General features: G+C 61.2%; 55 protein-coding genes (2 of these 55 running past the window's edge). 24 read left to right on the top strand and 31 right to left on the bottom strand.

The annotated features are described in order from the left end of the window. From AC07Y2_RS17420 to AC07Y2_RS17395, 6 genes are all read right to left on the bottom strand, one after another. Positions 1-780, bottom strand: partial view of a hybrid sensor histidine kinase/response regulator gene (locus AC07Y2_RS17420; protein WP_103386449.1) — the 5' portion only. The gene continues 1515 nt to the left of window position 1, outside the view; the window shows 780 of its 2295 coding nt (coding positions 1-780); it begins with the start codon at positions 778-780; its stop codon lies off the left edge, out of view. Next, a complete protein-coding gene (locus AC07Y2_RS17415) occupies positions 777-1460 on the bottom strand; it encodes a chemotaxis protein CheW (protein WP_007954679.1) in 684 nt (227 codons plus the stop codon). Before AC07Y2_RS17415 ends, AC07Y2_RS17420 begins: the two co-directional genes overlap by 4 nt. Beyond that, complete coding sequence (locus tag AC07Y2_RS17410; protein WP_103386448.1) at positions 1457-2734, bottom strand: CheR family methyltransferase; 1278 nt, start codon at positions 2732-2734, stop codon at positions 1457-1459. Before AC07Y2_RS17410 ends, AC07Y2_RS17415 begins: the two co-directional genes overlap by 4 nt. Continuing rightward, the gene (locus AC07Y2_RS17405) at positions 2731-3267 is read right to left on the bottom strand and encodes a chemotaxis protein CheW (protein WP_074691249.1); all 537 of its coding nucleotides are present in this window, start codon (positions 3265-3267) and stop codon (positions 2731-2733) included. The genes AC07Y2_RS17410 and AC07Y2_RS17405 overlap by 4 nt, the downstream gene beginning before the upstream one ends. Continuing rightward, positions 3267-4889 (bottom strand): methyl-accepting chemotaxis protein, encoded by a 1623-nt coding sequence (locus tag AC07Y2_RS17400; RefSeq protein ID WP_103386447.1) that lies wholly within the window; start codon positions 4887-4889, stop codon positions 3267-3269. Before AC07Y2_RS17400 ends, AC07Y2_RS17405 begins: the two co-directional genes overlap by 1 nt. 259 nt (positions 4890-5148) lie before the next feature. Further along, a complete protein-coding gene (locus tag AC07Y2_RS17395) occupies positions 5149-5871 on the bottom strand; it encodes a tellurite resistance TerB family protein (RefSeq protein ID WP_074691245.1) in 723 nt (240 codons plus the stop codon). A 176-nt stretch (positions 5872-6047) separates the two neighbouring features. Here AC07Y2_RS17395 and AC07Y2_RS17390 point away from each other — a divergent pair, with 176 nt between their 5' ends. From AC07Y2_RS17390 to AC07Y2_RS17355, 8 genes are all read left to right on the top strand, one after another. Then, positions 6048-6962: a LysR family transcriptional regulator gene (locus tag AC07Y2_RS17390; RefSeq protein WP_007954670.1), complete on the top strand. Its 915-nt coding sequence runs from the start codon at positions 6048-6050 to the stop codon at positions 6960-6962. 99 nt (positions 6963-7061) lie between these two features. Then, positions 7062-8549, top strand: coding sequence for a gamma-aminobutyraldehyde dehydrogenase (locus tag AC07Y2_RS17385; protein ID WP_103386446.1), 1488 nt, complete (start codon positions 7062-7064; stop codon positions 8547-8549). A gap of 111 nt (positions 8550-8660) precedes the next feature. Next, a complete protein-coding gene (ydcS, locus tag AC07Y2_RS17380; protein WP_103386445.1) occupies positions 8661-9812 on the top strand; it encodes a putative ABC transporter substrate-binding protein YdcS in 1152 nt (383 codons plus the stop codon). Positions 9813-10024: 212 nt separating this feature from the next. Beyond that, positions 10025-11062, top strand: coding sequence for an ABC transporter ATP-binding protein (locus AC07Y2_RS17375; protein ID WP_074691239.1), 1038 nt, complete (start codon positions 10025-10027; stop codon positions 11060-11062). A 1-nt stretch (position 11063) separates the two neighbouring features. After that, a complete protein-coding gene (locus tag AC07Y2_RS17370; protein WP_039769593.1) occupies positions 11064-11999 on the top strand; it encodes an ABC transporter permease in 936 nt (311 codons plus the stop codon). After that, entirely contained in the window at positions 11989-12798 is an 810-nt protein-coding gene (locus AC07Y2_RS17365) for an ABC transporter permease (RefSeq protein WP_007954663.1), read from the top strand. The genes AC07Y2_RS17370 and AC07Y2_RS17365 overlap by 11 nt, the downstream gene beginning before the upstream one ends. 50 nt (positions 12799-12848) lie before the next feature. Next, positions 12849-14273 carry a gamma-aminobutyraldehyde dehydrogenase gene (locus AC07Y2_RS17360; protein WP_103386444.1) on the top strand — a complete coding sequence of 475 codons (1425 nt, stop codon included), beginning with the start codon at positions 12849-12851 and terminating at the stop codon, positions 14271-14273. 212 nt (positions 14274-14485) lie between these two features. Further along, on the top strand, positions 14486-15970 hold the full coding sequence (locus tag AC07Y2_RS17355; RefSeq protein WP_103386443.1) for an APC family permease: 1485 nt from the start codon (positions 14486-14488) through the stop codon (positions 15968-15970). Positions 15971-16028: 58 nt separating this feature from the next. Here AC07Y2_RS17355 and AC07Y2_RS17350 read toward each other — a convergent pair whose 3' ends face one another. Further along, positions 16029-16586 carry a hypothetical protein gene (locus AC07Y2_RS17350; RefSeq protein WP_039769587.1) on the bottom strand — a complete coding sequence of 186 codons (558 nt, stop codon included), beginning with the start codon at positions 16584-16586 and terminating at the stop codon, positions 16029-16031. 5 nt (positions 16587-16591) lie between these two features. Then, the gene (locus AC07Y2_RS17345; RefSeq protein ID WP_103386442.1) at positions 16592-17173 is read right to left on the bottom strand and encodes a ComF family protein; all 582 of its coding nucleotides are present in this window, start codon (positions 17171-17173) and stop codon (positions 16592-16594) included. A 488-nt stretch (positions 17174-17661) separates the two neighbouring features. Between AC07Y2_RS17345 and AC07Y2_RS17340 the strand changes: the two genes are divergently transcribed. After that, complete coding sequence (locus AC07Y2_RS17340; RefSeq protein WP_103386441.1) at positions 17662-18168, top strand: BRO-N domain-containing protein; 507 nt, start codon at positions 17662-17664, stop codon at positions 18166-18168. Between the two features lie 100 nt (positions 18169-18268). Further along, positions 18269-18472, top strand: a complete 204-nt coding sequence (locus AC07Y2_RS17335; protein WP_085611443.1) for a hypothetical protein — start codon at positions 18269-18271, stop codon at positions 18470-18472. A gap of 10 nt (positions 18473-18482) precedes the next feature. Here the strand turns inward: AC07Y2_RS17335 and AC07Y2_RS17330 are convergent, their stop codons facing one another. After that, entirely contained in the window at positions 18483-18668 is a 186-nt protein-coding gene (locus AC07Y2_RS17330) for a hypothetical protein (RefSeq protein ID WP_039769577.1), read from the bottom strand. A gap of 403 nt (positions 18669-19071) precedes the next feature. Here AC07Y2_RS17330 and AC07Y2_RS17325 point away from each other — a divergent pair, with 403 nt between their 5' ends. Further along, complete coding sequence (locus AC07Y2_RS17325) at positions 19072-20700, top strand: glucan biosynthesis protein D (protein WP_064593655.1); 1629 nt, start codon at positions 19072-19074, stop codon at positions 20698-20700. A 12-nt stretch (positions 20701-20712) separates the two neighbouring features. Here AC07Y2_RS17325 and AC07Y2_RS17320 read toward each other — a convergent pair whose 3' ends face one another. The 4 genes from AC07Y2_RS17320 to AC07Y2_RS17305 form a co-directional block, all read right to left on the bottom strand. Next, entirely contained in the window at positions 20713-21246 is a 534-nt protein-coding gene (locus AC07Y2_RS17320) for a GNAT family N-acetyltransferase (RefSeq protein WP_103386440.1), read from the bottom strand. A 91-nt stretch (positions 21247-21337) separates the two neighbouring features. Further along, the gene (locus tag AC07Y2_RS17315; protein ID WP_039769573.1) at positions 21338-22444 is read right to left on the bottom strand and encodes an NADH:flavin oxidoreductase/NADH oxidase; all 1107 of its coding nucleotides are present in this window, start codon (positions 22442-22444) and stop codon (positions 21338-21340) included. Between the two features lie 225 nt (positions 22445-22669). Next, on the bottom strand, positions 22670-24379 hold the full coding sequence (recJ, locus tag AC07Y2_RS17310; protein WP_039769572.1) for a single-stranded-DNA-specific exonuclease RecJ: 1710 nt from the start codon (positions 24377-24379) through the stop codon (positions 22670-22672). A 54-nt stretch (positions 24380-24433) separates the two neighbouring features. Continuing rightward, positions 24434-24976: a YaeQ family protein gene (locus AC07Y2_RS17305; RefSeq protein ID WP_064593644.1), complete on the bottom strand. Its 543-nt coding sequence runs from the start codon at positions 24974-24976 to the stop codon at positions 24434-24436. 146 nt (positions 24977-25122) lie between these two features. Between AC07Y2_RS17305 and AC07Y2_RS17300 the strand changes: the two genes are divergently transcribed. Both AC07Y2_RS17300 and AC07Y2_RS17295 read left to right on the top strand, forming a co-directional pair. Further along, positions 25123-26322 (top strand): CaiB/BaiF CoA transferase family protein, encoded by a 1200-nt coding sequence (locus AC07Y2_RS17300; protein ID WP_039769570.1) that lies wholly within the window; start codon positions 25123-25125, stop codon positions 26320-26322. Positions 26323-26335: 13 nt separating this feature from the next. After that, positions 26336-27229, top strand: coding sequence for a TIGR02285 family protein (locus AC07Y2_RS17295; RefSeq protein ID WP_178082859.1), 894 nt, complete (start codon positions 26336-26338; stop codon positions 27227-27229). A gap of 174 nt (positions 27230-27403) precedes the next feature. On the opposite strand, the gene AC07Y2_RS17290 is transcribed toward AC07Y2_RS17295, so the two are convergent. The 7 genes from AC07Y2_RS17290 to xerD form a co-directional block, all read right to left on the bottom strand. After that, complete coding sequence (locus AC07Y2_RS17290) at positions 27404-27685, bottom strand: DUF3509 domain-containing protein (protein WP_064382409.1); 282 nt, start codon at positions 27683-27685, stop codon at positions 27404-27406. 163 nt (positions 27686-27848) lie between these two features. Next, positions 27849-28256 carry a response regulator gene (locus tag AC07Y2_RS17285; protein WP_039769567.1) on the bottom strand — a complete coding sequence of 136 codons (408 nt, stop codon included), beginning with the start codon at positions 28254-28256 and terminating at the stop codon, positions 27849-27851. 118 nt (positions 28257-28374) lie between these two features. After that, positions 28375-29745 carry a transporter substrate-binding domain-containing protein gene (locus AC07Y2_RS17280; protein WP_039769565.1) on the bottom strand — a complete coding sequence of 457 codons (1371 nt, stop codon included), beginning with the start codon at positions 29743-29745 and terminating at the stop codon, positions 28375-28377. A 119-nt stretch (positions 29746-29864) separates the two neighbouring features. Continuing rightward, positions 29865-31274: a threonine synthase gene (gene thrC, locus AC07Y2_RS17275; protein ID WP_007954636.1), complete on the bottom strand. Its 1410-nt coding sequence runs from the start codon at positions 31272-31274 to the stop codon at positions 29865-29867. Between the two features lie 109 nt (positions 31275-31383). Next, entirely contained in the window at positions 31384-32688 is a 1305-nt protein-coding gene (locus AC07Y2_RS17270; RefSeq protein WP_074691229.1) for a homoserine dehydrogenase, read from the bottom strand. A 132-nt stretch (positions 32689-32820) separates the two neighbouring features. After that, positions 32821-33552 (bottom strand): bifunctional protein-disulfide isomerase/oxidoreductase DsbC, encoded by a 732-nt coding sequence (dsbC, locus tag AC07Y2_RS17265; protein ID WP_039769559.1) that lies wholly within the window; start codon positions 33550-33552, stop codon positions 32821-32823. Positions 33553-33695: 143 nt separating this feature from the next. Then, positions 33696-34592, bottom strand: coding sequence for a site-specific tyrosine recombinase XerD (gene xerD, locus AC07Y2_RS17260; RefSeq protein WP_074691227.1), 897 nt, complete (start codon positions 34590-34592; stop codon positions 33696-33698). 107 nt (positions 34593-34699) lie between these two features. On the opposite strand from xerD, the gene AC07Y2_RS17255 reads away from it, so the two are divergent. Beyond that, entirely contained in the window at positions 34700-36511 is a 1812-nt protein-coding gene (locus tag AC07Y2_RS17255; RefSeq protein ID WP_039769556.1) for a cation:proton antiporter, read from the top strand. A 24-nt stretch (positions 36512-36535) separates the two neighbouring features. On the opposite strand, the gene AC07Y2_RS17250 is transcribed toward AC07Y2_RS17255, so the two are convergent. The 6 genes from AC07Y2_RS17250 to ffh all read right to left on the bottom strand — a co-directional run bounded on the left by AC07Y2_RS17250 (position 36536) and on the right by ffh (position 40612). Next, positions 36536-36949: an acyl-CoA thioesterase gene (locus AC07Y2_RS17250; RefSeq protein ID WP_011332614.1), complete on the bottom strand. Its 414-nt coding sequence runs from the start codon at positions 36947-36949 to the stop codon at positions 36536-36538. A 91-nt stretch (positions 36950-37040) separates the two neighbouring features. Continuing rightward, entirely contained in the window at positions 37041-37391 is a 351-nt protein-coding gene (gene rplS, locus AC07Y2_RS17245; protein ID WP_003175895.1) for a 50S ribosomal protein L19, read from the bottom strand. 45 nt (positions 37392-37436) lie between these two features. Further along, positions 37437-38189 carry a tRNA (guanosine(37)-N1)-methyltransferase TrmD gene (gene trmD / locus AC07Y2_RS17240; RefSeq protein WP_039769553.1) on the bottom strand — a complete coding sequence of 251 codons (753 nt, stop codon included), beginning with the start codon at positions 38187-38189 and terminating at the stop codon, positions 37437-37439. A 3-nt stretch (positions 38190-38192) separates the two neighbouring features. After that, on the bottom strand, positions 38193-38729 hold the full coding sequence (gene rimM, locus AC07Y2_RS17235) for a ribosome maturation factor RimM (protein ID WP_011332613.1): 537 nt from the start codon (positions 38727-38729) through the stop codon (positions 38193-38195). 5 nt (positions 38730-38734) lie between these two features. Beyond that, positions 38735-38986: a 30S ribosomal protein S16 gene (rpsP, locus tag AC07Y2_RS17230; protein ID WP_003185073.1), complete on the bottom strand. Its 252-nt coding sequence runs from the start codon at positions 38984-38986 to the stop codon at positions 38735-38737. Between the two features lie 249 nt (positions 38987-39235). Next, positions 39236-40612, bottom strand: coding sequence for a signal recognition particle protein (gene ffh / locus AC07Y2_RS17225; protein WP_039769551.1), 1377 nt, complete (start codon positions 40610-40612; stop codon positions 39236-39238). A gap of 209 nt (positions 40613-40821) precedes the next feature. Here ffh and AC07Y2_RS17220 point away from each other — a divergent pair, with 209 nt between their 5' ends. The 3 genes from AC07Y2_RS17220 (at position 40822) to AC07Y2_RS17210 (ending at position 44440) form a co-directional block, all read left to right on the top strand. Continuing rightward, on the top strand, positions 40822-41634 hold the full coding sequence (locus AC07Y2_RS17220; protein WP_103386439.1) for a cytochrome C assembly family protein: 813 nt from the start codon (positions 40822-40824) through the stop codon (positions 41632-41634). A 12-nt stretch (positions 41635-41646) separates the two neighbouring features. Then, positions 41647-42888, top strand: a complete 1242-nt coding sequence (locus AC07Y2_RS17215) for a transporter associated domain-containing protein (RefSeq protein ID WP_103386438.1) — start codon at positions 41647-41649, stop codon at positions 42886-42888. A gap of 235 nt (positions 42889-43123) precedes the next feature. Next, positions 43124-44440 (top strand): MFS transporter, encoded by a 1317-nt coding sequence (locus tag AC07Y2_RS17210; RefSeq protein ID WP_103386436.1) that lies wholly within the window; start codon positions 43124-43126, stop codon positions 44438-44440. Positions 44441-44482: 42 nt separating this feature from the next. On the opposite strand, the gene purT is transcribed toward AC07Y2_RS17210, so the two are convergent. The 5 genes from purT to AC07Y2_RS17185 form a co-directional block, all read right to left on the bottom strand. Beyond that, positions 44483-45664 (bottom strand): formate-dependent phosphoribosylglycinamide formyltransferase, encoded by a 1182-nt coding sequence (purT, locus tag AC07Y2_RS17205; RefSeq protein ID WP_039769540.1) that lies wholly within the window; start codon positions 45662-45664, stop codon positions 44483-44485. 100 nt (positions 45665-45764) lie between these two features. Continuing rightward, positions 45765-46232: a preQ0 transporter gene (locus AC07Y2_RS17200; RefSeq protein WP_074691220.1), complete on the bottom strand. Its 468-nt coding sequence runs from the start codon at positions 46230-46232 to the stop codon at positions 45765-45767. Between the two features lie 65 nt (positions 46233-46297). Next, a complete protein-coding gene (locus AC07Y2_RS17195; protein ID WP_007954618.1) occupies positions 46298-46513 on the bottom strand; it encodes a DUF1289 domain-containing protein in 216 nt (71 codons plus the stop codon). After that, entirely contained in the window at positions 46510-47034 is a 525-nt protein-coding gene (locus tag AC07Y2_RS17190) for a gamma carbonic anhydrase family protein (protein WP_025112181.1), read from the bottom strand. Before AC07Y2_RS17190 ends, AC07Y2_RS17195 begins: the two co-directional genes overlap by 4 nt. 47 nt (positions 47035-47081) lie before the next feature. Next, a complete protein-coding gene (locus tag AC07Y2_RS17185; protein ID WP_039769535.1) occupies positions 47082-47681 on the bottom strand; it encodes a CoA pyrophosphatase in 600 nt (199 codons plus the stop codon). 147 nt (positions 47682-47828) lie between these two features. On the opposite strand from AC07Y2_RS17185, the gene AC07Y2_RS17180 reads away from it, so the two are divergent. From AC07Y2_RS17180 to nagE, 7 genes are all read left to right on the top strand, one after another. Beyond that, the gene (locus AC07Y2_RS17180) at positions 47829-48380 is read left to right on the top strand and encodes an NUDIX hydrolase (protein WP_039769534.1); all 552 of its coding nucleotides are present in this window, start codon (positions 47829-47831) and stop codon (positions 48378-48380) included. Positions 48381-48482: 102 nt separating this feature from the next. Then, positions 48483-48998 (top strand): L,D-transpeptidase family protein, encoded by a 516-nt coding sequence (locus tag AC07Y2_RS17175; protein ID WP_039769532.1) that lies wholly within the window; start codon positions 48483-48485, stop codon positions 48996-48998. Positions 48999-49328: 330 nt separating this feature from the next. Continuing rightward, positions 49329-50060, top strand: coding sequence for a GntR family transcriptional regulator (locus tag AC07Y2_RS17170; protein WP_039769530.1), 732 nt, complete (start codon positions 49329-49331; stop codon positions 50058-50060). Between the two features lie 30 nt (positions 50061-50090). Beyond that, positions 50091-51197: an N-acetylglucosamine-6-phosphate deacetylase gene (gene nagA / locus AC07Y2_RS17165; protein ID WP_085666862.1), complete on the top strand. Its 1107-nt coding sequence runs from the start codon at positions 50091-50093 to the stop codon at positions 51195-51197. Further along, a complete protein-coding gene (locus AC07Y2_RS17160; protein ID WP_092163858.1) occupies positions 51178-52200 on the top strand; it encodes an SIS domain-containing protein in 1023 nt (340 codons plus the stop codon). Before nagA ends, AC07Y2_RS17160 begins: the two co-directional genes overlap by 20 nt. Positions 52201-52235: 35 nt before the next feature. After that, positions 52236-54749 carry a phosphoenolpyruvate--protein phosphotransferase gene (gene ptsP / locus AC07Y2_RS17155; protein ID WP_103386435.1) on the top strand — a complete coding sequence of 838 codons (2514 nt, stop codon included), beginning with the start codon at positions 52236-52238 and terminating at the stop codon, positions 54747-54749. A gap of 23 nt (positions 54750-54772) precedes the next feature. Continuing rightward, positions 54773-56322, top strand: partial view of an N-acetylglucosamine-specific PTS transporter subunit IIBC gene (gene nagE, locus AC07Y2_RS17150; protein WP_103386434.1) — the 5' portion only. It continues 166 nt past the right edge of the window; 1550 of the gene's 1716 nt are visible here — the first part of the coding sequence; it begins with the start codon at positions 54773-54775; its stop codon lies beyond the right edge, outside the window.

Genomic DNA, 56322 nt, shown 5'->3' with positions numbered 1-56322 from the left:
GGCGAGCAAACGGCGCGCGTCTTCCAGCGCCTCTTGAGCCTCAAGGCTCAGGGCGTGCTCCTTGAGATGAACGTTGAGACTTTCCAGCGCCCGCAGGCCGTTGTTCTGCATGCGTTTGAGGCGCTGCATCGTGGCCAGGTGCGGCTTGAGGCGCTGGGTTTCCACCAGGGATTTGCTCGACAGGTCGAGCAGGCTGTTCAGACGTTCGGCGGTGACCCGCAGCACCCGCTCGCCACCTTCGGTGGCGCGTTTGCTCTTGCGCGGCGCGGGTTCCGGTTCGGCAACCTCGACCGGGATTTCAACCGGCGCAGGCTCCGCCACCGACGGTGGCTGAAGCTGCAACTCGGCCATCAGCGGCGCACTCGCAGCGGCGGGCACTAGTGGCGGCGCCGTCGGATCGAGCAATCCGCCCATCAACGCCACGTAAGCCTCGATGTCCGCCGGTTGCGGGCCATTGGCCGGGGTGGCGATGCGCATCAGCAAGTCGGTGCCCTGCAACAACGCGTCGATATGTTCCGGGCGCAGGAACAACCGGCCTTCCTGCGCACTGACCAGACAATCTTCCATCACGTGGGCGACGCTGACGCCGCTGTCGATACCAACGATCCGCGCCGCGCCTTTCAAAGAGTGCGCCGCACGCATGCACGACTCGAGCTGATCGGCCTGGGTCGGGTTGCGCTCCAACGCCAGCAGCCCGGCGCTGAGCACCTGGGTCTGGGCTTCGGCTTCGAGGCTGAACAGCTCGAGCAAGGAGGCGTCGCGCATTTGCTCGGGGGTCATGTGAGGCTCCGGGACACGGCGGACAGCAACTGTTCTTCATCCAGCCAACGCAGGCTGCGACCTTTGAAAGGCAACACGCCTCGGGTGTATTTGGCGCTGGCCTGTGCGCCGGAGCGCGACGCGGCGTCGAGGATTCGCTCGTCGATGGCGTGAATCCCGTCGACCTCGTCCACCGGCACCACCACTGGCCCGCCCTGGGCCGAGATGATCAGCATGCGCGGCATGATCCGCGCGCCGGTCGCCGGGGCCGCGTTACTGTCGAGGTCGAGCAGTTCGACCAGCGACAGGCACGCCACCAACGCCCCACGCACGTTCGCCACGCCTAGCAAGGCCCGGGAGCGCTGGTGCGGCAGCGAGTGAATCGCCTGCAACGGCGCGACCTCCACCAGGCTGCGGGTGGCCAGGCCGAGCCATTCTTCGCCGAGGCGGAACATCAGCAACGACCGGGTTTTCAGCTCGGTTTCGACCTGGGTCGCCACCGGATCGCGCTCGTCCTGCTGCAACGCATAGCGGTCGAGCAGGCGTGTGGCAGCGGCGGAATACACCGAGCAATTGCGGCAATGGATGTGCTCGTCCAGCAGCGGGCAGGACTTGTCGCCATGGATGCCGATGCGGTTCCAGCAATCGTCGATGGCCCGGGCGTCTTCGTGGGTGACGTTCAAGGTGTCGGACGGGATCATCGTTTACGCTCACTGTCGGCGGTGCGGTCGCTGCGGGCGGCGCGCTCCTGCAATCGTCTGGCGCCGGCCGTGTCGCCCTGGGCCTGCAGCAGCGCAGCCAGGTGCATCAAGGCTTCGGGGTGTTGCGGTTCGAGGTACAGCGCCTTGCGGTAAAAGCCCTGGGCTTCGAGGGCGCTGCCGGCAACATCGCTGAGCAGGCCGAGCCAGTAAAACACCTGGGCCACCGGCTCATGGCTGCGCAAATACTGTTCGCACGCGGACCGGGCTTCGGCGCTTTTGCCTTCGTTGGCCAGGGCGGCGATGTTGGCCAGCAAGGTCGCCGCTTCGGGGTTGGTGCTCTTAGCCGTCGCCGGCAAAGGCGTCACGCCAGCAAACGGACGGTTGCGCACCGGCGGCGGTGGCGTGCTGCGCAGCGGTTGGCGCGCAGGCAACGGCAGCGCAATCGCGGTCGGCATCGGTAACGGTTCGGGTTGTGGATCGCTGTGACGGCTGAAGGCGAAAGACTGTGGAATCCCGATCGAACGCATGCCGAGCCGCCCAAGCAGACTGCCCTCGGCCGGGCCGATAAACAGCACGCCATCGACATGGGTCAGGCGCTTGAGCACGGCGAACACCTGCTGCTGGGTCGGCTGATCGAAATAGATCAGCAGGTTGCGGCAGAACACGAAATCGAACGGCGGCTCGTTGACCAGCAATGACGGATCGAGCACGTTGCCGACCTGCAGGCGCACCTGCTCGCGGACGATTTCATTCACCCGAAAGCCCTCGTTCTCGGCGAAAAAATGCCGCTCGCGAAAGTCCAGTTCCTGGCCGCGAAACGAGTTCTTGCCGTACAGCGCCCGCCGCGCCTTGTCCACTGACAAGGGGCTGACGTCCATGCCATCGACCTTGAACTGATGGGGCTTGAGGCCGGCATCGAGCAAGGCCATGGCAATCGAATAGGGTTCTTCGCCAGTGGAACACGGCAGGCTGAGGATGCGCAGCGCGCGCATGTTATTCAATTCGCCCAGGCGTTTGCGCGCCAGTTTGCCCAGCGTGGCGAAGGATTCCGGGTAACGGAAAAACCAGGTTTCGGGGACGATCACCGCTTCGATCAGCGCCTGCTGTTCATCCCGCGAGCCTTGCAGCATCTGCCAGTACTCATCGGCATTCACCGTTTGCGACAGGGTGATGCGCTGGCGCACGGCCCGTTCGATGATCGCCGGCCCGACCGAAGCGACGTCGAGGCCGATGCGTTCCTTGAGGAAGTCGAAGAAGCGCTGGTCGCTGCTCATGGCTGCTCCTCAAGCCGCGCCGGATCCAGCGGCGGTGTCGGGAACAACAGCGTGCGCACCGACTCGTCGAGCAAGTCGTTGACCCGCACCCACTGCACCAACCCCTGCGCATCCTCACGCACCGGGCCCAGGTACGGCGCCTGACGATTGTCGAGGCCGTACGGCTGGAAATCAGCCGGGTTGCAGCGCAGGGTATCGGTGGCCTGTTCGAGGATCAGGCCCAGCCATTGCGAGGGTTGCGAGTCATCCACGCGATAATGCACCAGCACCAGTCGCGTGCTGGTACGCGCTTGCGCAGGATGGCCGAAGGTCAGGGCACTGAGGTCGATCACCGGCACCACTGTGCCACGGTAGGCGAACACCCCCGCCACCCAGTGCGGCGCCCGGGCAATCGGTTTCAACGGCAGGCGCGGCAGCACTTCGGCCACTTCCGTGGCGCGCAAGGCGTAGCGTTCGCTGCCGATGCGAAACAGCAGGAACAACGCCTGCTTCGCCACCGGTGCAGCGCTGCGTTTGGCGGTGATTTCGCTCATCAGACTTTGAATCGCGAAACGCCGCTGCGCAGGCCCACGGCCACCTGGCTCAGTTCGTCGATGGCGAAACTGGCCTGACGCAACGACTCGACCGTCTGGCTGCTGGCATCACCCAGTTGCACCAGCGCGTGGTTGATCTGCTCGGCGCCGGTGGCCTGGGCCTGCATGCCTTCGTTGACCATCAACACCCGCGGCGCCAGCGCCTGCACCTGATGGATGATCTGCGACAGCTGCTCGCCGACTTGCTGCACCTCAGCCATGCCGCGCCGCACTTCCTCGGAGAACTTGTCCATGCCCATCACCCCGGCGGACACCGCCGACTGGATCTCGCGGACCATCTGTTCGATGTCGTAAGTCGCGACAGCGGTCTGATCCGCCAGACGCCGCACTTCGGTGGCGACCACGGCGAAACCGCGACCGTATTCGCCGGCCTTCTCCGCTTCGATCGCGGCGTTCAGGGACAGCAGGTTGGTCTGGTCGGCGACCTTGACGATGGTCACGACCACCTGATTGATGTTGCCGGCCTTCTCGTTGAGGATCGCCAGTTTGGCGTTCACCAGATCCGCCGCGCCCATCACCGAGTGCATGGTGTCTTCCATCCGCGCCAGGCCTTGCTGCCCGGAACCGGCCAGCACCGAGGCCTGATCGGCGGCGGTGGAGACTTCAGTCATGGTGCGTACAAGGTCGCGAGAGGTCGCGGCGATTTCTCGGGACGTCGCGCCAATTTCAGTGGTGGTCGCAGCGGTTTCGGTGGCGGTGGCTTGCTGTTGTTTGGAAGTGGCGGCGATCTCGGTCACCGAGGTGGTGACCTGCACCGACGAGCGCTGGGCCTGGGACACCAGCGAGGTGAGCTCGGTCATCATGTCGTTGAAGCCGGTTTCCACGGCACCGAACTCGTCCTTGCGGTCGAGGTTCAAGCGGCTGCTCAAATCGCCGGTGCGCATGATGTCGAGGATCTGCACGATGCGGTTCATCGGTGCCATGATCGCGCGCATCAGCAGCAGACCGCAGACACCGGCCGCCAGCACGGCCACCAGCAGCGAGACGAACATGCTGACCTTGGCCGCCGCCACGGCCTCATCAATGTTGGCCATGGCCTTGTCAGCGACTTTCTTGTTCTCGCCAATGATGTCGTTGAGCTTCATCCGGCCCGAGTACCAGGTCGGAGTCAATTGCTCGTGGAACAGCTTGACGGCGTCGGCCTCCAGATTGCGCTTGTGCAGATCGAGCACCGCATCCTGAATTTTCAGGTAGGCATCGTGATACTTCTCGAACGCCGCGAATTCGAGCTTGTCCTCGTCCGTGACTACCGTGCCACGGTAATTGGCCATCTGTTCCTGAAGCCGGGATTCGAAAGCCTTGTAATCGGCCGCATCTTCACTGCTGATGCCCTGCCCTTCCTTGAGACCCAGCAGTTCCTGTGTTTGCAGATAACTGTCGACCCACGCGCCACGAATCATCGAGCTGTAATAGACGCCGGGAATCGCGTCGTCACGGACGCTGTTTTCACTGGCTTCGATCTTCAGCAGCCGCGAATACGAGACGACCACCATCAGCAGCATGATGGCGATAATCACCGCAAAGCTCGCCAAAATGCGTTGGCGCAACGTCCAGTTCTTCACAGTCAGTCCTCGGGGCGGGTCGAAATGCGGGGGAGTATAGCTGAGGGCGGTGTTTCATTTATAAGACGGTTTGCCGCGCCCAGGCCTTCCGGTCATAAAACACGACGGGCTCTGGACTGGGACTTTCCGGCAATCGGCGGTCGGCGTGCCAGTGACGCAATGGCAAAAAGGGGCGATGGATTGGTCATTTCAGCTGCTGCAACGAAAGAACCCGCCGTCCTGTGCGGGATTGCGGGTTCTGATATCGCTGACAACAGTTTTACTGGGTAGCTACACGGACCTGCTTCTCCAACTCCACCTTCAACCCCGGCTCCAGCTTCAACTGCCGCGCCAGTTCATCCAGATAGCTCTTCTCCATGAAGTTCTCCTCATCCACCATCATCACGCTCGCCACGTACATCTCGGCGGCCATCTCCGGCGTGCTCGCCGCGCGGGCGACGTCGGTGGGGTCGAGGGGTTTGTTGAGTTCGGCGTGGAGCCAGTGCTTGAGTTCCTGATCGTTGTCGAGTTTGGTGAATTCACCTTCGATCAGTTGGCGTTCGCGGTCGTCGATGTGGCCGTCGGCCTTGGCGGCGGCGACCAGGGCTTTGAGGATGGCCTGGCTGTGTTGTTCGACTTGTGCCGGTGGCAGGCGATCGAGGGTTTGCGGTTCGCTTTGTGGGGCAGTGCCCTTCTGGGCGTTCCAGTTGCCGTAGGCTTTGTAGGCAATCACGCCCAGTGCGGCGAGGCCGCCGTAGAGGGCGACTTTACCGCCAACCTTACGGGCCTTTTTACTGCCCAGCAGCAGGCCCATGGCGCCGGCCGCCAGGGCACCGCCGCCTGCGCCTGACAGCAAGCCGCCGAGTGCGCCGTTACTGGAAGATCCGCCCAGCAAGCCGCCCAAACCACCGGCAGCCGGTTTGTTCTGCGCCCCGCCCGCCTTGTTCTGCAGCAGATCCTGGCCGGACTTGAGGAGTTGATCGAGCAATCCACGGGTGTTCATGTTCCGTCTCCAAACTGGGGTTATCCGGATCAATAAGGCCCTCAGCCTAGTTCGAAAGTGCCCGTGACTTGGGTGCGAGTGTGCTTCCAGATGTTGCCTGGCCCACCGCAGCCCTTCGCGAAAATAGATATACACTCGAGGCAATCTATAAAAACCGCCCACCGGGTAAACCTTCCATGATGACCTTGCGTCAGATCCGCCATTTCATCGCCGTGGCCGAGACCGGCTCGATCTCTGCCGCTGCGCAAACCGCGTTCATTTCCCAATCGACCCTGACCCTGGCCATCCAGCAACTGGAGGAAGAAATCGGCGTCAGCCTGTTCAATCGCCACGCCAAGGGCATGACCCTTACCCATCAGGGGCATCAATTCCTGCGCCAGGCACACCTGATTCTGGCCACCGTGGACAACGCCAAACGCAGCCTGCAACAAAGCACCGATCAGGTCGCCGGGCAGTTGATCGTCGGGGTGACCAGTCTGGTGGCCGGTTATTACCTGGCGGATTTGCTCACCCGTTTCCAGCGCGCCTACCCCAATGTCGAGATCCGGGTGATGGAGGACGAGCGACCGTACATCGAGCATTTGCTGGTCAGTGGCGAGATCGATGTCGGTGTGCTGATCCTCTCCAACCTCGAAGACCGCCACGCCTTGCAGACCGAAGTATTGACCCACTCGCCGCACCGTTTGTGGCTGCCGGCCCAGCATCCGCTGCTGGAACACGACAGCATCAACCTCGCCGACGTCGCCCGGGAGCCGTTGATTCAGCTGAACGTCGACGAGATGGATCGCAACGCCCAACGCCTGTGGCGCGGCGCTGGGCTGCAACCGAAGATAACCCTCAGAACTGCGTCCACCGAGGCCGTAAGAAGTCTGGTCGCGGCGGGTCTCGGCGTTTCGATCCAGCCCGACATGACCTACCGCCCTTGGTCGCTGGAAGGCGACATCATCGAAGCCCGGCCGATTGCCGATCTCAACCAGACCCTTGACGTCGGTCTGGCCTGGCGTCGTGGCACCGCCCGCCCCGCGCTGGTCGATCCTTTCCTGACCGTGGCCCGCGAGCAGCCCCACGGCGGACGCAAGCCATCTATTTAATCGAATGCCACCTTCAGTATTTAGAATTTGTCGACCCCGGAGCCGCGCACTAGTCTTGCTGCATCGATAAGACGGTCGGCTCCCGGAACAGGGAGCAACATGGCCATACAAGAAAAGAGATCACGGAAAATGGCTGGCGCGCAGACCCACATGCACACCGCGTTGCTGATCGACGGCGAACTGGTCGCCGGCCAGGGTTTTGTCGAACCGATCCTCAACCCGGCCACCGGCGAAGTCCTGACCCAGATCGCCGAGGCCTGCACCGAGCAAGTCGAAGCCGCCATCCTCGCCGCCCACCGCGCCTTTGCCGAATGGTCGCGCACCACCCCGCAACAACGCTCGAACTTCTTGCTGGAAATCGCCAACGCCGTCGAAAAACACGCTGACCACCTCGCCCGCCTCGAAGCCCTGAACTGCGGCAAGCCTTTGCATCTGGCGCGGCAAGACGACTTGACCGCCACCGTCGATGTATTCCGCTTCTTCGCCGGCGCCGTGCGCTGCCAGACCGGGCAGCTCAGCGGCGAATACGTGCCGGGCTACACCAGCATGGTGCGCCGCGATCCGATCGGTGTTGTCGCCTCGATTGCACCGTGGAACTACCCGATCATGATGGCCGCGTGGAAGATCGCCCCGGCTCTCGCCGCCGGCAATACGCTGGTGTTCAAGCCGTCCGAGCACACGCCGCTGTCGATTCTGGCGCTGGCGCCAGCGCTGGCCGAAATCCTGCCGCGTGGGGTGATCAACATCGTCTGCGGTGGCGGCGAAGGGGTCGGCAGTCATCTGGTCGGCCACCCGAAAGTACGGATGGTGTCGCTGACCGGCGATATCGTCACCGGCCAGAAAATCCTCCAGGCCGCTGCCAAAACCCTGAAACGCACGCACCTCGAACTCGGTGGCAAGGCGCCGGTGATTGTTTGTAACGATGCGGATCTGAAAGCGGTGGTCGAAGGCGTGCGCACTTATGGCTATTACAACGCCGGGCAGGATTGCACCGCCGCGTGCCGGATCTACGCCCAGGCCGGAATTCACGACAAGTTGGTGGCCGAACTCGGCGCGGCGGTCAGCAGCCTGCGCTTCGCTGGCAAACGCGATGCCGACAACGAAATCGGCCCGCTGATCAGCACTCGTCAGCGCGACCGCGTGGCCAGTTTCGTCGAGCGCGCCCTCGGTCAGCCACACATCGAGCGGGTAACCGGCGCGGCAGTGCATTCCGGCGCCGGGTTCTTCTATCAGCCAACCCTGCTGGCCGGTTGCAAACAGAGCGATGAAATCGTCCAGCGCGAAGTGTTCGGCCCGGTGGTGACCGTGACCCGCTTCGACGAACTGGCGCAAGCGGTGGACTGGGCCAACGACTCGGAATACGGCCTCGCCTCATCGGTCTGGACCCAGAACCTGGACAAGGCGATGCAGGTCGCCGCGCGGCTGCAATACGGCTGCACCTGGATCAACAGCCATTTCATGCTGGTCAGCGAAATGCCCCACGGCGGGTTGAAACGCTCCGGTTACGGCAAAGACTTATCCAGCGATTCGCTACAGGACTACAGCGTGGTGCGGCACGTAATGGCCCGGCACAGCCGGGAGCTTTAAGCGGCGAGCTACAAGCCGCAAGCCCAAAGCAGATCGCTGTTTCTTGCAGCTTGAAGCTCGTCGCTTGCGACTACTCTTAACAAAAACCTAAAAAACAAAGAGGTGTGTCTCATGTTCGTGCACAAGACCGCACTGCTCAGTGCAATCACCATGGCCCTGCTGGCCAGCGCCAGCCTGCAGGCCGCCGAGCCGCTGAAAGCCGTCGGCGCCGGCGAAGGCCAGCTGGATATCGTCGCCTGGCCCGGCTACATCGAACGCGGTGAAAGCGACAAGGCCTACGACTGGGTGACCGGTTTCGAGAAGGAAACCGGCTGCAAGGTCAATGTGAAAACCGCCGCCACCTCTGACGAAATGGTCAGCCTGATGGCCAAGGGCGGTTACGACCTGGTGACCGCGTCGGGCGATGCCTCGTTGCGGTTGATCGTCGGCAAGCGTGTGCAGCCGATCAACACCGCGTTGATCCCGAACTGGAAGTCCCTCGACCCACGCCTGAAAGACGCGCCGTGGTACGTGGTCAACAGCCAGACCTACGGCACCCCGTACCAGTGGGGCCCGAACGTGCTGATGTACAACACCAACGTCTTCAAGACCGCGCCGACCAGCTGGAACGTGGTGTTCGACGCGCAGAACCTGCCCGATGGCAAGCCGAACAAGGGCCGCGTGCAGGCTTACGACGGCCCGATCTACATCGCCGATGCGGCGCTTTACCTGAAATCCACCAAGCCTGAGCTGGGGATCAAGGATCCGTACCAGCTCACCGAAGATCAGTACAAGGCTGTGCTGGAACTGTTGCGCGCCCAGCAGAAGCTGATCCACCGCTACTGGCACGACACCACCGTGCAGATGAGCGACTTCAAGAACGAAGGCGTGGTCGCGTCCAGCGCCTGGCCGTACCAGGTCAACGGGCTGATCAACGAGAAACAGCCGATCGCTTCGACCGTGCCGAAAGAAGGCGCCACCGGCTGGGCCGACACCACCATGCTGCACGCCGAGGCCAAGCACCCGAACTGCGCCTACAAATGGATGGACTGGTCGCTGCAGCCGAAAGTCCAGGGTGATGTGGCGGCATGGTTCGGTTCGTTGCCGGCGGTTCCGGCGGCTTGCCAGGGTAGTGAACTGCTGGGTGCCGAGGGGTGCAAAACCAACGGGTTCGATCAGTTCGACAAGATCGCTTTCTGGAAAACACCGCAGGCTGAGGGTGGGAAGTTTGTGCCGTATAGCCGGTGGACGCAGGACTACATTTCGATTATGGGCGGTAGGTAATACCCACACACCGATCGTTCCCACGTCGAGGCGTCGAACCGTCCGCGTGGGAATGCATCACCGGACGCTCCGCGTCCATTCGCAAGAGCTGACGCAGAGCGTCACGGGCTGCATTCCCACGCAGAGCGTGGGAACGATCAACTCGAACACTGTTTTTCAGAAGTCCAGGCAGGGCCGCTGCGACGGCCCTCGCCTTTTCGGAGCACCGCACCATGACGCTTGCAGTCCAGTTCACCAACGTTTCCCGGCAGTTCGGCGAAGTGAAAGCCGTTGACCGGGTTTCCATCGATATCCAGGACGGCGAGTTCTTTTCCATGCTCGGCCCCTCCGGTTCGGGCAAGACCACGTGCCTGCGCCTGATCGCCGGGTTCGAGCAACCGAGCGCTGGCTCCATCCGCATTCACGGCGCCGAAGCCGCCGGTCTGCCGCCCTATCAACGCGACGTCAACACGGTGTTTCAGGATTACGCGCTGTTCCCGCACATGAACGTGTTGGACAACGTCGCCTACGGTTTGAAAGTCAAAGGCGTAAACAAAACCGAGCGCCACAAACGCGCCGAAGAAGCCTTGGACATGGTCGCCCTCGGCGGCTACGGTGCCCGTAAACCGGTGCAGTTGTCCGGTGGTCAGCGCCAGCGTGTTGCCCTCGCCCGCGCGCTGGTCAATCGCCCGCGAGTGCTGTTGCTCGACGAACCGTTGGGCGCTCTCGACCTGAAGCTGCGCGAACAGATGCAGAGCGAACTGAAGAAGCTGCAACGCCAACTCGGCATCACTTTCATCTTCGTCACTCACGATCAGACCGAAGCGCTGTCGATGTCCGACCGCGTGGCCGTGTTCAACAAGGGCCGCATCGAGCAGGTCGACACGCCGCGCAATCTGTACATGAAACCCACCACGACTTTCGTCGCCGAATTCGTCGGCACCTCGAACGTGATTCGTGGCGATCTGGCGCGCCAGCTCAGTGGTCATCCGCAGCCGTTTTCGATCCGTCCGGAACACGTGCGATTCGCCGAAGGCCCATTGGCCAGCCACGAGATTGAAGTCAGCGGTCTGCTCCACGACATCCAGTATCAGGGCAGCGCCACGCGCTATGAACTGACCCTGGAAAACGGTCAGACCCTGAGCATCAGCCAGGCCAACAATCAGTGGATCGACAGCAGCGCGCAGCACCAGACCGGTCAGCGCATCAGCGCACGCTGGGCGCGGGAAGCGATGATTCCGTTGCACGACACCGTTGCGAGCGGGGTGTGACATGACCGCCCTCGCCCTCCCTCAATCGGCGCCGTTGCGCAGGTTTTCCAACCTGCTCTATCGCAAGCCGAACCTGTACCTGTCGATGCTGCTGGTGCCGCCGCTTTTGTGGTTTGGCGCGATCTATCTGGGCTCGCTGCTGATGTTGTTGTGGCAAGGTTTCTACACCTTCGACGACTTCACCATGGCAGTCACTCCGGACCTGACCCTGGCCAACTTCGCCGCGCTGTTTCAGCCATCGAATTTCGACATCATCCTGCGCACCCTGAGCATGGCGGTCGTGGTGTCGATCGCCAGCGCCATCGTCGCGTTCCCGATTGCCTACTACATGGCGCGCTACACCACCGGCAAGACCAAGGCATTTTTCTACATCGCCGTAATGATGCCGATGTGGGCCAGTTACATCGTCAAGGCTTACGCCTGGACGCTGCTGCTGGCCAAGGGCGGCGTGGCGCAGTGGTTCGTTCAGCACTTGGGGCTGGAGCCGGTGCTGCAGTTCATTCTGGGGATTCCCGGTGTTGGTGGCAGCACCCTGTCGACCTCGCATCTGGGCCGGTTCATGGTGTTCGTCTACATCTGGCTGCCGTTCATGATCCTGCCGATCCAGGCCTCGCTGGAACGCCTGCCGCCGTCGTTGCTGCAAGCCTCCGCCGACCTCGGGGCCAAGCCGCGCCAGACCTTCATGCAGGTGATTCTGCCGCTGTCGGTGCCGGGCATCGCGGCCGGTTCGATCTTCACCTTTTCGCTGACCTTGGGCGACTTCATCGTGCCGCAACTGGTGGGCCCGCCGGGCTACTTCGTCGGCAGCATGGTCTACGCGCAACAGGGTGCAATCGGCAACATGCCGATGGCTGCGGCGTTCACGCTGGTGCCGATCGTGCTGATCGCCATCTACCTGTCCATCGTCAAACGACTGGGGGCCTTCGATGCACTCTGAAAAGGCTTCAATTGGCTTGCGCATTGCAGCCTGGGGCGGGTTGGTGTTCCTGCACTTCCCGATCCTGATCATCTTCCTCTACGCCTTCAACACCGAAGACGCGGCGTTCAGCTTTCCACCGAAAGGCTTCACGCTGCACTGGTTCAGTGTGGCGTTTTCCCGGCCGGACGTGCTGGAAGCGATCAAGCTGTCGTTGCAGATCGCGGCCATCGCCACGCTGATTGCGATGGTGCTCGGCACCCTCGCTTCCGCTGCGCTGTACCGCCGGGACTTCTTCGGCAAGCAGGGCATTTCGCTGATGCTGATCCTGCCGATTGCACTGCCGGGGATCATCACCGGGATCGCGCTGCTGGCGACCTTCAAGACGCTGGGGATCGAGCCGGGGATGTTCACCATCATCGTCGGCCACGCGACCTTCTGCGTGGTGATCGTCTACAACAACGTCATCGCCCGTTTGCGCCGTACCTCGCACAGCCTGATCGAGGCGTCGATGGACCTCGGCGCCGACGGCTGGCAGACCTTCCGCTACATCATCCTGCCGAATCTCGGCTCGGCGTTGCTCGCCGGCGGCATGCTCGCGTTCGCGCTGTCGTTCGACGAAATCATCGTCACCACCTTCACCGCCGGCCATGAACGCACCTTGCCACTGTGGTTGCTCAACCAGTTGAGCCGCCCACGGGACGTGCCGGTGACCAACGTCGTGGCGATGCTGGTGATGCTGGTGACCATGCTGCCGATCCTCGGCGCCTACTACCTGACCCGGGGTGGCGAGAGCGTGGCCGGCAGCGGCGGCAAATGATTTCCCTGACTTTTCCCACCCTGAATTTGCAGTAGAAAGAGGACAACAACATGCAAACCAAACTCTTGATCAACGGCCAACTGGTCAACGGCGAAGGCCCGGCGCAACCGGTGCTCAACCCGGCACACGGTGAAGTGCTGGTGGAAATCAACGAGGCCACCGAAGCCCAGGTCGATGCCGCCGTGCGCGCCGCCGACAGTGCCTTCGCCGAATGGTCGCAGACCACGCCGAAAGACCGTTCGCTGCTGCTGCTCAAACTCGCCGACGCCATCGAAGCCCACGGTGAAGAACTGGCCAAACTGGAATCGGACAACTGCGGCAAACCCTACAGCGCCGCGCTGAATGACGAGATCCCGGCGATTGCCGACGTGTTCCGTTTCTTCGCCGGCGCCAGCCGTTGCATGAGCGGTTCGGCCGGCGGCGAATACCTGCCCGGCCACACCTCGATGATCCGCCGCGACCCGGTGGGCGTAATCGCCTCCATCGCGCCGTGGAACTACCCGCTGATGATGGTTGCCTGGAAAATCGCCCCGGCCCTCGCCGCCGGTAATACCGTGGTGCTCAAGCCGTCGGAACAAACCCCGCTGACTGCGTTGCGTCTGGCCGAACTGGCGTCGGATATTTTCCCGGCCGGTGTACTCAATCTGGTGTTCGGGCGTGGGCCGAGCGTAGGCAGCCCGCTGGTGACCCATCCGAAAGTGCGCATGGTGTCGCTGACCGGCTCCATCGCCACTGGTTCGAACATCATTTCCAGCACCGCCGACAGCGTCAAACGCATGCACATGGAATTGGGCGGCAAGGCCCCGGTGATCATCTTCGACGACGCCGACATCGACGCGGCGGTCGAAGGCATTCGTACCTTCGGTTTCTACAACGCCGGCCAGGACTGCACCGCCGCCTGCCGGATTTACGCGCAGCAAGGCATCTACGACAAGTTTGTCGAGAAGCTCGGCGCGGCGGTCAGCAGCATCAAGTACGGCTTACAGGATGATCCGTCGACCGAACTCGGGCCGCTGATCACCGCCCAGCATCGCGACCGTGTGGCCGGGTTTGTCGAACGCGCCGTGGCGCAACCGCACATTCGCTTGATCACTGGCGGCAAGGCTGTCGAAGGCAATGGTTTCTTCTTCGAGCCGACCGTGCTGGCCGACGCCCAGCAGGACGACGAAATCGTCCGTCGCGAAGTGTTCGGGCCGGTGGTCTCGGTGACCAAATTCACCGATGAGGCCCAGGCGCTGGAGTGGGCCAACGATTCGGACTACGGCCTGGCGTCCTCGGTATGGACGGCCGATGTAGGACGCGCCCATCGCCTGTCCGCGCGTTTGCACTACGGCTGCACCTGGGTGAACACGCACTTCATGCTTGTCAGCGAAATGCCCCACGGCGGTCAGAAACTGTCCGGCTACGGCAAGGATATGTCCATGTACGGGCTGGAGGACTACACCACGGTTCGGCATGTGATGTTCAAGCACTAAAGGCATCGCCAGCAGGCTGGCTTCCACAGGTTCAATACAGTCCTTGTGAGAGCCAGCCTGCTGGCGATGGCGTCACCTCGGTTCCAGGAAGGAAACCGGCATTACGCACCACCAGGCATTCAAAACAATAACTACCGATCCGGGCGGCGCTCACCAAGCCCCGCCACGGCTTCGGCCATCCGAAATCTGCCGATTTCACGGAGCAAACACACATGAGTGCATCACCCGATCTCTCAGCCGCCGTTGCCGACAGCGATGCCGAACAACTGCGTCAACTGGGCTACACCTCCAACTTCAACCGCAGCATGAGCCTGTGGGAAAACTTCGCACTGGGCTTCACTTATCTGTCACCGGTCGTAGGGGTTTATACCCTGTTCGGCCTGTGCCTGGCCGCTGGCGGGCCGCCGATGTTCTGGGCCTATTTGCTGGTCGGTTGCGGGCAATTGCTGGTGTGCCTGATCTTCGGCGAAGTGGTGTCGCAGTTCCCGATTTCCGGCGGTGTCTATCCTTGGGCGCGTCGCTTGGTGGGTAAGAAATGGGCATGGATGGTCGGCTGGATCTACTCCATCGCCCTGTGCGTGACCATCGCCGCCGTGGCGGTCGGTGCCGGCCCGTACCTCGCGGCCATGCTGGGTTTTGAGCCGAGTAACAACACCAACATCGTCATCGCCCTGGTGCTGACGCTGTTCGCCACCCTGGTCAACCTCAGCGGCACCAAAGTGCTGGCGCGGATCGCCATGTTCGGCTTCCTCTGCGAACTGGTCGGCGCGGTGATCGTCGGCGTGTACCTGCTGATTTTCGAGCGTCACCAGCCGATCAGCGTGCTGTTCAACACTTTCGATATCAGCGTCGAGGGCTCCTATCTGCCGGCCTTCCTCACCGCGTCGCTGGCGGGGATGTTCCTCTACTACGGCTTCGAGGCCTGCGGTGATGTAGCCGAAGAAACCCCGAACCCGAGCAAGAAAATCCCGGTGGCCATGCGCATGACCATCTATATCGGCGGCATCGCGGCAATGTTCGCTTGCCTGGCGCTGATCCTCGCCGTGCCGGACATGCAAGCGGTGATCAACGGCACCGACAAGGACCCGGTCACCACCATCCTCAACAACGCCTTCGGCCCGGTCGGTTCGAAAGTGGTGATGGGCGTGGTGATGATTTCCTTCATCTCCTGCGTCATCAGCTTGCAAGCTGCGGCGAGTCGTCTGCTGTATTCCTACGCTCGCGATGAAATGGTCATCGGCAGCCGACTGCTGAAAAAGATTTCTCCTACGACCCAGGTTCCGGTTGCCGCACTGTTCGTGTCCGGCGTCCTGCCCGGCCTGATCATCGCCCTCGGCTTCTTCCTGCAAGACGCCGTGGCCACCATCGTCAGCTTCGCCGCCATCGGCATCTACCTCGCGTTCCAGATGATCGTCCTCGCCGCCCTGTACGCCCGCAGCAAAGGCTGGAAACCCAGCGGCAAATTCACCCTCGGCGCCTGGGGCTGGCCGGTGAACATCGGCGCGCTGGTGTATGGCGTGGGCGCAATCATCAACATGGCCTGGCCCCGCACACCGGATGCAGCGTGGTACATCAACTACGCGATGGTGCTGAGTACGGCGATCGTGATTGGGCTGGGGCTGGTTTACATGTGGATTGGCAAGCCGTATGACCATGGGAAGGCGCCGGCTGGGGATGCCTGGAAGGTGAGTCGCTAAAAGATTTTGGCCCCGGCGCCGATAGAGTGCCGGGGTTCAAGAAAGCCGACGCAAAACATCAAAAGAAAAGCTCGGACTGATCGTATTTCAGCGAGGAAATACGATCGAACAGTTTGATTTTTTCGTTGGCTTTTTGCTTGGCGTGGTCAGACATGAATGCAATCAACTCTTCGAGCTGATTGACGTCTCCCACCACTTTGAATTCCTTCTCCTTGTTGACGAAGACAAGGGACTTCTTCTTTCTCGACAACAGTTCTATGACGTTGCTGAGCGTACCGGTGCTCTTCGCATCCCATATCATCAAGCCGTAGTCAGCGGCTTCGGCCATCACCACGTCTTTCTCAGTGAAGAAGGCCCTCGATCCTTTGGAGTGTTTGGAGTCCACTGTTCTGGCGGGCCACTGTCCGAGGTTGTTCCGCGGTGCGGGACCACTACAGAACACTGTAGTTTTGGATCGCTCAAGACTCAGCAGATATTCCTGAATGGAGGTATCGGCACCACCTGCATCACCAACGACCACATCGAATTCAGACGCAACGATATTACTGATACGCTCCTTAACCTTCGGATCAAGGTTCTTGATATTGATAGAGCCAGCAATAAATACAGTCGTCATTGAATTCACTTCCAGGTTAGCGCCGCTACGTAGATCTTCCCCACCTTCGGATATTCACGCAAGACAGCACAAGCCGCGTCCATCGACGCTCCGCTGTCAAACAAATCATCTACGACCAAAACATTCCAGCATCCCTCTGTCGTAATTTCGTCATTGACGCTGAAACTGTTTCCAATCGCAGCAACCTTTTCTGCTTTGGAGTGCAGATCCTTCAGCGACTTTCCCGTAGTCGCCTTTCGAAGCAAATCCGAAAAAACCGGCCGCCCGACAATTCGTCCCAACTCCAGAGCGACCTCAGTTACCGGTTGTCGCTGACGGATATTTGAAGCAGGCATGGGCAGCACAAATCCTACTTGATCCAACATAGGGAACACATTTGTCGCTACCGCTTGGGCCAGTGGGCCGACCTGAGTCCAATCCTTCTGGTATTTGAGCTGGTAGGTCGCCTGACCAATCTCTGTGCGCTGATTATCGAAACAAGGGTTTCCGCGATCATCGTTGCCGAGAAAGGTACTACTTACCATGTGCTTGTCCAACACCCATCCCTGATCCCACGGGCCGTTGATCTGTTTGACGGACACCTTCATTGAATTCTCCATTATTCACAAAAATCCTTTAAGCCCTGAGACCAAGGGCCGAGCACCTGGGGGATGCCTTAGATTCAAATAAATAAAGGAAAAATCACGCTTCAGGTGCAGTCTGGCTGACCGCCTTACAAAAACAGGAAATTCCTACAGATGCAGGCTTCAAGAAGAAGCCACATCTCCTACGCTACGCGTCCACAGCGTAGACTTGGCGCCGCTAGCGCCTGACCGATAGGCTTTACCCCGTCGCTGCCCAATCAGCGGCCCGGGGTCGAAGCCGGTACATCATCAACATGGCGCAACTGCGTCCTCCATAGAAACCGAGGCTTTTTTGCCTTTCGGATTCGCGTTATGGCGGACCGTGTGGCGCGGGCCTCTCGGCTTCCATGTTGATCGAGAATGTTCCGACTTCGAACGCCGCACGGTTCGCCACCCAAATCTGTCGAAGGATTAGTGGCGGCTCTCATTTCAACATGGAGTAGAAATTGACTATGCACGCGCCAAATTCACCAGAGACCCAGACGCACTTTATCCCTACGGTTTTCACCCGCCACAACCGCTTCCTCCACGCCCTCCTGCTTGATCATCAAGCCTGGTTCTGCGCTCAAGATCTGGGCCGCATGATGGGCCATCCCTTGAACCCACGCGTCACGCTCAAACTCGACCCCGACCAACGCCGCACCGTCCGGCTGCGCAAGTACGGCAAAGTTGTCGAGACACCAATGGTCAGCGAATCCGGCATGTACGCGCTGCTCGTCCACCATTTCATCCCGGAAAACCGCAACCTTCGACAATGGCTGAGCAATGAGGTGATTCCCATCCTGCGGGAAACCAGCTCAGCAACAGCGGAAAACTGCCCTAGCCTGAGCTCGGTGCATTGGGCAGGCGTCACCGTGCCGCTGTTGCACTGGCAACAACAGGCTTGGGTGAAATGGCGTGATATGCCGGAGTTGGTGCTCAGTCAGCAGCCCTATCAGGTATCGGGGACATGTAGCTGACGGCCTCACTTGGCCCAATGAAAAAAGGGGCGGACTCAAGAGTCAGCCCCTTCAATGTTCACCATCAACCTCGACACATTTCTGAGCGAGTCCCTAACTGATGCGCAACGCCATCCCCGCACTTCAGCCCATTCTCGAAATCATCCCGAGTGACGAGAATTTTGCTGAAGACTACCTGCAAAAACTCGTCAAACAATGTGCGGTTGCCGAGCATCTGCACGCAATCCATGTCGGCATCGCCGACGCTGACGCGGGTAAGTTGATTGATCTGGCCACCGTGAAAGCCAAATGGCTTTCACGGTGAACCTCCTGTTTCAAAACCGCGAAACACTCCTCATCGCATCCACCAGATACCGCATCGCAATCCGGTCGCTCTCCGACAGCTCCCGGTAACGCTCCACCAGTTTCAGTTCGTCAGGACTGAGCCGGCGTCTTCGCCGGACGTTGGTGAGGCAGGGAAAGATGCCTAACATTTCGGTGATGCCTTGTCCTTTTGCCATGGACGATGTCCTTTTCCAGTACGTCAGAAATTTTCGAAAACCGCATCGCCCTGCTCCTTTAAGCAGCGATTTGAGCCCTGCCGGTCGGATGAGTCGTGACCGGCGATGCCCATAGAATAGAAATTAAATCGGCGCTGAAAAGTGGTTTTTAGAGTAATTAGTCGAAAAAAGCAGATATGCCCTATAAATCAGAAAAGACTGTGGGATAAGTAACCGTAACGTCTTGTTTCATTGAGACGCTGTCGCCGTGATATCAATGAATTTTGCAAAATCGGCGAACCGATTAAGCTAGCGGGCATCTGTTACTAGTCCGTAGCGTTTGGCCGAAGGCTTGTCCGAACCGTAATTTCTGATCCAGTACGTGCCAGGAACGGCGCGGGATTGTCCACGACAGGTTGTATTTATGCACCGCAGGAATTTGCTCAAAGCGTCCATGGCCATTGCGGCTTACACCGGCCTTTCCGCCTCCGGCCTGCTCGCCGCACGCGCCTGGGCCGCCTCTGGCGGTGCCGCCGACGGTGAAGCACAGGCTTTCGACTTCGAAACGCTGAAGCGTCAGGCCAAACAACTGGCCGGCAACGCCTATCAGGACACCAAACAGGTGCTGCCGCCGACCCTGGCGACCATGACCCCGCAGAACTTCAACGCGATCCGCTACGACGGCGAGCATTCGCTGTGGAAGGAGAACAAGGGTCAGCTCGATGTGCAGTTCTTCCACGTCGGCATGGGTTTCCGTCAGCCGGTGCGCATGTACAGCGTCGATCCGAAGACCCGCACGGCCCGCGAGGTGCATTTCCGCCCTCAGTTGTTCAACTATGAAAACACTTCGGTCGACACCCAGCAGCTCAAGGGCGACCTGGGTTTTGCCGGCTTCAAGCTGTTCAAGGCGCCGGAACTGGATCGGCATGACGTGGTGTCGTTCCTCGGCGCCAGCTACTTCCGCGCGGTGGATGCCACTGGCCAATATGGCCTCTCCGCCCGTGGCCTGGCCGTGGACACCTACGCCAAGAAACGCGAAGAATTCCCCGACTTCACCAAGTTCTGGTTCGAAACCCCGGATCAGAACGCGACCCGCTTTGTGGTCTACGCCCTGCTCGACTCGCCGAGCGCGACCGGCGCCTATCGCTTCGACATCGACTGCCAGGCCGAGCGCGTGGTGATGGAAGTCGACGCCCACATCAATGCCCGTACCGCCATCGAGCAACTGGGCATCGCCCCGATGACCAGCATGTTCAGCTGCGGCACCCACGAGCGCCGGATGTGCGACACCATTCACCCGCAAATCCATGACTCGGATCGTCTGGCCATGTGGCGCGGCAACGGCGAGTGGATCTGCCGCCCGCTGAACAACCCGGCGACCCTGCAATTCAACGCCTTCGCCGACACCGATCCGAAAGGGTTCGGTTTGGTGCAGACCGACCACGAATTCGCCAACTATCAGGACACCGTCGACTGGTACAGCAAGCGTCCGAGCCTGTGGGTAGAACCTACAACCGCGTGGGGCGAAGGCTCTATCGATCTGCTGGAAATTCCTACAACCGGCGAAACCCTGGACAACATCGTTGCGTTCTGGACGCCGAAGAAACCGGTAGCCGCCGGGGATTCGCTGAACTACGGCTACAAGCTCTACTGGAGTGCCCTGCCGCCGGTCGGTACGCCGCTGGCGCGGGTGCATGCGACCCGTTCGGGCATGGGTGGATTTGTCGAGGGTTGGGCACCGGGTGAGCATTACCCGCCGGTCTGGGCCCGTCGTTTTGCCGTGGACTTCACCGGTGGCGGTCTGGATCGCCTGCCGCAGGGCACCGGGATCGAACCGGTGGTGACTTGCTCCAACGGCAAGGTGCAGGATTTCAGCGTGCTGGTGCTGGATGACATCAAGGGTTACCGGATTCTGTTCGACTGGTACCCGACTAATGACAGCGTGGAGCCGGTTGAGCTGCGGCTGTTTATCCGTACCAACGATCGCACACTGAGCGAGACCTGGTTGTACCAGTACTTCCCACCGGCGCCGGACAAGCGCAAGTACCCTTGATGCGTTGAGCCGTCAGGCCAACGGGCAGTACAAGTGAATATCGTGGGGTTCCAGATCAAACAGCTCGGGATCCGGTTGCTTCAGCAACCAGCAGCCCTGGCGCTGATAAAACTCCACGGTATTGCGCGACTCGGTCGCCGAGACGTACAACGCCTCGGCGCCGACCTCTCGGCCATGCTCGCAAGCCAGTGCAAACAATCGCCCGCCCAATCCCTGCCCGCGCCAGGCACGGCTGATGTGCAAAAACTTCAACTGCCGCATCTTCAGGCCCTGATTGTGAATAACCCGGTTATTCACAACCACCGCTGCCACCAGTGTCTCCCCATCGAAAAGCCCGTGTAGCCAAGCGCCGCTGCGCCAGCATTTTTCCAATACCCGCGCATTCTCCTCCGCCTCCCCTTCGGGCCAGCCGCGCATGTCGAAACGCGCCGGATACAGAATCAGCTCACCGTTCTCTACGCGATAGCACTCCTCAACCAACTCACTGCGGTCGATCAGTGCCAACAATGGCAAGTCCGATTCAGTCAGCTCACGTTCGATCAACATTGCGTTCCATTCCTTTGCAATTCCGGACGGCAGGCAAGAAAAAACCCGCCGGTTCAATGGCGGGTTTTATAGGCTTTGCGACCGGTCGGAATCAATCCCGCAGGTCAGACTCATGAATCGGCTGATCACGATGGGTCGCACGTTGATACTGCGCCGGCCACACCGCTTTGCGTCCCCCCAGGTCATCGTCGGCGTGCAGCGGCCAGTACGGATCACGCAGCAGCTCGCGGGCGAGGAAGATGATGTCGGCCTGACAGGTCCGCAGGATGTGCTCGGCTTGCGCAGGCTCGGTAATCATTCCCACGGTGCCGGTGGCGATGCCTGACTCCTTGCGCACCCGCTCGGCGAAGCGCGTCTGATATCCCGGACCCACGGGGATTTCCGCGTTGGCTGCCGTGCCGCCCGATGACACATCGATCAAATCAGCCCCCAAGGCTTTCAGGCGTCGCGCCAGCTCCACTGTTTCATCCGGATTCCAGCCGTCCTCGACCCAGTCGGTAGCCGAAAGGCGCACAAACACCGGCAATTCTTCCGGCCACACCGCGCGCACCGCCTCGGTCACTTGCAGCACCAGACGAATGCGGTTTTCGAACGAACCGCCGTATTGATCACGGCGTTGGTTGCTCAGCGGTGACAGAAACTGGTGCAACAGATAACCGTGCGCCGCATGCACCTCGACCACACTGAAACCGGCGGTCAAAGCACGTTTGGCTGCGGCCACGAAGTCCTGAATGACCTGGGCGATCTGCCCTTCATCCAGTTGTTTCGGCTGGGTGTGTTGCGGGTCAAAGGCAATCGGCGAAGGCCCGACCGGCGTCCAGCCACCGTCCTCCGGTTTGACGCTTCCGTGCTTGCCGATCCACGGCCGGTGGGTGCTGGCCTTGCGCCCGGCGTGGGCCAGTTGAATGCCGGCCACTGCGCCTTGGGCGGTGATGAAACGGGTGATGCGTTGCAGTGGTGCGATCTGTTCGTCGTTCCACAGGCCCAGGTCTTCGGCGGTGATCCGCCCGTCGGCCGTGATTGCCGTGGCTTCGGTGAATACCAGGCCAGCGCCGCCCACGGCACGGCTGCCGAGGTGCACCAGATGCCAGTCGTTGGCCAGGCCATCGACGCTGGAGTACTGGCACATGGGCGACACGGCGATGCGGTTGGGCAGGGTCAGTTGGCGAAGGGTAAAGGGTTCAAGCAGCAGACTCATGGGGCACCTCTCAAATCAGTGGGCAGGCTCCAGGGTTCTGTTTGAAAAGTCGACGAGTGACAGGAAAAAGGTGCAGCACCCGCCCCCGCGGGCAAAAAATTTCGACAAGACGTCACAAGGCCAATCAAGCAGTGCTTAGAGCCTAGTCGACATCCGGGGATGAGGGAGGGTTCAGAGTAATTCTGTGTATGTAAGTCCGCCTGCGCGAGCTTGCTCGCGAAGGCGTCAACGCGGTTCGATGTGGGCAATCATCAGTTGCACGGTCTCATTGCCGCGAAACTCGTTCAGATCGAGCTTGTACGCCAGTTCGACCCATTTGATTGTCGGGTTCGGCCAGATATCACGATCGATGCCGAAGGCGATGCCATCCAGCTTCACCGAGCCGCATTCGGTTTTCAGCACTACTTTCAGGTGTCGTTCGCCGACCACCCGCTGCTCGACCAACTGGAACACACCATGAAACAGCGGCTCCGGGAAATGCTGGCCCCACGGCCCGGCGTGACGCAGGGCCCGAGCCAGTTCCAGATGAAACTCCTCGACCGCCAGCGTGCCGTCCGACAGCAGGCGCCCGGTCAGGTCTTCTTCGCGAAGCTGCCTGCGCACCTCGGCGTCAAATGCCTCGGCGAACAACGGAAAATTCTCCTGCGGCAAAGTCAGGCCAGCCGCCATCGCGTGGCCGCCATACTTGCTGATCAGGTCCGGATGCTGCGCTGCCACCACACTCAGCGCATCACGAATATGAAAGCCCTGAACCGAACGCCCAGAGCCCTTGAGCAGACCGTCACCGGCATCGGCGAAGGCGATGGTCGGGCGGAAATAACGCTCCTTCATCCGCGACGCCAGAATACCGATGACACCCTGATGCCATTCCGGATCGAACAGGCACAAACCGAACGGCATCGACTCGACCGGCAAGTCCTTGAGCTGGGCCAGCGCTTCGCGCTGCATGCCTTGCTCGATGGATTTGCGGTCCTGATTCATGCCGTCCAGTTGTGCGGCCATTTCCCGCGCCAGCGCAGGGTCGTGGGTCAGCAGGCATTCGATGCCCAGGCTCATGTCATCCAGACGCCCCGCCGCGTTCAGACGCGGGCCGACGATAAAACCGAGGTCGGTAGACGTAATGCGCGAAGCTTCACGCTTGGCCACTTCCAGGATCGCCTTGATCCCCGGCCGCGCACGTCCGGCGCGAATTCGTTCCAGGCCCTGGTGCACCAGAATCCGGTTGTTGGCATCCAGCGGCACCACGTCGGCAACGCTGCCCAGCGCCACCAGATCCAGCAGTTCGCCGATGTTCGGTTGCGGTTTGCTCTCGTACCAGCCGAGGCTGCGCAGGCGTGCGCGCAAGGCCATCAACACATAGAAAATCACCCCGACCCCGGCCAGCGCCTTGCTCGGAAACTCGCAGCCGGGCTGGTTCGGATTGACCAGTGCATCAGCTTGCGGCAGTTCATCGCCGGGCAAGTGGTGGTCAGTAATCAAGACCTTCAGGCCATGGCGCTTCGCGGCCGCGACACCTTCAACGCTGGAAATACCGTTGTCGACGGTGATCAGCAGCTGCGGCTCGCGGGTCATTGCGACTTCGACGATTTCCGGGGTCAGGCCGTAGCCGTATTCGAAGCGGTTGGGCACCAGATAATCGACGTGCGCCGCGCCCAGCAGGCGCAAACCAAGCACGCCCACGGTGCTGGCCGTCGCGCCGTCGGCGTCAAAGTCGCCGACGATCAGGATCCGCTGACGCTGCTCCAGCGCCGTCACCAGCAGATCGACCGCCGCATCGATCCCTTTGAGCTGCTGGAACGGAATCAGCCGCGCCAGGCTCTTGTCCAGCTCCGCCTCGGACTGCACGCCCCGCGCCGCGTACAGGCGGGTCAGTAGCGGTGGCAGTTCACCGAGAAACGGCAGAGTGGCGGGCAACGGGCGAGGATCGATACGCATGGGGTGACAGGAGCTTCTCTTGGATACGTGGGATTTTTCGGGAGTAGCGCGGACTTAACCGCGCTCGCCTTGCAGCCAGCTGAGCTGGACTTCGTGCTGGCCACGGTCGTCGGTGACGAAGATCGTGCCTTCGCTGATCATCACGTCCCACTTGATGACGCGGGGCATGTCCTTGGCCAGGGTTTCCAGCACTTCCTGCGGAACAGCGGCAATGTTGACGTTCTTCAGGTTCTTGATCGCCGGAATCACCTTGCCTTCCCAGACGCGCAGGCTGCCGTAGGCCAGCAGGCTGGTGCGTTCGGTGCGGCGCGAGCACCAGGTCAGGCGATCGGCATCCGGCTGGCCGACTTCGATCCAGTGCAGGACGCGGTCGTCCAGGCTCTTTTCCCACAGCGCAGGTTCATCCACGTCCGACAGACCACGCCCGAACGACAGTTGCTCGTTGTACCAGAGCGCGTAGGCCAACAGCCGCACGGTCATGCGTTCTTCGGTTTCCGAAGGATGGCGGGCGATGGTCTGCTTCACGTTCTCGTAGACGCTGCGGTCAAGGTCGGTGAGGTTCAGTTCGAATTTGTAGGTAGTGGACGGCTGGGCCATGAACGGGCTTCTTGATACGAGGAAAGTCGGCAAGTCTAACCGATGCTGTAGGCAATCCACGAATTGATGGCGATCAACCTTGCGCGACTGACAGCCGGCTATGTTAAAACGCTGTATCTGCTCAGCCTTGTCCTACAGGATCTCGCATGCCGTTCGCCAACAAACCGCTCAGCGGTCTGAAAGTCATTGAATTGGGTACTTTGATTGCCGGGCCGTTTGCTTCGCGCATCTGCGGCGAGTTCGGCGCCGAAGTGATCAAGATCGAATCGCCGGACGGCGGTGATCCATTGCGCAAATGGCGCAAGCTGTACGAAGGCACCTCGTTGTGGTGGTTCGTCCAGGCGCGCAACAAAAAGTCCCTGACGCTGAACCTGAAACACCCCGATGGCCTGGCGATCCTGAAAAAACTGCTGGGTGAAGCCGACATCCTGATCGAGAACTTCCGCCCCGGCGTGCTGGAAAAACTCGGCCTGGGCTGGGAAACCCTGCACGCGCTGAACCCGAAACTGGTGATGGTGCGCCTGTCCGGTTTCGGCCAGACCGGGCCAATGAAAGATCAGCCAGGTTTCGGTGCGGTCGGCGAATCCATGGGCGGCCTGCGCTACATCACCGGTTTCGAAGACCGCCCGCCGGTACGCACCGGGATTTCCATCGGCGATTCGATTGCGGCTTTGTGGGGCGTGATCGGCGCGTTGATGGCCTTGCGTCATCGCGAGGTCAACGGCGGCCTCGGCCAGGTGGTCGATGTGGCGCTGTACGAAGCGATCTTCGCCATGATGGAAAGCATGGTGCCGGAGTTCGATGTCTTCGGCTTCATTCGTGAGCGCACCGGTAACATCATGCCGGGCATCACCCCGTCGTCGATTCACACCAGTGCCGACGGCAAACACGTGCAGATCGGCGCCAACGGCGATGCGATCTTCAAGCGCTTCATGCTGATCATCGGCCGTGAAGATCTGGCCAATGACCCGGCGCTGGCCAGCAATGACGGGCGCGATACTCGCCGCGATGAGTTGTACGGGGTGATCGACCGCTGGGTCAAGTCGCTGCCGCTGCAAACCGTGCTGGATCTGCTGAATCAGGCCGAAGTGCCGGCCAGCCGGATCTTCAGCGCCGAAGACATGTTCAACGATCCGCAGTACCTGGCCCGGGAAATGTTCCTCCACGCCAAACTGCCGGACGGCAAACCTTTCAAGATGCCGGGCATCGTGCCAAAACTCTCTGAGACACCCGGCACGTCCGAATGGGTCGGACCGCAGCTCGGTGAGCACAATGCGCAGGTACTCCACGATCTTGGCTACGACGAGAAGCAGATCGCCCGGCTGCGCGAAGACGGAGCCATCTGAGCTGAAGCCCCTGATGCCCTCGGCCTCGAGCCGCGCCCACCATTGGTGGACCTGGCGGTTGTTCGGCCTGCTGTTCCTGCTGGTGCTGCCGACGTGGGCGCAGGCCAAACCGACGCTGATCTGGCTGTTGCGCGACCTGCCGCCGCTGACGATTTTCGAAGGCCCGAAAAAGGGCCAGGGCGTTATCGATCAATTGATGCCGATGCTGATTGCCGGCATGCCGCAATACGAACACACCTTGATGCGGGTCAATCGCGCCCGTGGCATTCAAATGCTTCATGAACATCCCTTCGCCTGCGATCCGTCGCTGATCTGGAACAAGGAGAGGGCGCAATGGATCGCCTTCTCCATCCCCGCGTTTCGCGCTGTCAGCAATGGCCTGGTGGTGCGTCAGAGAGATCGCGAAGTGCTGGAGCCGTTTCTGGTCGACGATGAAGTCGATCTGTCGGCATTTCTGGCCAACGGCGAGCGAAAAGTCGGCGTGGTAGCCGAGCGCAGTTATGGCGAGTACATCGATACATTGCTGCATCAGGCACCGCGCGGCGCGCTGACGCCCCATTACGGCAACGATGCGCTCAGCAGCCTGCTGTCGATGCAGCGCCTGGGACGTTTGCAGGTGGTGCTGGGTTACTGGCCGGAAATCCGTTATCAGGCGCGCCAGGCCGAGATCACCGAGGACGAACTGCTGTTCTTCCCGATTCGCGGCACGGGCAAGTACCTGTCGGGCCATGTCGGCTGCACCGACACCACGGCGGGTCGCCAGGCGATCACCGAGATCAATCAGCTGTTGCGCACCCTGCCCCACGATCACCTCAACCAGCTCTACGCCGACTGGCTCGACCCCGAAAGGCGTCAGGATTATCTGGAACAGGCACGGATTTTCTTCCAGCGACAAGCCGCGCAGTAAAATCCGGGCAAAAAGAAACCCCGAGAAGTGGGGAGACGACTCGGGGTTAAACGTGGCCTGTATCAAAGACCCGTAGCAGCAAGCGACAAGCACCGGAGCACAATGCTTGCTCCTGCTGTTACCGGGTCTGACCGACCTGGATGCAGGAAGGTTCCCACAAATGAAAAATCAGTTTCAGAGGGCCGGGTGCTTGTCGAGGGCTGCGTTTCGCAACGCGGCGATCACACAGGGTTCCAGCCGGCCTTCGGCAATCAGGATGTCACGGTGCAGGCCATCGACCACATCCGTCAGTTGGCGCTTGTCGCTCAATTGCGCCTGATTGAATTCGCGCTCCACCACGATCGCGCCGCTGCCGTTCTTCAAGGTCACCAGGCATTCGCCATGGCGACCCCGAGGGGTCAACGTCACTTGATACGGGCTTAGAGCCTCACCGAGCAATAGACTGATACTTTCCATCTCGATCTCCACTCAATAGTCCGAAAACACAGTGCCTGGGGCGTGTTCACAGTAAATGACCACCGGCCCGAGAGGAAAGTTCTGCTTGTCGCCGGCTTCTCCCGGTGCGTCACCGGCCTATCGGAGCATGCATGGGGAAGATGACAGAAAAATAACCGGGGGCTCAGGCGTCGACGGAATGCCTGGGGAGGGTCATGTAGGCATCCAGCAGCGCCCTCATCAACACCGCCGAGACTGGCGTGTGCAAACGCCCCAGCAAGGTGATCCGGTGCTCGCCCAGCAAGGTTTCCAGATCGTCCAGCAGGCTGGGTGCCACGGCCCCCAGCAGAATCATCGCCCGCGCTTTCTGTCGGTCGGCCAGATGCCGAATCAGCGCAAGCCCGTCACCGTTCTGCAATTGTGGATTGCACAGGGTGATGTCCACGGCTCCGCGACGCTCCAGTGAGCGCTTTGCCGAGCCCAGCGACGGCGCGGTCAGAACATCGTAGATACCGATGGCGTTGAGCATCTGGTGCAACGCCATCAGCTGGAACGGATTGGGTTCTAGAATCAGGATCTTGAGCGAGCGCATGGGACGACCTCTGGAGCGACAATCGCGGATTCACGCCGCAGTGGCCTGTCACTCTAGGGCAGTCGTCCTAAGCCTCCCATCAGAAAAGGAATCGCGGTTTATAGGACTTTTCCCATCTTTAATGCAGACATTGACACCCGCTCTCCTTCCGCCGCTCGGTGATGTCGGTCCAGCCTCCGAGCAGGCCACGCAGTTTTCCATCGGCACTGTAAAACGGCACCGTCCACTGATAAATCTGACGGGGGCCGCTCTTGAACATCAGCTGTCGTTTGCTGAAACGTGTTTTACGAGTGCCCAACTGCGCCATGAACTCGTCGTGCAACATCAGTGCCGTGGCCTGTGGAAGCGCATCGATCTCGAACAGCTTCCGGCCCTGTACCTGCTCCAGCCGAACCGACAGCGCATCTTCATAGCTGCGGTTGCACATGATCAACCGCCCCTGCAGATCGCGCACGAACACGGGGTCGGGCATCGCATCGATCAATGCATGTTGAAAAGCCAGTTGATCACTTAGATCTTTTTCGGCCGCACGCCGCTGTTTTACCTCGACCGTCAATCGACGGTTCCACAGCAACGGCAACAGCCCGAACACGCCGAGCCCACCCATCGCCCAGCACCCCCACTTGATCAGGAGCGAGCTGATCGAGGGTACCGGAGCGGGAGAAATGCCATCCAGCCATTTCAGGCGCATGGCGCGCAGTTCGGCTGCCGAGAAAGCGCCCAGTGCCTTGTTGAGGATGCTCACAAGCTCTGGCAGCCCCTTGCGCACCGCCAGATGATCGGCCTCCCACTTGCCTTCCACGAGACCCGAGACCCTGAGCAGGCCGGAGGGAAACAGCTGCGCGCCGATCTCGTTTTCGATGGTGGCGTAGGCCTCACCACTCTCGACCAGCGCCCGGGCCTCGGCATAGGTCTTGACCGAGCGGATCTCGATGGACGGATAGTCGCGTCGAATGCTGTCCTCCAGCGCGTGCCTTGCCGGCAGGACCAACACCCGTTTGGCCAGCGTTTCGAGCGACTTTATCGGCGGCTCGCCCGAACGACCGACGAATACCCAGCCGGCACCGCCGAACGCGTGACTGAAGTCCAGGAATGCCTTGCGCTCGTCATTCATTGCCAACGTCGTGCTGATGTCGGCCACGCCACTCTGGAGCCGTTCCAGCATGTGATCGGTGGAAAACGACTCCTGATGGACGAACTGCAATCCGGTCATGGCGCTGATATGCGTGAGCACATCGTTGTTCAAGCCGCTCCACTGACCATGTTCGTCCTGAAACAGATACAACGGGTATTGCACCGAGGCGACCGTCACCCGGGGATTGTCCCGAATCCACTGACGCTCATTTTCATCCAGCTCGATGGGCTGGACACTCTCCCCCCCTTCGGAATGCCTCGCCAGATGGGCAGCTTCGCTCGACTGCGACAACTCGAAGCCCCCCAATAAAAACAACCAGCACAGAGCTGCTTTCAATCCTGAAAAAAACCGCATTGCCACATCCTTCGTCATCGACTCGCCCGTCCTTCGTGGGCGAAACGCGCGCAGTGTGGCATGCAAAAACAAGAAAGCCCGTCAGGAGACGGGCTTCAAAATGTGACAGCTTTGCGGGCTTAAAGAGGCTTGCCGCGGTTGCCATGCTGACTGACAAAGGCCTGCACGGCTTTCAGCTCGTTTGCCAGCACTGTGCAGCGCTCTTCTCTCTCAAACAAATCAGAAAGATGTGCAGGTAGTTCGAGAGCTTTTCCTACACCAGCTTTCTCCACCGCGTCCGGGAACTTGACCGGATGCGCCGTGCCCAGAATCACCATCGGGATGTCCAGGCTGCGACGGCATTCGCGCGCGGCTTTCACGCCAATGGCGGTGTGCGGATCCAGCACCTCACCGGTCTGCTCGTAGACTTCGGCGATGGTTTCGCAGGTTTGCGCATCGTCCACGGCCAGCGAGTCGAACAGTTTGCGTGCTTCGGTCCAGCGTTCCTGTTCGACGCTGAAACCGCCGCCCTGCTTGAACGAATCCATCAGCCCGGCAATTGCCGCACCGTTGCGGCCGTGCAGGTCGAACAGCAGGCGTTCGAAGTTCGACGAGACCATGATGTCCATCGACGGCGACAGCGTGGCGTGCAGGGTTTCCTTGACGTACTGGTTGCCACTCATGAAGCGGTGCAGGATGTCGTTGCGGTTGGTGGCGACGATCAACTGGTTGATCGGCAGGCCCATGTTGCGCGCCAGATAGCCGGCGAAGATGTCGCCGAAGTTGCCGGTCGGCACCGAGAACGACACCGAACGCGCCGGGCCGCCCAATTGCAGGGCCGCGTGGAAGTAGTAAACGATCTGGGCCATGATCCGTGCCCAGTTGATCGAGTTCACTGCCACCAGGCGGGTGCCCTTGAGGAAGCTCTGGTCGGCGAAGCTGGCCTTGACCATTTCCTGGCAGTCATCGAAGTTGCCTTCGATGGCGATGTTGTGGATGTTCTCACCGAGAATGGTGGTCATCTGCCGACGCTGCACTTCGGACACACGGTTGTGCGGGTGCAGGATGAAGATGTCGACGTTTTCGCAGTGCTTGCAGCCTTCGATGGCGGCCGAACCGGTGTCACCGGAGGTGGCGCCGACGATCACCACGCGCTCGCCGCGCTTTTCCAGCACGTAGTCGAGCAAGCGACCGAGCAGTTGCAGGGCGAAGTCCTTGAACGCCAGGGTCGGGCCGTGGAACAGCTCCAGCACCCATTCGTTGCCGTTCAACTGACGCAGCGGCGCAACGGCGTTGTGGGCGAACACACCGTAGGTTTCTTCAAGAATCTTTTTGAAATCGGCGTCCGGAATGCTGCCGGTGACGAACGGGCGCATGACGCGGAAAGCCAGCTCGTGATACGGCAGGCCGGCCCAGGAAGCGATTTCTTCCTGGGTGAAACGTGGCAGGTTTTCCGGGACGTACAGACCGCCGTCGGTGGCGAGACCGGCCAGCAGGACGTCTTCGAAATTCAGGGCCGGTGCCTGGCCGCGGGTACTGATGTAACGCATAGGGGCAAACCTTCGGTTTGAGCTTCAAGCTACGAGTTACAAGCTTCAAGTAAAAGCCGGACTGCTTTTCTCTTGCTGCTTGCAGCTCGAAGCTTGCAGCTGTTTCTGTTTAGTTCAAGTGCTCGACACGGATCCGCACGACCGGACCGACCACGCCCGCCAGCGCTTCGAGGGCGGCGATCGCATCGTTGATGTGCTGTTCCAGCACGCGGTGTGTCAGCAGGATCATCGGCACCAGGCCGTCGTGTTCCTCGACTTCCTTCTGCATGATCGACTCGATGTTGATGCCGCGCTCCGAGAGGATGCTCGCCACCTGAGCGAGTACGCCCGGATGGTCCTTGGCCTGAATGCGCAGGTAGTAGGCGCTTTCGCAGGCTTCGATCGGCAGGATCGGATGGGCCGACAGCGAGTCCGGCTGGAAGGCCAGGTGCGGCACGCGGTTTTCCGGATCGGAGGTCATGGCGCGAACCACGTCCACCAGATCCGCGATCACCGACGAAGCGGTCGGCTCCATGCCGGCGCCGGCGCCGTAGAACAGGGTCGAACCGGCAGCGTCACCGTTGACCATCACCGCGTTCATCACACCGTTGACGTTGGCGATCAGGCGATCGGCCGGGATCAGCGTCGGGTGTACGCGCAGCTCGATACCGGCGGCGGTGCTGCGTGCCACGCCCAGATGCTTGATGCGGTAGCCCAGCGCTTCGGCGTAATTCACGTCGGCGGTGGTCAGCTTGGTGATGCCTTCGGTGTAAGCCTTGTCGAACTGCAGCGGAACACCGAATGCGATCGACGCCAGGATCGTCAGCTTGTGCGCCGCGTCGATGCCTTCGACGTCGAAGGTCGGATCGGCTTCGGCGTAACCCAGCGCTTGCGCCTCGGCCAGCACGTCTTCGAAGGTGCGACCCTTCTCGCGCATTTCGGTGAGGATGAAGTTGCCGGTGCCGTTGATGATCCCGGCGACCCAGTTGATACGGTTGGCGGACAGGCCTTCACGGATCGCCTTGATCACCGGAATGCCGCCGGCGACCGCCGCTTCGAACGCCACGATCACGCCTTTCTCGCGTGCCCTGGCGAAAATTTCATTACCGTGAACGGCAATCAGAGCCTTGTTCGCGGTGACCACATGCTTGCCATTCTCGATGGCCTTGAGTACCAGCTCGCGGGCAACGGTGTAGCCGCCCATCAGCTCTATGACGATGTCGATCTCAGGGTTCGTGGCCACTTCGAAGACATCGTTGGTAATCGCAATACCGGTCGTCTGGAACTGAGGCTTTGGCGTGCGCGTGGCAATTTGTGCCACTTCGATTCCACGCCCGGCACGACGAGCAATTTCCTCGGCGTTGCGCTGAAGTACGTTGAAGGTTCCGCCACCGACGGTCCCTAACCCACAGATGCCTACTTTGACCGGTTTCACTGTGAACTCCCCATAAAACGGCCGACACGAGGCCGGCCGTGAAAACAACCGCAGGTTCGCGGCTCTCTGTTGATGGCCCGGCAATCCTGCCGCCGGACCACGCTCGTCAACGCCTGAGCGTGACGATGCGAATTACTTCGCGCCCAGCGCCAGTTTGGCGACTTGTGGCGCAGGCTGGTAGCCCGGAATGACTTGTCCGTCGGCCAAAACGATGGCCGGTGTACCGTTCACGCCGATCGACTGACCGAGGGCGAACTGTTTGGAAACCGGGTTATCGCACTTGGCGGCCTTGATTTCCTTGCCATCGACCATTTTGTCCATGGCCGCTTTCTTGTCTTTCGAGCACCACACCGCTTGCAGCTGTTCGTCACCCGGCGAATTCAGGCCCTGACGCGGGAACGCGACGTAACGCACTTCGATGCCGCGCTTGTTCAGCTCGGGCACTTCAGCGTGCAGCTTGTGGCAGTACGGGCAAGTGGTGTCGGTGAAAACGGTGATGTGCGACTTGGTTTCACCCACGGCCGGGTAAACCACGGTCTCGGCTACCGGGATCGCATTGATCAGTTTGGAAATGCCCAGGCGCTCGGTCTTCTCGGTCAAGTTGACCGGTTTGCCGTCCTTGAGCTGGAACATGTAGCCCTGAACGATGTACTGGCCGTCGGCGCTGGCGTAGAGCACGCGACTGCCCTTGAGCTTGACTTCGTACAGGCCTGGCAGCGGACTGGCGGTGATGGTATCGACCGGCACATCGAGCTGGAGGTTTTCCAGGCTTTGGCGAATCGCTTTGTCGGCCGCGTCATCGGCGACGGCAAAGGTGCTGACCAACGCAATGGCTGCGGCGGCGAAAATCTGGGTCAGACGCATGAGAACTCCTGAAGGCGGACAAATGGAACGATCAGAACGCCCGTGCCGGAACACCGGGTCATAACCGCCCATCGTGCAAACCGGCAAAGCCTACCACATAAGGCTCCCGTGGCCGAATGCGCCTGTCGCAAGACAAACGGCGCTCAGCCGCGCGGGTGATGTTTGGCATGCAGATCCTGCAAACGTGCCCGGGCGACGTGAGTGTAGATCTGCGTGGTCGACAGGTCGCTGTGGCCCAACAGCATCTGCACCACCCGCAGGTCGGCGCCATGGTTGAGCAAGTGGGTGGCAAACGCGTGACGCAAGGTGTGCGGCGACAGCGATTTACTGATGCCGGCGACCTTAGCCTGGTGCTTGATGCGGTGCCAGAAGGTCTGCCGAGTCATCTGCTCGCCGCGCTGACTGGGGAACAGCACATCGCTCGGGCGCCCGCCGAGCAGCTCACCGCGACCGTCACGCAGGTAGCGCTCGACCCAGACAATCGCTTCCTCGCCCATCGGCACCAGCCGTTCCTTGCTGCCCTTGCCCATCACCCGCAACACACCCTGACGCAGGTTGACCTGTTCCAGCGTCAGGCTGATCAGCTCGGTGACACGCAGGCCGCAGGCATACAAGACTTCGAGCATGGCGCGATCGCGCTGGCCGATGGCTTCGCTCAAGTCCGGCGCCTTCAGCAGCGCTTCGACGTCGGCTTCCGACAGGGATTTGGGCAGCGGCCGACCGAGTTGCGGCATATCCACGCGCAAAGTCGGATCAACCGAAATCAGTTTTTCCCGCAGCAGATAGCGATAAAAACCACGCACACCGGAGAGAAATCGCGCGGTGGAACGAGGTTTGTAGTTCTGTTCCAGACGCCAGGCCAGGTGATCGAGGATCAGTTCGCGACCGGCATTGACCAGTTCGAGACCTTTCTCCTGCAACCAGCCGTTGAACAGCGCGAGATCACTGCGGTAGGCGTCGCGAGTGTTGTCGGAGAGACCTTTTTCCAGCCAGAGGGCGTCGAGAAACTGGTCGATCAGTGGGTGGTCGATGGCAGGCATGGGCGCTCAAGACACGCAGGTTTGGCACTGCGCGCAAATAAAGAGTGAACGGTTGAAATGGCCGCTAGTCTTTCATAGCCCGCTATTTCAAGGAACAGGGAGCTTCAATGAACGAGCAGCAAATTCTGTTGGCTTTCGGTGGTATCGGCGCTGCCGCACTGGGCTGCCAGTGGCTCGCCTGGCGCCTGAAGCTGCCGGCGATTCTGTTTCTGCTGCTGACCGGCATTCTGGCGGGCCCCGTGCTGGGCTGGCTCGACCCGCAGGAAATGTTCGGCCCGTTGCTGATGCCATTGGTGTCGCTGGCGGTGGCGCTGATTCTGTTTGAAGGCAGCCTGACCCTGCACCTGTCGGAATGGCGCGAGATCGGCAGCGTCGTGCATCGGCTGGTCACAATCGGTGCGCTCTCGACATGGGTAGTGATTGCGGTCGCGACCCACTGGCTGCTGGGCTTCGACTGGCTGTTGGCGATCCTGTTCGGCAGCCTGACCCTGGTGACCGGGCCGACCGTGATCGTGCCGATGCTGCGCGTGGTGCGGCCGAAGGCTTCGATCGCCAACATCCTGCGCTGGGAAGGGATTGTGATCGACCCGATCGGCGCGCTGCTCGCGGTGGTGGTCTACAGCTTCATCATCGCCCGGGCCGAAGGCCACGGCCTGGAACAGAGTCTGCTGACCTTCGGTGGTGTGATTGTCTGCGGCAGTGCGTTCGGCGTTGCCGGTGGCTGGCTGCTCGGCACGATCATCCGGCGCCAATGGCTACCGGAGTATTTGCACAATCTGGCATCGCTCGCCGCGGTGCTGGGGATATTCATCGCCGCCAACCAGGTCATGCACGAATCCGGGCTGTTGGCGGTGACGTTGATGGGCATGTGGCTGGCGAACATGAAGGGGGTGGATGTGCGGCACATCCTGCACTTCAAGGAAAATCTCAGCGTGCTGCTGATTTCCGGACTGTTCATCCTGCTGGCGGCACGACTGGATCTGAACGCGTTGATCGGTCTCGGGCCGCTGGTGTTGATCCTGTTGCTGGTGATTCAGCTGATCGCCCGACCGTTGAACGTGGTGCTGAGCACCGCCGGTTCGAGCCTGAGTTGGCGTGAACGTGCGCTGTTGTGCTGGATTGCCCCGCGCGGGATCGTCGCGGCGGCGGTCTCGGCGATCTTCGCGATTCGCCTGGATGAAGCGGGCCATGAAGGTGCGCTGTTGCTGGTACCGCTGACTTTCGCGGTGATCATAGGCACTGTCGTGCTGCAAAGTGCGACGGCCCGGCCACTGGCGCGCTTGTTGAAGGTTGCGGAACCGGCGCCGAGCGGGTTCCTGATTGTCGGGGCGAACGGGCCTGCGCGCTTGCTCGGCAAGTCGCTGCAACAGCTGGGCAGCCGGGTGCTGCTGACGGATTCAAGCTGGGAAAATATCCGCGCCGCGCGCATGGATGGCTTGCCGACCTACTTCGGCAATCCGGCCTCACAGCACGCCGATGCGCATCTGGACCTGGTCGGACTGGGGCATTTGCTGGCGCTGTCACCGTCGGGCGAACTCAATACACTGGCGGCCATGCGCTTTCGTCATGACTTTGGCCATCAGCGGCTGTTCGGGCTGGCCAGCGGTCAGGAAAGCCGTCGCAGCGACAAGCACCGCGCCAGCCTCGAACATCGAGGCAATCAACTGGGGAGCGAGGCGCTGACTTACGCCAGACTCGCCAGTCAACTGGGGCAAGGTGCCGATCTTTACAGCACGACGCTGACGGACGGGTTTGGCTGGGACGATTACCGCGCGCTGCATGGCAATCGCGCGACGCTGCTGTTCATGCGCGATGACAGCGGCTGGGTGCATGTCGTGACGCCGGAAACCGTGTTGAAGCCGGGGCCTGGGTGGACGTTGCTGGCGCTGATTCAGCCTGAGGCCAACGCCGCTGCATAAATAGATTCGCGGCTCGGTGCTGGATCAGGCCGCGAAACCCGGCAGCACCGGCACCGGACGCTTGTCATCATCGATGGCAACAAAGCTGAACTGCCCATGAATGGCTTTCTCACGCCCGTCACAGCTCATGCTTTCGACGAACACTTCCACCTCGACCTTGAGACTGGTGTTGCCAACCTTGATCACCCGCCCAACCAGCTCGACGATGGAACCTGCCGGGATCGCGTGATTGAAGTCGATGCGATCGGTCGACACCGTCACCAGCGGCAAACGGCAAAACCGGGTGGCGGTGATGAACGACACTTCGTCCATCCAGGCCAGCGCAGTGCCGCCGAACAGGGTGTTGTGGTGGTTGGTGGTCGGCGGGAACACCGCCTTGGTCACGCGGGTCACCGAGAGTTCGGTGCGGCGTTCGATTTCTTGCTCGCGAGGGGTCATGGGTCAGGCCTGAAACAGAAATGCGGTGGATAAATTGCGGGCAACAAAAAAGCAGCCCGTAGGCTGCTTTTTTCTGCATCGGAAGCTGGACTTAAGCCAGTTTTTCCTTGATGCGAGCTGCTTTACCCGACAGGTCGCGCAGGTAGTACAGCTTGGCTTTACGTACGTCACCGCGACGCTTGACAGCCATGCTGTCGATTTGCGGGGAGTAGGTCTGGAAAGTACGTTCTACGCCAACACCGTTGGAGATTTTACGAACGGTGAACGCACTGTTCACGCCGCGGTTACGCTTGGCGATGACAACGCCTTCGAACGCTTGCAGACGGGAACGATCGCCTTCCTTCACTTTCACCTGAACGACGATGGTGTCGCCTGGGGCAAAGGTAGGGATTTCTTTGGTCATCTGCTCTGCTTCGAGTGCAAGGATGATTTTGTTGGTCATGCTGTGCTCCTAAGGTAAATCGTCTGATCTACCATCGATACGTTGTTAACTATCGTCCCGCTCGCGGATGTATTCCTCGAGCAGCTTCTTCTCTTCTCCAGAAAGCGAGCGGCTTTCCAGAAGATCGGCGCGTCGTTCAAAGGTCCTGCCAAGGGACTGCTGTAAACGCCAACGCCGGATATGCGCGTGATTGCCACTCAGCAACACGTCGGGAACACGCTGATCCGCATACACCTCAGGTCGGGTGTAGTGCGGGCAATCCAGCAGACCATCCGTAAAGGAATCTTCCTCAGCGGAATCCGCATGCCCTAAAGCTCCGGGCAGCAGTCGTGTAACCGCATCGATCATGACCATGGCCGGCAGCTCGCCGCCAGACAACACATAGTCACCAATCGACCACTCTTCATCGACATGAGCCTCAATAAAGCGCTCGTCAATGCCTTCATAGCGACCGGCAATCAGGATCAATGCATCCGATTTCGCCAGTTCGCGTACCGCCGACTGAGTCAGTTGACGGCCTTGGGGGGACAGGTAAATCACCTTCGCCGCCTCCCCGGCTGCTGCCTTGGCCTGAACCAGTGCATCTTCCAGGGGCTTGATCTTCATCACCATGCCCGGACCACCGCCAAACGGGCGATCGTCCACAGTGTGATGTCGATCCGTCGTGTAATCCCGCGGATTCCAACAGGTCAGCTGCAAGAGCCCCTGTTTGACCGCACGACTGGTAATGCCGTACTCACTGATGGCCGAGAACATCTCGGGGAACAGCGTAATGACGTCTACGCGCAGGCTGGCCATTGCTTAGAAGTCCGCGTCCCATTCCACCCTCATCACGCCTGCTTCCAGGTCGATTGCCAGCACGCATTGCTCCGTATAGGGCAACAACCGCTCGCGATCATCCAGGCTGCCAACGCAGGGCTTGACCACCAATACATCGTTCGCGCCGGTCTCCAACAGGTGATCAACCTTGCCGAACAATTGTTCGTCCTGGTTGATGACGCTCAGACCTTCCAACTGGTACCAGTAGTACTCGTCGGCGGTCAGGTCGGGCAAAAGGCTTCGCGGGATGCAAATCTCGTAACCGCTCAGAAGACGGGCTTCATCGCGATCGTCGAGGCCTTTGAGCTTCACAACCAGATCCTTTTGAGTGGATCGGCCGCTGACCAGCTCGACCTGTTTCACCACGCCTTCGCGCCGAAGCGTCCAGTTGCGATAGCCCAACAGGTTTTCAATCGGATCGGTAAAGGAAAAGACCTTCACCTCGCCGCGAACGCCGTGAACCGAAAAAATCTTGCCGACAACGATCAGATCATCAGCTTTTTCTGGCGTCGCGCTCATACTGCTCAGGCTGCAGCCTTGGCAGATTCCTTCAGCAACTGAGCAACACGCTCAGAAGGCTGTGCACCAACGCTCAGCCAGTAGGCAACGCGCTCTTGGTTCACGGACAGACGGATTTCCTGACCACGGGCAACAGGGTTGAAGAAGCCAACCTGTTCTTTGTGGGAACCGTCACGCGGGTTGCGGGAGTCGGTTACGGTCAGGTGGTAAAACGGGCGCTTTTTGGAGCCGCCAAGGGCAAGACGGATTGTTAGCATGTGAACATCGTTCCTGTAGTCGGTGCTGCAAATCTAAATGCACAGCGGGCATGGGTGCCCGAAAGGCCGCATATTCTAAGGAATATCCGGACTTTTGCAAATGACTTTTTCCGGCGCCTGTGGCATGCCGTGCAGATTTGCATATGGGGCCGTCGTTCAAAACGGCCAGTCAGCTCCCGCCGAGTGCGGGTTTGCTGTGGATCCCGCTTCCTTGCGGGACTGCGCCGGTGCGACGACCGGCGAGTTCTTTTACATCTTTGGCATGCCGCCGCCGGGCAACATTCCGCCCATGCCGCGCATCATTTTCGCCATTCCGCCCTTGGCGGAGAATTTCTTCATCATCTTCTGCATCTGCTTGTGCTGCTTGATCAAGCGACCGATGTCCTGCACCTGGGTGCCGGAACCCATGGCGATGCGGCGCTTGCGCGAACCGCTGATCAGCTCAGGGTCGCGGCGCTCGGCCGGGGTCATGGAATTGATGATGGCTTCCATCTGTTTGAACTGCTTCTCTGCGGCGCTCTGGGCATTGCCCATTTGCGAGAGATTGACGCCGCCGATGCTCGGCAGCTTGTCCATGAGCCCGCCGAGGCCGCCCATGTTCTTCATCTGTTGCAACTGATCGCGGAAGTCTTCGAGGTCGAAGCCCTTGCCCTTCTTCAGCTTTTTAGCAAGCTTGTCGGCCTTGTCCTTGTCGAGGGTCGCTTCAGCCTGTTCGATCAGGCTGAGCACGTCGCCCATGCCGAGGATCCGCGAAGCGATACGCTCAGGATGGAACGGATCGAGCGCTTCGCTCTTCTCGCCCATACCGATGAACTTGATCGGCTTGCCAGTAATCGCGCGAACCGACAGCGCGGCACCGCCACGGGCATCACCGTCGACCTTGGTCAGGATCACGCCGGTCAGCGGCAGCGCATCACCGAAGGCCTTGGCCGTGTTGGCCGCGTCCTGACCGGTCATGGCGTCGACCACGAACAGGGTTTCAACCGGGTTGATCGCGGCGTGCAGCGCCTTGATCTCGCCCATCATCTCTTCATCGATGTGCAGACGACCGGCGGTGTCGACGATGACCACGTCGATGAATTTCAGTTTTGCTTCTTTAATAGCTGCGCTGGCGATGTCGACCGGTTTCTGGCTCAGGTCGGACGGGAAGAACGTCACGCCGATGTCGTTTGCCAGGGTTTCCAGCTGTTTAATAGCAGCAGGACGGTAGATGTCCGCCGACACGACCATGACCGACTTTTTCTTGCGCTCTTTAAGGAAGCGCGCCAGTTTGCCGGCGGTGGTGGTTTTACCCGCGCCCTGCAGACCGGCCATCAGAATGACGGCGGGCGGCACGGCGCTCAGGTTCAGGTCTTCGTTGGCCGCGCCCATCAGGCTTTCGAGTTCGGCCTGGACGATCTTCACAAACGCCTGGCCCGGCGTCAGGCTGCGCGACACCTCGGTGCCGACAGCGCGCTCCTTGACCGAATTGACGAAGTCCTTGACCACCGGCAGGGCGACGTCGGCCTCGAGCAACGCCATGCGCACTTCGCGCAGGGTGTCTTTGATATTGTCCTCGGTCAGCTTCGCCTTGCCGGTGACATGGCGCAGCGTCTGCGAGAGACGGTCGGTTAAGTTTTCAAACATTGCGCGATCCTTTCAGGCCCTGTGTAGACCGGGATAATGGCGGCCCAGACCGGAATCAACATGTGCTCGGCGAGCCTGCGGCGTGGGCAGGTCGCGGATTATAGCGAAGACTGCGGCTGGCGGACACCTCGCTGTCAGCTTGCCGGTCTTTCGTGCAACGGCGGTTCTATGCCAAACTCAGCCCCTTTCGGGCTTGCCTAACAGGATTTATGCTCCCCTTGTCACCGAGTTTGCTGACCACCCTCGCCGCCGCCCTTCTCTACGCCGCTGCGACCCTCGATCAGGGCACCCGCCTGGCCACTGGCGCCAAGGCCAACAAGCGCCTGCTGGTCTCGCTCGGCGTTCTCGCCGTGCTGGCCCACAGCGCCAGCCTGCTTACGCATTTATTGACACCGATCGGTCTGGGCCTGGATTTCTTCAGCGCTTCGAGCCTGATCGCTGCGGCGGTCATTGCCCTGACCCTGCTCGCCTGCTCGCGGATTCCGGTGGAAAACCTGCTGGTGCTGCTGTTCCCGCTGGGTGCGATCACGGTGCTGCTGGCGCAGTTCGCGCCGGCCGGTACGGTGCAGATCATCGATGAAGAACCGGGCATCCTCGCGCACATCCTGTTGTCGATCCTCGCCTACGGCATGTTCACCATCGCGGTGTTTCAGGCCTTGTTGCTGCTGGTGCAGGATCATCAGCTCAAGCACAAGCACCCGTCCGGGCTGATCAAGAACTTCCCGCCACTGCAAACCATGGAAAGCCTGCTGTTCGGCTTCCTCTGGGCCGGCTGGACGCTGCTGTCGCTGTCGCTGATCTCCGGCTGGCTGTTCGTCGAGAACCTGTTTGCCCAGCATCTGGTGCATAAAACCCTGCTGGCCTGCCTGGCCTGGATCGTGTTCAGCGTCCTGCTGTGGGGCCGTAACCGCCTCGGCTGGCGCGGACACAAGGCAATCCGCTGGACCCTCGCCGGTTTCTGCCTGCTGATGCTCGCGTATTTCGGCAGCAAACTGGTCCGTGAATACATCCTGCACATCTGACGGGCGGCATAAATGGACGGTTTGCCCATAGGGCCGATGCTCGCGGTATTTGTCCTGCTGATTCTCTGGTCAGGGCTGTTTACCGCCGTCGAAGCGGCGCAACAGCACCTGCTCGCGCAACGCACCGCATCCCGCGCCAGCGACAAGCCCCTGGCCAGGCTTAGCTTCCCGCTCGACAGCCTGATCCTCTGCAATACCCTGTGCCGCGCCCTCGCCGTCATCCTGGCCACGCTGCTGGCCATCTTTCTCTGTGAAGAAAACGGCCCCTGGGCGGCTTGCCTTGGCGCCGGCGCCCTGCTGCTGGTTTTTGCCGACTATTTTCCCCGCGCCCTTGCCCAGCGTTATCCGGATGCGGTGCTGTCGTTCGGCAATACGCTGCTGGCAGTACCGCTGAAGGTCGTTTACCCGCTTGCCTGGCTGCTCAGCCGCGTCAGTGGTTTGCTGATGCGCCCGTTCATCCGCAAGGCCCAGGTGGTGCAACAGAGCGAAGACGATGTGCCGGCGGAGCGTCATGATGACCCCGATCATCCAGTGCGCCCGCATCCGGTTTCGGGCATCCATGCGCTGGATAACATCACGGTCAACGACATTCTGGTGCCGCGCAGCGATGTCGACGGCATCAACCTCGACGATCCGATCGAAGAAATCACCGAGCAACTGCGCCACAACCGTCGTACTCGTCTGCCGCTGTTTCACAGCGATATCAATCAGGTCGAGGCGGTGCTCAACACCCGGCAGGTCCGCCATTTGCTGGACAATGGCAACCTGACCCGCGAAGCCTTGCTGGCGGCCAGTTACGAGCCCTACTTCGTTCCCGAAAGCACCCCGCTGCAACTGCAGCTGCTGAACTTCCACAAGCAGCAGCGGCGGCTGGGCATGGTGGTGGACGAGTACGGCGAAGTGCTGGGGATTGTCACCCTGGAAGACATTCTCGAAGAGATCGTCGGCGAATTCGAAAGCGAGCACAGCCTCGACAACCCGCACATCCACCCGCAAGCCGATGGCCGCATGGTGATCGATGGCGCGGCGTCGATCCGCGAACTGAACAAATGCCTGGGCTGGCACCTGCCCAGCGACGGCCCCCGGACCCTCAACGGCTTGGTGACCGAAGCGCTGGAAACCATCCCGGAAAGCGCGGTCTGCCTGAAGATCGGCCGCTACCGGCTGGAGATTCTCGAAACTGAAGAGAACCGGGTCAGCAAGGTCCTGATCTGGCACACCTCCTCGGCCCCTGCGCTCGCCCCTGTTCGCTAGGCAGCCTCTTGTTCAATCGTTAGCCACCTTCCTATAATCGCGGGGCTTACCCAAGCCCCGCCGAACCGTGTGCTTACCCCGCACCCGACAAGTTCCGGCCGGTTCATCGGCAATATCCGCATCACACCGACGACTGTTCCTACCTGAAGCAGCGATCGCGCCTCATCCCACATCCCTGGGTGTTCGACCATAATAATTCGCTCCAACGGAGCTCATGACTGTCAGGGATCACCGCATGACGACCAGTACCGCTTACAGCGACACCACGCCTGCCCAACCGACCAACTCCGCCACCCGCGTGGCCACGGCAAGCTTCATCGGCACGGCCATCGAGTTCTACGATTTCTATGTCTACGCCACCGCTGCTGCGCTGGTGATCGGGCCGGTGTTCTTCCCGCAGACTTCCGGCACGGCGCAGATGCTTTCGGCATTTCTTACCTTCGGCATCGCCTTCCTGGCCCGACCGCTGGGCTCGGCGCTGTTCGGCCATTTCGGCGACCGGATCGGGCGCAAATCGACTTTGGTCGCTTCGCTGCTGCTGATGGGCGTCTGCACCACGCTGATCGGCGTGCTGCCGGGCTACGACAGCATCGGGGCGTGGGCGCCGATCCTGCTTTGCGTGCTGCGCTTCGGCCAGGGCCTGGGATTGGGTGGCGAATGGGGCGGTGCAGCGCTGCTGGCGACCGAAAACGCCCCGAAAGGCAAACGGGCGTGGTTCGGCATGTTCCCGCAACTCGGCCCTTCGATTGGTTTTCTGGCTGCCAACGGTCTGTTCCTGACGTTGGCCATGAGCCTGAGCGACGATCAATTCCGCAGCTGGGGCTGGCGGATTCCGTTCCTGCTCAGCGCCGTGCTGGTGATGGTCGGGCTGTACGTGCGCCTCAAGCTTCACGAAACCCCGGTGTTCGCCAATGCCATTGCCCGCCAGGAACGAGTGAAAGTGCCGCTGGTCGAGCTGTTCAGCCAATACTGGGCACCGACGCTGCTGGGCGCCGCCGCCATGGTGGTGTGTTACGCGCTGTTCTACATCTCGACCGTGTTTTCCCTGAGCTATGGCGTATCCACATTGGGTTACAGCCGCGAGACCTTCCTCGGTCTGCTCTGTTTTGCGGTGCTGTTCATGGCGGCCGCGACGCCGCTGTCGGCATGGGCCAGTGATCGTTATGGACGCAAACCGGTGCTGATCGTCGGCGGTGTGCTGGCGATTCTTTCCGGATTTCTGATGGAGCCGCTGCTGACTCAGGGATCGACCTGGGGCGTGGCGCTGTTCCTGTGCATCGAACTGTTTCTGATGGGCGTGACATTCGCCCCGATGGGAGCATTGCTACCGGAACTGTTTCCGACGCACGTGCGGTATACCGGCGCATCGGCAGCCTACAACCTCGGCGGCATCGTCGGAGCCTCGGCGGCGCCGTTCTTCGCGCAGAAACTGGTGGCGACGGGTGGTTTGAGTTACGTCGGCGGGTATGTGTCGGCGGCCGCGGTGCTCAGCTTGATCGCTGTGCTGTGCCTGAAGGAGACGCGCAATAACGACCTGAATCAGGTGGTGTAAGCGCAAAGATCGCTCCCGGGCGGGAGCGATCAGATGGCGTGATTACAGCTCTACAACAACAGCCTGGGAAGCACGGGTCGCCTTGGCGCGGGCCGCTTCAATCGACTCGTCACGCGCCAGCGCAACACCCATGCGACGCTGACCATTGACTTCAGGCTTGCCGAACAGACGCAGCGCGGTATCCGGCTCGCTCAGTGCAGCACCGAGGTTGGCGAATGCGGTCTGGGTCGACTGGCCTTCCACCAGAATCACCGCCGAAGCCGATGGGCCGAACTGACGGATCAGCGGCACCGGCAGACCGAGGATCGCCCGGGCGTGCAGGGCGAACTGCGACAGGTCCTGGGAAATCAGGGTCACCAGACCGGTGTCGTGCGGGCGCGGCGACACTTCGCTGAACCACACCTGATCGCCTTTGATGAACAGCTCGACGCCGAACAGGCCACGACCGCCCAACGCTTCGGTCACGGCTTTGGCAACGCGCTCGGATTCAGCCAGCGCCACCGGGCTCATCGCCTGAGGCTGCCAGGATTCCTGATAGTCGCCCTTTTCCTGACGGTGGCCGACTGGAGCACAGAACGTCGTGCCGCCGACATGACGCACGGTCAGCAGAGTGATTTCGTAGTCGAAATCGATAAAGCCTTCGATGATCACCCGACCTTTGCCGGCGCGACCGCCCTCTTGCGCGTAATCCCAGGCTTTCTGCACGTCATCGGCGCTGCGCAGCAGGCTTTGGCCCTTGCCCGAAGAACTCATCACCGGTTTTACGACGCACGGAAAGCCGAGGTCCTGAACGGCCTTGCTGTAATCCTCGAAGGTGTCTGCGAAGTGGTACGGCGAAGTCGGCAGGTCCAGCTCTTCGGCAGCCAGTCGACGGATGCCTTCGCGGTTCATGGTCAGTTGCGCGGCGCGAGCGGTCGGGATCACGGTGAAGCCTTCGGCTTCCAGTTCGACCAGGGTGGCGGTGGCGATGGCTTCGATTTCCGGCACGATGAAGTGCGGCTTCTCGGCTTCGATCACTGCACGCAGGGCGGCGCCGTCGAGCATGTTGATCACGTGGCTGCGATGGGCAACCTGCATGGCCGGCGCATTGGCGTAGCGGTCAACGGCGATCACTTCAACGCCCAGGCGTTGCAGCTCGATCACCACTTCCTTGCCCAACTCACCACAGCCACACAGCAATACGCGGGTCGCGGTCGGCGACAATGGAGTTCCGATACGGGTCATCTCAGGTCCTCAAAGAAGCGGATCATCGAGGAAAGCAACGCCAGACGCGCTTTCCGTGGGGAGAAAGCGCGGCATTTTACATGAACCTGAGGGTTTGGCTTCAGCCGGCGACAGCCTGTTTGCGTTCGCGCCAGGCCATGATCAGCCAGACGGCGGTAACACCGGCGAACTTCGAGGCCAGCGCGGTGATAAGCACCGGCGGTGTCAGCAGGTCAATCATGCCAAAGAAGATGAAGGTATCGAGGGGAATGCTCAGCGCCGAACTGATCCACAAGCGGTCGCGCAACGGGCGCCTGGTGATGGTGAATACCAGCCAGTCAATGCACTCGGAGACCGCGAACGCCGTGGCGCTGGCCAGCGCAATCGATGGATCGGACGTGACATAAGACAGCACCAGTGCCGCCAGCATCGCCACGATCGCGCCATGACCGAAACGGGTCTGCACCATGTCGCGCAGCACGAACACCAACCCGCCCCAGGCCGACCAGATGATGTCCAGGTGCGGCGCGGTGGAGAAGGCGAAGTTGATCAGCACGACGCTGCTGATGTAAGAGATGAGGAAAATCATGGGCCGTGACCTGTCAATTTGGCGCACAGGTTACTTCAGCCCTTCGATGACGCCAATCAAATCGGCTATTGCCCCGGCGTTTTGCCGATCATCCAGACCAGGCCACTGGCCTTGGCCCGCTCATGGCACAGCCCGAGCACAACCCGGCGTTCATCATTGGTCATGCGGCTCCAGCGAGTGATCTCCTCGACCGTGCGCTGGCAACCGGTGCAAATATCGTCTTCGTCCAGCGCGCAAATGCTCACGCACGGCGAGGCGACAGGTCTTTCCGGGGTTGTCATTCTTCCTGCTCGACCAGATCGCGCGCATAGCGCTGGGAGTTATGCACATAGTGCGCGGCACTGGCTTCGAGCATTTTCTTCTGCGGCTCAGTGAGTTCGCGCACCACCTTGCCCGGCGAGCCCATCACCAGCGAGCCGTCAGGAATTTCCTTGCCTTCGCCGATCAGCGAGTTGGCGCCGATGATGCAGTTCTTGCCGATCTTCGCGCCGTTGAGAATGACTGCGTTGATGCCGATCAGGCTGTAGTCGCCGACCGTGCAGCCGTGGAGCATGGCGTTGTGGCCGATGGTCACGCCGGTGCCGATGGTCAGCGGATAGCCCATGTCGGTGTGCATCACCGTGCCGTCCTGAACATTGCTGTTCTTGCCGATCAGGATCAGTTCGTTGTCGCCGCGCAGCACGGCGTTGAACCAGACGTTGGCGCCCTCTTCCAGTCTGACCTTGCCCACCAGCACGGCATTGGGGGCGACCCAGCTCTGCGGATGGGTGTCGACTCGGGCGTCGCCCAGGCGGTATTTCATCTTGTTTTCCTCAGGGCTCACGATGGCTGGCCATTCGAAGGATGGCTTCAGGTATTGATGAAGCTTTTGGGCGGTTGATGCAGGCTGATTCTGGCGTCATAGAGCAGGTTGATCAACTCGACGATCATGATTGCCGTCAGCCCCCAGATCTTGTATTCGCCGTAACGATAGCTCGGCACGTACCAACTGCGACCCTGATAGTCGATGCGGTGGGTGTGTTCGCGCGGATCCTTGCGGAAGAACTCCAGCGGCACACTGAACACCGCAGCGATCTCGGCATCATTGGCCTGGTATTCGACAAAATCGGGAATCACCCCGACATACGGAGTGACCTTGATGCCATGCAGGGAAATCAGCGGGCTGAGCGGACCGATCACTTCGACCAGTCCCGGCGGCAGGCCGATTTCCTCTTCGGCTTCACGCAGAGCGGTAAACACCAGGTCCGGGTCTTCCGGATCCCGTCGTCCACCGGGGAAGGCGACTTCGCCGCCGTGGGTCGAAAGGCCGCTGGCCCGCAGGGTGAGGACAAGTTCGGGTTCGTCACTGCGAGTAATCGGCACCAGGACAGCGGCCTCGGGGAAACGCGTGTCGGTCTCCAGCGTGCGCGGCGTGTGATTGCTTACCCGGTGCAGTAGCTCGTCCAGCATAAGTGTTCTCGATCGGTGCCTTACCCTGCATCATGCACCAATCATTGCGACCGCCCAACCCCCGAACGGGGGTCATGTCGCGAAACGACAACTTGCCGACTGACACCGCTGCACGCCAAGATAGGCGCAGCATTCAGGAACCCCAGCATGAAATTTTGCAGCCAGTGCGGCAACCCGGTGACCCAGCGCATTCCCGAAGGCGACTCGCGGCTGCGATTCGTCTGCGACAGCTGTCAGACGATTCACTACCAGAACCCCAATATCGTGGCCGGTTGTGTACCGACCTGGGGCACCAAGGTCCTGCTGTGTCGCCGCGCCATCGAGCCACGCCTCGGTTACTGGACCCTGCCTGCCGGTTTCATGGAGAACGGCGAGACCATCGAACAGGCCGCCATCCGCGAAACCGCCGAGGAAGCCTGCGCCCGGGTGCGCAACCTGAGCATCTACACCCTGATCGACGTGCCGCACATCAGTCAGGTGCATGTGTTTTTCCGCGCCGAGCTGGCGGATCTGGACTTCGCCGCCGGACCCGAAAGCCTGGAAGTGCAATTGTTCGACGAGAAAGACATTCCCTGGGACGAGCTGGCTTTCCGCACGGTGGGCCGTACTCTGGAATGCTTCTTCGCTGACCGGCGCGTCGAGGTCTATCCGGTTCGCTCCGAATCGATCCCGCCGCTCGCTCAACCGGCCATCACTTGATTTCGGCGGCGGCCGGCCGATAACCGGCTAACGCAGCCCGCGACAGCGCCTGCACACTATCTATAAATAAAGTATCTGCTTCATTTCCGGGGAATCGTTTCAATGCGCTGGTTGCTTGCCCTGTTCTGCCTGTCATTCGTCACCGCCTCCCAAGCGTCATTCGTGACCACCGTGACGCCTTCGAACACCCCATTCATCGAAAAAGTACTGGTGCTCAAATCGGCTCATCAACTGCAGCTCATAGCCGACGGCAAGCCACTCAAGAGCTATCGTATTTCCTTGGGCAAAGGGGCGAAAAAAGGCCCGAAACTGATTGAAGGCGACAAACGCACACCGGAAGGTTTCTATTGGATCGACTGGCGCAAGACCAGTGACAAATTCAACCTGTCGATGCACATCTCCTACCCGAACATCAGCGACTCCGCCCGCGCACGGCGCGAAGGCGTCGAGCCTGGCGGAATGATCATGATCCATGGCACACCCGACTCCGAGGACACCCCGGAACAACTGTTCCACACCCTCGACTGGACCGACGGCTGCATTGCCATGCGCAACATCGACATGCGCGAAGTCTGGAACCTGGTGCCGGATGGCACGATGATCGAAATCCGCCCCTGATTCTTTCACCAGGGTGCCAGCTCTCTGCGGGCCGCGATGCGGCCCTTTCTCCTGACCATTGGTCGCCCGTAAAAAATAAATTCAAAAGATCGCAGCCTGCGGCCAGGCCTGAACGGTGATACCACTTTCACCCGCCAGAACGGCCGCAGACTGCGATCTTTTGCGTTTTACAGTCCACCTCTAATACCACTTGAAACCACCCACCTTGAAACCCTCGAACCCATAGGCCTACAGGCATTTCCGACGCGTTGACATGGTATGCAAGTGGTATTAGTTTTCGCCCGACAACCGAGCGACAACAATCCTACATCAGCGCCGGAAATGCCTTACATGAACGACCTCCACGCCCTACGCCCCGACGACTCCCAGCCGACGCCGCTATACCTGCAACTGGCGCGCAACCTGGAAGCGGCGATCCATGCCGGCCAGTGGAAAGCCGAACAGGCGATGCCGTCGGAGCGCAATCTCAGCGAACTGCTGGGGATTTCCCGAGTGACCGCGCGCAAGGCATTGGAGGTTCTGCTCGACCAAGGTTTGATCCGCCGCCTGCAAGGTTCCGGCACCTTCATCACCCCACGCCTGGAACAACCGCTGTCACGCTTGTCGGGTTTCAGCGAAATGCTGCGCCTCAAGGGCTTCGTGCCCAGCTCGCAATGGCTGGAACGGGAAATCACCCTGCCCACCCACGAAGAACTGATCCGCCTCGGCCTGTCACCGAACGACAAGGTTGCTCGCATGAAACGCCTGCGCAAAGCCGACGACACCGTGATGGCCATCGAGATGAGCACCCTGCCCGCCTCGATCATGCCCAAGCCACAGGTGGTGGGCGATTCCCTCTACGAACACCTCGACAGCATCGGCAAACCGATCGTGCGCGCCTTGCAACACATCCAGGCCATCAACGCCTCGGATGAGTTCGCCGCACTGGTCGGCATCGCCCCCGGCACCGCGATGCTGCTGATGACCCGGGTCGGCTACCTGGAAGACAACACGCCGATCGAAGTCACCGACACCTATTGCCGCAACGACTACTACGACTTTGTTGCAGAGCTTCGCCGCTGATCAGCAGCCAGGCCAAACGAGAGAAGCGAAATGTCTGAAGACAACATCCTCACCGCTGGCGGCTGGATTCGCGGCCGGCTGATCCACGAACACGGCAGGGTCGTGTCGATCGAAGGCGTGCCTTGCGATCCGGTGACCAATGACTTGCCGTATCTGCTGCCGGGTTTCATCGACCTGCACGTCCACGGCGGTGGCGGCAAGGACATCATGGAAGGCGCCAGCGCGTTCGAGACCATCACCAAGACCCACGTGCGCTTCGGCACCACCTCGCTGCTGGCCACCACCATGACCGCGCCGAGTGCCGAGATTTCCAGCGTGCTCAGGGAAGTCGGCGAGTTCTGTGAACAGCGCCCGAAAGGCTCCGCCCGAGTCCTCGGCGTTCACCTCGAAGGCCCGTACATCAATCCCGGCAAACTCGGCGCCCAGCCGAACTTCGCCCACACCGCGTTGATGGCCGAAGTCGAAGACTATCTGGCGCTAGCACCGATCCGCGTGATCACCATCGCCCCGGAAATCGCCGGCCATGACGGCTTGATTCGTGAACTCAGCAGCCGTGGCATCCGCATGCAGATCGGCCACACCCTCGGCAGTTACGAGGAAGGCGTCGCCGCCCTCGAAGCCGGCGCCACCAGTTTCACCCACTTGTACAACGCCATGAGCCCGCTGCATCACCGCGAGCCGGGCATCGTCGGCGCCGCCCTCGCCCACGCCACATTCGCCGAGCTGATTCCGGATTTGCTGCACGTGCACCCCGGCGCGATCCGCGTGGCCCTGCGTTCGATTCCGTGCCTGTACTGCGTGACCGACTCGACCGCCGCCGCCGGCATGCCCGACGGCGAGTACAAGCTCGGCAGCCACACCGTCACCAAATGCCTGGGCGGCGTGCGCCTGCCCGACGGCACGCTGGCCGGCAGCACCCTGACCATGGATCAGGCCCTGCGCAATCTGGTGAAAATCGGTCTGCCGATCGCCGAGGCCTCACAGCGTCTTTCGCAATTCCCCGCCGACTACCTCGGCATCACCGAACGCGGGCGCCTTGCACCTGGCGCCTGGGCCGACTGCGTGCGGCTGGATCGCTCACTCACACTGACCGCCGTCATGGTCGAAGGAGAAGACATTGACTTCAAAAATGCTTGAGGAGGCGCTGTCCTCGTTCGAGGCCGTGCAAGCCCAACTGCAGCAGCTCGACCCGCAAATGATCGAGATCGCCGGGCGCCTGCGCCGTCAGCCGCCGCAAGTGGCAATGACCGTCGCCCGAGGCAGCTCCGACCATGCGGCGAGCTACTTCGCCTACCTGACCATGCAGCAACTGGGGGTTCCGGTGGCGTCGCTGCCGATGTCGGTGGTGACCATGCAACAGGCGCCGTTGAAGGTCAGCGGTCAGGTTGCGTTCGCGTTTTCCCAATCGGGGCAGAGCCCGGATCTGGTCAACAGCCTGCGCCTGCTGCGCAAACGTGGCGCGCTCAGTGTGTCGATGGTCAACGCCGCCGATTCGCCGCTGGAGGCTGCGTGCGAATTCAGCCTGCCATTGCTGGCCGGCACCGAAAGCAGCGTCGCCGCGACCAAGAGTTTCATCGCCACCCTCAGCGCCAGCGCCCGTCTGATCGCCCACTGGAAAGAAGACGCCGAATTGCTGGAAGCGCACAACGCTCTGCCCGAAGGCCTGCGCGAAGCCGCGCAACAGGACTGGAGCCTGGCCATCGACGCCCTGCGCGATTGCGAGCGTTTGATGGTGATCGGCCGTGGCGCCGGTTTCGCCATTGCCCAGGAAGCCGCGCTGAAATTCAAGGAAACCTCGGCGATCCAGGCCGAAGCCTTCAGCAGCGCCGAAGTCCGTCACGGCCCGATGGCCCTGATCGACGAGCACTACCCGCTGCTGGTCTTCGCCCCACGCGGTGCCGAACAGGCCGGCTTGCTGAGCCTGGCAGCCGAGATGCGTCAGCGCGGCGCCCGCGTGCTGCTGGCCGCGCCGGATGACGTGAGCGAACGCGACCTAACCCTCAGCCGTGCCGAACACCCGGCCCTCGATCCGATCCTGGCGATCCAGAGTTTCTACGTGATGGCGGCCGGTCTGGCCGTGGCCCGTGGCATGGACCCGGATCAGCCGCGACACCTGAGCAAAGTCACCCGTACGCACTGAGTCCGAACCGAACGTTTTCCTGATGAGACCGAGCCATGCACAACAACAATAAAGAGCTGACTTTAAGCGCCCCGCTCAGCGGCCCGGTGCTCACGCTCGCCAACGTTCCGGACGCGGTGTTCGCCAGCGGCGCGATGGGCGACGGCATTGCCATCGATCCGCTGAACGACACCCTGTATTCGCCCTGCGCCGGGGTGGTGATCCACGTCGCCCGCACCGGCCATGCGCTGACCGTGCGCGCCGACAACGGCGCCGAGCTGTTGCTGCACCTCGGTCTGGACACAGTGGAATTGCAAGGTGAAGGCTTCTCGATGCTGGTCAAGGAAGGCGCGCGGGTCAGCAATGGCCAGCCGCTGCTGCGCTATGACCTGGACAAGGTCGGCCGCCAGTGCAAAAGCCTGGTCAGCCTGCTGATCCTGACCAACAGCCAGGATTTCCAGGCGCGCCCCATCACCCTGAAAACGGTGAAGGTCGGCGAGCCGCTGCTGCACATCGTCGCTCGTCACAGCACAGCGGCGAATGCAGAAGAACTCGGCGGCCCGGAAGTTCTCGGTCACGTGCAGGTTGCCCATCGCGGCGGTCTGCATGCGCGCCCGGCGGCGTTGATCCGCCAGACCGCGCAAGGGTTCAAGAGCCAATCGCAGCTGCATTTCGCCGGCAAGTCGGCATCGTGCAACAGCCTCATCGGCTTGATGGGCCTGGCGATTGGCGAGCAGGACGAAGTGCAGGTCAGTTGCCAGGGCCCGGACGCACAGGCTGCGCTGCAAGCCTTGCTCACTGCGCTGGCCACCGCACTGCCCGAAGACCATCACGCTGCCGCACCGGTTGCCGCCGCTCCACGCAATCGCCCGGCAGAGGCTGGCGTGTTGCACGGTGTGTGCGCCGCACCGGGCCTGGTCGGCGGGCCGCTGTTTCGTCTGAACGCGATCAGCCTGCCGGCCGACAGCGGCAATCATCAGCCCGAACATCAACTACAGATTCTCGACACCGCGCTGAATCAGGTTCGCAGCGAAATCGACGGCACCCTCGCCCAGGCGAAAAAACAGCGCAATGCCGACGAAGAAGCGATCTTCGCCGCGCACCTGGCCTTGCTGGAAGACCCGGCCTTGCTCGACGCCGCCCAGCAATCGATTGAAACCGGCACGGCGGCGACCCACGCCTGGAGCCAGTCCATCGATGCGCAATGCCAAGTGCTGCAAAACACCGGCAGCCCACTGCTGGCCGAGCGCGCCAACGATCTGCGCGACCTCAGGCAACGAGTGCTGCGCGCCCTGCTCGGCGAAGCCTGGCATTACGACGTGCCGACCGGCGCCATCGTCGCCGCTCACGAACTGACGCCTTCGGACCTGCTGCAACTGAGCGCGCAAGGCGTCGCAGGTTTGTGCATGGCCGAAGGTGGCGCGACTTCCCACGTGGCGATTCTGGCTCGGGGCAAAGGCCTGCCGTGCGTGGTCGCACTGGGCTCGGCGCTGCTCGATCAAGCGCAAGGCCTGTCGGTGGTCCTCGACGCCGACGGCGGTCGCCTCGAGCTGACGCCGAATGCCGAGCGTCTGGCCGAAGTGCAGCAGGCGCAAATCGACCGTCAACAACGGCGCGACGCCCAGCAGGCCCAGGCCCATCTGCCGGCCGAAACCCGCAACGGCGTATCCATCGAAGTGGTCGCCAACGTCGCCTCCAGCCATGAAGCGGCCGATGCGTTTGCCAATGGCGCCGATGGCGTCGGCCTGTTGCGCACCGAATTTCTGTTCGTCGACCGCCAGACTGCGCCGGACGTCGAAGAGCAACGCGCTGCCTATCAAGCCGTGATCGATGCCATGGGCGACAAGTCGGTGATCATCCGCACCATCGACGTCGGCGGCGACAAGCAACTCGACTACCTGCCACTGCCAGTGGAAGCCAACCCGGTGCTCGGCCTGCGCGGCATTCGCCTGGCCCAGGCCCGCCCGGAAATCCTCGATCAGCAACTGCGTGCGCTGCTGCAAGTCAGCCCGTTGCAGCGTTGCCGGATCCTGCTGCCGATGGTCACCGAGGTCGACGAATTGCTGCACATCCGCCAACGGGTAGATGCGCTGTGTCTGGAACTGGGCATCAATCAACGTCCGGAAATCGGCGTGATGATCGAAGTCCCGGCCGCCGCCCTGCAAGCCGAGCAACTGGCCGAGCACGCCGACTTCCTGTCCATCGGCACCAACGACCTGTCGCAATACACCCTGGCCATGGACCGCGACCACGCCGGCCTTGCCGCGCGGGTCGATGCCTTGCACCCGGCGTTGCTGCGCCTGATCGCCATGACCTGCGAAGGCGCGGCGGTGCATAAACGCTGGGTGGGCGTGTGCGGCGCCCTCGCCTCGGATCCGCTGGCGACGCCGGTACTGATCGGCCTGGGCGTGACCGAACTGTCGGTGAGCCCGGTACAGATCGGCGAAATCAAGGACCGCGTGCGCCAGCTGCACGAAGCCGAATGCCAACGCCTCGCCCGGGACTTGCTCAAGCTGAGCAGCGCCGCCGCGGTGCGTCATGCCTGTCATCAACATTGGCCTCTGCGCTAACAAAAACAACAAGGACAAACGCCATGTACCAACTCTTCATCGAAGGCCTGCAACGCCTCGGCCGCGCGCTGATGCTGCCGATCGCGATCCTGCCGATCGCCGGCCTGCTGCTGCGCCTGGGCGACACTGACCTGCTGAACATCGCGATCATCCACGACGCCGGCCAGGTGATCTTCGCCAACCTGGCAATGATCTTCGCCATCGGCATCGCGGTCGGCTTCGCCCGTGACAACAACGGCACCGCCGGCCTCGCCGGAGTGATCGGCTACCTGGTGATGATCTCCACCCTCAAGGTGCTCGACGCCAGCATCAACATGGGCATGCTCGCCGGGATCGTCAGCGGCCTGATGGCCGGCGCGCTGTACAACCGCTTCAAGGACATCAAGCTGCCGGAGTACCTCGCCTTCTTCGGTGGTCGGCGTTTTGTGCCGATCGTCACCGGGTTCGCGGCGGTCGGTCTGGGCGTGGTGTTCGGCTACATCTGGCCGCCGATCCAGCAAGGCATCAACAGCTTCGGCAGCCTGATGATGGAAAGCGGCAGCTTCGGCGCCTTCGTCTTCGGCGTGTTCAACCGCCTGCTGATCGTCACCGGCCTGCACCATATCCTCAACAACATGGCGTGGTTCGTGTTCGGCAACTTCACCGACCCGACCACCGGTGCTCTGGTCACTGGCGATCTGTCGCGTTACTTCGCCGGCGATCCCAAGGGCGGCCAGTTCATGACCGGCATGTTCCCGATGATGATCTTCGGCCTGCCGGCCGCGTGCCTGGCGATGTACCGCAACGCCCTGCCGGAACGCCGTAAGGTCATGGGCGGGATCTTCCTGTCGATGGCCCTGACTTCTTTCCTGACCGGGGTGACCGAGCCCATCGAATTTGCCTTCATGTTTCTGGCGCCGCTGCTGTATCTGGTGCATGCGTTGCTGACCGGGTTGTCGATGGCGATTACCAATGCGCTGAACATTCACCTCGGCTTCACCTTCTCCGGCGGTTTCATCGACATGGTGCTGGGTTGGGGACGCTCCACCAACGGCTGGCTGGTGGTGCCGGTGGGACTGGTTTATGCCGTCATCTATTACGCGGTGTTCGACTTCTGTATCCGCCGTTTCAATCTGAAAACGCCGGGACGTGAAGACGTGACCGCTGCCGAGAAATCCGTGCTGACAGAAAACGAGCGCGCCGCTGCGTACATCAAAGCCTTGGGAGGTGCCGAGAATCTGGTCACCGTCGGCGCGTGCACCACGCGGCTGCGACTGGAAATGGTCGATCGCAACAAAGCCTCCGATGCCGATTTGAAAGCACTGGGTGCAATGGCCGTGGTACGTCCGGGCAAGGGCGGCAGTCTGCAGGTGGTCGTCGGGCCGATGGCCGACAGCATTGCCGACGAAATCCGCCTGGCGATGCCCGCATTGGGCCGAGCCGCAGCGACTGCTCCTGTCGCCGTCGTCGAAACCAGCGAGCCCGTTGCTATAGCCGCACCCCAGGCCCAGCAATGGCTGAGCGCCCTGGGCGGCAGCGACAACGTGCTGCAACTCGACTGCATCGCCATGAGCCGGATCCGCCTGCAACTGGC

This window comes from Pseudomonas sp. GW456-12-1-14-TSB6, from assembly GCF_059424205.1.
The sequence above is the reverse complement of the archived record's forward strand: the minus strand, read 5'-3'. Positions and strand labels throughout refer to the sequence as shown.

Bases quoted from the DNA above. Each gene is read 5' to 3' on its own strand.
- AC07Y2_RS17335 (WP_085611443.1), top strand. From the start codon at position 18,269: ATGCGCAACGCCATCCCCGCACTTCAGCCCATTCTCGAAATCATCCCG.
- xerD (WP_074691227.1), bottom strand. From the start codon at position 34,592: ATGCCTGCCATCGACCACCCACTGATCGACCAGTTTCTCGACGCCCTC.
- trmD (WP_039769553.1), bottom strand. From the start codon at position 38,189: ATGGCCAGCCTGCGCGTAGACGTCATTACGCTGTTCCCCGAGATGTTC.
- AC07Y2_RS17185 (WP_039769535.1), bottom strand. From the start codon at position 47,681: ATGCTGGACGAGCTACTGCACCGGGTAAGCAATCACACGCCGCGCACG.
- AC07Y2_RS17295 (WP_178082859.1), top strand. From the start codon at position 26,336: ATGCCCTCGGCCTCGAGCCGCGCCCACCATTGGTGGACCTGGCGGTTG.
- AC07Y2_RS17340 (WP_103386441.1), top strand. From the start codon at position 17,662: ATGCACGCGCCAAATTCACCAGAGACCCAGACGCACTTTATCCCTACG.
- AC07Y2_RS17410 (WP_103386448.1), bottom strand. From the start codon at position 2,734: ATGAGCAGCGACCAGCGCTTCTTCGACTTCCTCAAGGAACGCATCGGC.
- purT (WP_039769540.1), bottom strand. From the start codon at position 45,664: ATGACCCGTATCGGAACTCCATTGTCGCCGACCGCGACCCGCGTATTG.
- AC07Y2_RS17210 (WP_103386436.1), top strand. From the start codon at position 43,124: ATGACGACCAGTACCGCTTACAGCGACACCACGCCTGCCCAACCGACC.
- ffh (WP_039769551.1), bottom strand. From the start codon at position 40,612: ATGTTTGAAAACTTAACCGACCGTCTCTCGCAGACGCTGCGCCATGTC.
- AC07Y2_RS17315 (WP_039769573.1), bottom strand. From the start codon at position 22,444: ATGAGTCTGCTGCTTGAACCCTTTACCCTTCGCCAACTGACCCTGCCC.
- AC07Y2_RS17330 (WP_039769577.1), bottom strand. From the start codon at position 18,668: ATGGCAAAAGGACAAGGCATCACCGAAATGTTAGGCATCTTTCCCTGC.
- AC07Y2_RS17365 (WP_007954663.1), top strand. From the start codon at position 11,989: ATGCACTCTGAAAAGGCTTCAATTGGCTTGCGCATTGCAGCCTGGGGC.
- AC07Y2_RS17355 (WP_103386443.1), top strand. From the start codon at position 14,486: ATGAGTGCATCACCCGATCTCTCAGCCGCCGTTGCCGACAGCGATGCC.
- AC07Y2_RS17305 (WP_064593644.1), bottom strand. From the start codon at position 24,976: ATGGCCCAGCCGTCCACTACCTACAAATTCGAACTGAACCTCACCGAC.
- thrC (WP_007954636.1), bottom strand. From the start codon at position 31,274: ATGCGTTACATCAGTACCCGCGGCCAGGCACCGGCCCTGAATTTCGAA.
- AC07Y2_RS17170 (WP_039769530.1), top strand. From the start codon at position 49,329: ATGAACGACCTCCACGCCCTACGCCCCGACGACTCCCAGCCGACGCCG.
- nagA (WP_085666862.1), top strand. From the start codon at position 50,091: ATGTCTGAAGACAACATCCTCACCGCTGGCGGCTGGATTCGCGGCCGG.
- AC07Y2_RS17280 (WP_039769565.1), bottom strand. From the start codon at position 29,745: ATGCGGTTTTTTTCAGGATTGAAAGCAGCTCTGTGCTGGTTGTTTTTA.
- AC07Y2_RS17395 (WP_074691245.1), bottom strand. From the start codon at position 5,871: ATGAACACCCGTGGATTGCTCGATCAACTCCTCAAGTCCGGCCAGGAT.
- AC07Y2_RS17195 (WP_007954618.1), bottom strand. From the start codon at position 46,513: ATGACAACCCCGGAAAGACCTGTCGCCTCGCCGTGCGTGAGCATTTGC.
- AC07Y2_RS17220 (WP_103386439.1), top strand. From the start codon at position 40,822: ATGCTCCCCTTGTCACCGAGTTTGCTGACCACCCTCGCCGCCGCCCTT.
- AC07Y2_RS17250 (WP_011332614.1), bottom strand. From the start codon at position 36,949: ATGACCCCTCGCGAGCAAGAAATCGAACGCCGCACCGAACTCTCGGTG.
- dsbC (WP_039769559.1), bottom strand. From the start codon at position 33,552: ATGCGTCTGACCCAGATTTTCGCCGCCGCAGCCATTGCGTTGGTCAGC.
- rimM (WP_011332613.1), bottom strand. From the start codon at position 38,729: ATGAGCGCGACGCCAGAAAAAGCTGATGATCTGATCGTTGTCGGCAAG.
- AC07Y2_RS17325 (WP_064593655.1), top strand. From the start codon at position 19,072: ATGCACCGCAGGAATTTGCTCAAAGCGTCCATGGCCATTGCGGCTTAC.
- AC07Y2_RS17385 (WP_103386446.1), top strand. From the start codon at position 7,062: ATGGCCATACAAGAAAAGAGATCACGGAAAATGGCTGGCGCGCAGACC.
- AC07Y2_RS17350 (WP_039769587.1), bottom strand. From the start codon at position 16,586: ATGACGACTGTATTTATTGCTGGCTCTATCAATATCAAGAACCTTGAT.
- AC07Y2_RS17180 (WP_039769534.1), top strand. From the start codon at position 47,829: ATGAAATTTTGCAGCCAGTGCGGCAACCCGGTGACCCAGCGCATTCCC.
- AC07Y2_RS17300 (WP_039769570.1), top strand. From the start codon at position 25,123: ATGCCGTTCGCCAACAAACCGCTCAGCGGTCTGAAAGTCATTGAATTG.
- AC07Y2_RS17360 (WP_103386444.1), top strand. From the start codon at position 12,849: ATGCAAACCAAACTCTTGATCAACGGCCAACTGGTCAACGGCGAAGGC.
- AC07Y2_RS17375 (WP_074691239.1), top strand. From the start codon at position 10,025: ATGACGCTTGCAGTCCAGTTCACCAACGTTTCCCGGCAGTTCGGCGAA.
- rpsP (WP_003185073.1), bottom strand. From the start codon at position 38,986: ATGCTAACAATCCGTCTTGCCCTTGGCGGCTCCAAAAAGCGCCCGTTT.
- AC07Y2_RS17370 (WP_039769593.1), top strand. From the start codon at position 11,064: ATGACCGCCCTCGCCCTCCCTCAATCGGCGCCGTTGCGCAGGTTTTCC.
- AC07Y2_RS17215 (WP_103386438.1), top strand. From the start codon at position 41,647: ATGGACGGTTTGCCCATAGGGCCGATGCTCGCGGTATTTGTCCTGCTG.
- ydcS (WP_103386445.1), top strand. From the start codon at position 8,661: ATGTTCGTGCACAAGACCGCACTGCTCAGTGCAATCACCATGGCCCTG.
- AC07Y2_RS17320 (WP_103386440.1), bottom strand. From the start codon at position 21,246: ATGTTGATCGAACGTGAGCTGACTGAATCGGACTTGCCATTGTTGGCA.
- AC07Y2_RS17415 (WP_007954679.1), bottom strand. From the start codon at position 1,460: ATGATCCCGTCCGACACCTTGAACGTCACCCACGAAGACGCCCGGGCC.
- AC07Y2_RS17190 (WP_025112181.1), bottom strand. From the start codon at position 47,034: ATGAAATACCGCCTGGGCGACGCCCGAGTCGACACCCATCCGCAGAGC.
- AC07Y2_RS17405 (WP_074691249.1), bottom strand. From the start codon at position 3,267: ATGAGCGAAATCACCGCCAAACGCAGCGCTGCACCGGTGGCGAAGCAG.
- AC07Y2_RS17200 (WP_074691220.1), bottom strand. From the start codon at position 46,232: ATGATTTTCCTCATCTCTTACATCAGCAGCGTCGTGCTGATCAACTTC.
- rplS (WP_003175895.1), bottom strand. From the start codon at position 37,391: ATGACCAACAAAATCATCCTTGCACTCGAAGCAGAGCAGATGACCAAA.
- AC07Y2_RS17345 (WP_103386442.1), bottom strand. From the start codon at position 17,173: ATGAAGGTGTCCGTCAAACAGATCAACGGCCCGTGGGATCAGGGATGG.
- AC07Y2_RS17255 (WP_039769556.1), top strand. From the start codon at position 34,700: ATGAACGAGCAGCAAATTCTGTTGGCTTTCGGTGGTATCGGCGCTGCC.
- AC07Y2_RS17390 (WP_007954670.1), top strand. From the start codon at position 6,048: ATGATGACCTTGCGTCAGATCCGCCATTTCATCGCCGTGGCCGAGACC.
- AC07Y2_RS17285 (WP_039769567.1), bottom strand. From the start codon at position 28,256: ATGCGCTCGCTCAAGATCCTGATTCTAGAACCCAATCCGTTCCAGCTG.
- ptsP (WP_103386435.1), top strand. From the start codon at position 52,236: ATGCACAACAACAATAAAGAGCTGACTTTAAGCGCCCCGCTCAGCGGC.
- AC07Y2_RS17175 (WP_039769532.1), top strand. From the start codon at position 48,483: ATGCGCTGGTTGCTTGCCCTGTTCTGCCTGTCATTCGTCACCGCCTCC.
- recJ (WP_039769572.1), bottom strand. From the start codon at position 24,379: ATGCGTATCGATCCTCGCCCGTTGCCCGCCACTCTGCCGTTTCTCGGT.
- AC07Y2_RS17290 (WP_064382409.1), bottom strand. From the start codon at position 27,685: ATGGAAAGTATCAGTCTATTGCTCGGTGAGGCTCTAAGCCCGTATCAA.